A 51,591-nucleotide genomic window follows, 5' to 3' on the forward strand; every position below is an offset into this window, starting at 1 on the left:
ATTAAAGCAGATTGCGATTTGGTTACAGATACAAGCCGTGGTACCACTTTAGAAAAAGGTGAGGTTAAAATTTCAACCGTTGAACATATTTTAGCAGCGTTGGTTGGTATGGGTATTGATAATTGTTTAATTGAAGTAAGTGGCCCCGAAATACCAATTATTGATGGTAGCAGCATGCCGTTTACCAATTTAATTGAAGCTACAGGTGTGGTGGAACAAGATGCTGAAAAAGTTTGGTACGAATTAGATGAACCTATTTCATTTTACGACGAAGCTAAAAATGCAGAGTTTACAGCCGTTCCTGCTAACGATTATAGAATTACAACACTTATTGATTTTAATTCGCCTGTGTTAGGTACACAACATGCCGATTTAAAACGCCTTAAAGATTTTCAAAAAGAAATTGCCCCTTGTAGAACATTTTGTTTTTTACATGAATTAGAAGCATTACTAGATAACAATTTAATTAAAGGTGGCGACATCAATAATGCCATTGTAGTAGTTGATAAACCTATTACACCCGAAGAAATGCAACGCCTAGCCAAAGCCTTTGGAAAAGATAATATTGATGTTCAAAAAGAAGGCTACCTTAATAATTTAGAACTGCGTTTTAATAACGAACCGGCTCGTCATAAATTATTAGATGTAGTGGGTGATTTAGCCCTGAGTGGTTACCCCATGAAGGCGCATATTATGGCTAACAGACCCGGCCATAGCAGTAACGTAGGCTTAGCAAAAGTATTAAAGGCACATTTTAAAAAGCATAGCAAAAATGTAAATGTACCGGCTTACGATCCAAGTGCTCCTGCATTAATTCCTTTGGAAGAAATTGAAAAAATACTACCGCACCGTTATCCGTTTTTGTTAGTTGATAAGATTATACGTATCAACGAAAAAGAAGTGATTGGTATTAAAAATGTAACCTTCAACGAATATTTTTTTCAAGGGCATTTCCCCGGCAACCCTATTATGCCCGGTGTTTTACAGGTAGAAGCATTGGCGCAAACAGGTGGTATTTTATGCATAAAATCAATGCCCGAGGGGCAATATGATACCTACTTTTTAAAAGTTGACAACTGTAAGTTCAAAGTAAAAGTTGTGCCTGGCGATACCATGATTTTAAAGATGGAACTGATGGAACCTATTAGAAGAGGTATTTGTACTATGAAGGGCAGCGTTTATGTAGGCAATAAGCTATGTACAGAAGGTGAATTTACCGCTCAAATAGTAAGAAGGGTTTAATTTAGTATGAATAAATATTTTTATATTCATTTATAAATAATATCTTAACTAAAAGTAATTAAAGCAAATCAACAATAAAACTCAACCAACAAATAATGGTTGTTTAAAATTTAATATAACCAATGATTCATCCACATACATACATACACCCCAATGCTAAATTAGCTACCAACGTAAAAGTTGATCCATTCAGCGTTATACACCCTAACGTTGAAATTGGTGAAGGCACGTGGATAGGCAGTAACGTAACCATTATGGATGGTGCTCGTATTGGTAAAAATTGTAGAATTTTTCCGGGGGCTGTAATATCTGCCATACCGCAAGATTTAAAGTATAGTGGAGAAGATACCACTGTTGAAATAGGTGACAATACAACCATTAGAGAGTTTGTAACCATTAACCGTGGTAGTAAAGCCAACTGGACCACCAAAGTGGGCACCAACTGTTTAATTATGGCTTATTGCCATATTGCACATGATTGTATAATTGGCAACAACTGCATTATGAGCAATAACACCCAGTTAGCTGGTCATGTAGAGTTAGGCGATTTTGCTATTTTAGGTGGTATGTGTGCCGTACACCAATTTGTAAAAATTGGGCAACACTGTATTATAAGCGGTGGCTCATTAATACGTAAAGATGTACCTCCTTTCATTAAAGCAGGTAACGAACCTATAAGCTATGCAGGTGTTAACTCTGTTGGTTTAAAAAGAAGAGGGTTTTCATTAGAAAGCATCAACGAAATTTTAAACATCTACCGCATCATCTACAACAAAGGGTTAAACACTACACAGGCACTCAATTATATTGAAGAAGAAGTACCTGCAACCAATGAAAGAGATGAAATTGTAACCTTTATTAGAGAAAGTGGCAGGGGTATTATTAAGCGTCAAATAAAAGGCGCTGTTTCTGAAGATTAATTGCATTGAATATAACATTACAAAATACAGGCAAAAGGTATAATAGAGAATGGATTTTTAGAAAGTTCAATTATACCTTTTTGCAAGGTAACAGTTATGCTATTACAGGGGCCAATGGTTCAGGCAAATCAACATTACTACAAATAATTGCAGGTGCTACGTTACATAGCGAAGGTACCATTACAAGAAAACCTGCAGCAGCTGCCAATAATTACAACGAAGAAACATCTTACCAGCAAATAGCCATTGTAGCGCCTTATTTAGATGTGGTGGAAGAGATGACCGCCATTGAATTTTTACAATTCCATCAAAATTTTAAACCGTTGGTGGCTACTATAAGCGATATATTAAATACAGTAGGGCTCAGCAAAGCAGGCCATAAAGAAATAAGGTATTTTAGTAGCGGTATGAAACAACGTTTAAAGTTAGCACAAGCGTTTTTCAGTGATACAACCACGTTGTTGTTAGATGAACCTACTACCAATTTAGATGAAGCTGGCGTTGCTATATACAAACAGCTTTGGCAACAATATACACACAATCGTTTAGTAGTGGTAAGTAGCAACGACCCTCAAGAGTATGAAAACTGTACGGCTGTAATTTCAATAAGTGATTATAAATAAATGAAACTAAAATACAATGTAACCCCAGGTAATTTTGTCGCTGTAATGATGATTACTTTATCTGTTATTTTAAAAATAGATAGTAATAATCCTAATGATTTAATTGCTGCAGGTTATTTACTTTACACTGCAATTGTAATGCTATTGTTAGACTTTTTTTTACAATGGATCATCATTGACAATAAAAGAGTATGGCTCATTGAAGGGATTGCATTGCTAATACTATTTTCACTTTCTTTATTTCATTAAATAAGCTTACCTCCTACTTGCTATCAATAAATTTAAATCAGTATACTTTAAATTAAAACGTTCACTTAAATGAAAATTAGTGAGGGCGCCTTTAAACATATAAATACCGCTACGTATATTTATTTTATACCAAATAATATTATCTACGCCACCATCTTCAGCAGTTTCTAATAATAAAGGCATCAGTACGTTACTAATGGCTTGCGATGCAGTTCGTGCAAAACCACTTGGTATATTGGGTACACAATAATGTATTACATCATACTTAGTAAAAGTGGGCGCTGCATGGGTGGTAACTTGGCTGGTTTCAAAACAACCGCCATGGTCAATACTTACATCAACAATTACACTACCTGGTCGCATATTGCTCACCATTTGTTCTGTAACCACCATTGGTGTTCTACCACCATCGTTGCTTAAAGCGCCAACAGCTACATCACAAGTTTTTAATTGCTTGGCCAAAATTTTTGGTTCTAAAACGGAGGTCCACATACGACCGCCAATATTATTTTGCAGGCGTTTTAATCTGTAAATACTATTGTCAAATATTTTTACACTAGCTCCCATTGCTAATGCCGTTCGAGCTGCATATTCACCCACAATACCAGCGCCCATTATAATTACTTTTGTGGGTGGTATGCCACTAATACCACCAACCAATACACCTTTTCCGTTATTGGCATTGCTGAGGTATTGCCCAGCAATAAGCATAACAGCTGAACCAGCAATTTCACTCATGCTGCGTACAATAGGGTTATGACCACTATCGTCTTTTAAATTTTCAAAACTAAGTGCTGTAATTTTTTTGAGCATCATCTTCATTAAAATATCCCTTTTCATTTCGGCTAAATGAATGGGTGAAATGATGTATTGGTTCATTTTAAGTAATTCGCATTCCTCTTCACTTACAGGTGCACTTTTTACTAAAATATCAGCTTCAAAAACTTGTTTTTTATCGTATACAATTTTGGCGCCTGCCTCACTATAATCTTTATCAGTATAATTAGCACCAATACCTGCGTTGGTTTCCACCCACACATCATGCCCATTGGCCACAATTACACTCACTGCATCTGGCGTTAGTGCAATCCTATTTTCGTTAAAAGAATCTTCTTTGGGTATGCCTATAAAAAGTTGATCTTTCTTAGGTTTTACATCCAACGTTTCTTCTAAGGTTTCGTAGCTGAGCGATGGTGATACAAAAGGTTTGGTAGTGGCCATTGAATAAATTCTTTTTTACAAATTACAATTTTATTTGCAGCAGGCGTTCATTATTTCCTTTAGAGGTGATATACACATGCACCGCATCATCAGGCAATAATTGTGGTGTTATAGTTGGCCACTCCACCAAACATAAATCACCACTATACAAACAATCCTCAACTCCTGCACCAATGGCTTCTTGCACTGATTTTAATCTGTATAAATCAAGGTGATACAAAGTGGTTTGTTGTGCCGTTGTATAGGTATTGATGATGGAAAAAGTAGGGCTACTCACGGCTTCTTTCACCCTTAGCACTTCACCAATTGCATGTACCAAAGTAGTTTTACCGGCACCCATTTCGCCATGTAAAGCAATTACTTTGCGTTGGCCAATTTGCTGCAACAAGGTGGTTGCGGCTGTTTGAATTGTATCGAGTGTAAAAGTTACATCCATGTTGCAAATATAAATTGGTTAATTAGTATTTGGTTAACCATAAAGCAAGATAATTTTGCAACATGCAAACTACTGAATGGAAAGTTGAAGGCATGACGTGTAGCAACTGTGCACTCAGCATTACCAACTATTTAAAAAAAGAAGGATTGAATAATGTAGCCGTAAATGCAATTACTGGCGAAGTAAGTTTTGCTGATGCTTTGGATATTGAAAAAATTAAAAAAGGTATTCAACAATTGGGCTATAAGGTGGTTGATGAAAACGCCGTTACCATCACTCCCTCAAAAACAAATTTTCTACATAACAATAAACAACGTTTTTTATTTACACTACCCGTTACCGTGGTATTGATGTTGCACATGCTACCCCTACATATGCACTGGCTCATGAACCCTTGGGTGCAGGCCATTATTTGTTTACCAGTGTTTGTTGTAGGCATGTATTATTTTGGCAAAAGTGCTTACAAAAGTTTGTTACATGGTAGCCCAAATATGAATGTACTAATTACGGTGGGTGCCATAGCATCGTTTGGTTACAGTATGGTTGGTGCTATATTGAATTTAGGGGAACATTATTTATTTTTTGAAACAACGGCATCCATCATCACCTTAGTATTTTTTGGTAATTATTTAGAAGAAGCTGCTATCCAGTCAACCCAAAAAGCGGTAAAATCATTAACAGCTACACAAAAAGTAATGGCCAATATGATTGCTTTTGATGACCAACATCAAGAACAAATTTTTCCGATAGAAAATAAATATTTAAAAAATGGCGATTTAGTACTCATTAAAAATGGTGAACAAGTGCCAGCCGATTGTAAAATTTTATGGGGCGATTGTAGTGTAAACGAAGCCATTATTACTGGTGAATTTGAGCCTATAACCAAACAAAAAAAAGATACATTGATTGGCGGCAGCACCGTGGTAAATGGTTTGGTAAAAGCCATTGTAACTGCAGCTGGTAAAGATACTGTGCTTGCCAATATTATTCATTTGGTGCAACAAGCCCAAGCTGAAAAACCACCCTTACAAAAATTAGCTGATCGTATTAGTGCAGTGTTTGTGCCTGTGGTACTCGGGTTTGCTTTACTCACATTTATAATCAATTATTTTTTGTTTGATGTAAGTAGTGCACAAGCTATGTTAAGGGGTATTGCAGTTTTAGTAATATCATGCCCTTGTGCCATGGGTTTAGCCACACCTGCTGCTATTGCTGTTGGTTTAGGTAGGGCTGCAAAATTGGGTATATTATTTAAAAATGCATCCGCATTAGAAACCTTTAAAAAAATAAAGCAAGTAGTGTTTGATAAAACAGGCACACTTACCACTGGCAAGTTTACTGTAACCGAATACCAAAGTGATGTAGATGATATTACATTTAAAAAAATGGTGTACTCACTCGAAAAATTTTCAAACCACCCTATTGCGAAAGCCATAACCGAACAATGGAAAACGAACGACTTTATTACTTGGCAAAAAATAGAAGAAATAAAAGGTGTTGGTATGGTAGCCACTGACCACGAAGGCAATATATACAAAGTAGGTTCACATAAAATATTACCTAGCATACCAACAAGTGAACATAATTTATATGTAATAAAAAATGATATTTTAATTGGCTGGATTAACCTTGCAGATGAAATAAGACCAGAAGCTGCCTCCGTAATCAATTGGTTGCATCAACAGCAAATAAAAACTATTTTATTAAGTGGTGATAGTACCATTAAATGTGCACAAGTAGCACAAATATTAGGGATTGATGAAGTGTATGCATCAAAAACTCCATCAGAAAAATTAGCCATCATCACTTCATTAAATGCTGCTGCACCTACTGCAATGGTGGGTGATGGTATTAATGATGCACCTGCACTGGCCAAAGCATCATTGGGTATTTCATTAAGTGATGCTGCACAAATTGCAATACAAAGTGCTGATGTTATTTTAATGAACCAAGGCTTAAAAAATTTACCCATGGCTTTGGGCTTAGGCAAACACACTTACCGTACTATTAAACAAAATTTATTTTGGGCCTTCATCTACAACATTGTAGCATTACCTATTGCTGCGTTCGGCTTATTAACACCCACCTTAGCTGCATTAGCCATGGGTTTTAGTGATATTGTGCTGGCCATTAATTCAGTAAAACTTTATGTAAAAAAAGTTACTGATTAATAAAACTTGATATTTTTTTGTGAAGGAAACATCATCATTAAAGCACTAACTTTAAGCCTCACATGGATGCAACTGCTACACTAGAAAAATATTGGGGATACAAAACATTTCGTCCGTTACAGGCCGATATTATTGCTGCAGTGTTAGCACAACATGATACCTTGGCTTTATTACCTACAGGCGGCGGTAAATCAATTTGTTTTCAAGTGCCAGCAATGATGATAGAAGGGATTTGTTTAGTGGTGAGTCCACTCATTGCTTTAATAAAAGACCAAGTTGAAAACTTAAAAAAGAAAGGTATAGGTGCATTAGCAATTTATGCAGGCATGCATTATAACGAAGTAAAACAAACATTGCAAAATGCAGCACATGGCAATTACAAATTTTTATACGTATCACCAGAACGTTTAGAAACCAAATTGTTTTTGGAATATTTACCTGCAATTAAACCCAGTTTATTAGTGGTTGATGAAGCACATTGCATATCACAATGGGGTTTCGATTTTAGGCCATCATACATGCGTATTGCCAATTTACGTAATGAACTACCCAACGTTCCGGTTATTGCTTTAACAGCATCAGCCACAACAAAAGTGCAAGATGATATTTGTACAAATTTATTATTTCAACCTTCCTTCAAAAAATTTCAACAATCATTTGTAAGACCCAATTTATCGTACAGCGTTTTTAAACCTACGGCCAAAGAAGCCAAAGTGGTTGATATATTAAATAAAGTAAAAGGCGCTGCCATTGTGTATTGCAAAAGCCGTAAACAAACTACTGTAGTGGCTAATTTGCTCAAAGCCAATAATATTAATGCTGATTTTTACCATGCAGGTTTAAGCAACGAACAACGCAACCTCAAACAACAAAATTGGGTAAATAATATCACCACCGTCATTGTTTGCACCAATGCATTTGGTATGGGTATTGATAAGCCCGATGTAAGAGTGGTAGTACATTATGATGTACCTGATTGTTTAGAAAATTATTATCAAGAAGCTGGCAGAGCAGGTAGAGATGAAAAAAGAGCTTACGCTGTGTTATTATACAATGCAAAAGAAGCTACGGATTTAATATCAAATATTGAAAACCGATATCCATCTCCCGAAAAATTAAAAGCACTTTATATGGCCGTTATGAACCATCTACAAATTGCTGCAGGTGGTGGAGAAGGTGAAAGCCATGACTTTGATATTGCTGTGTTTGCAAAAAATTTCAAGTTCAATATTTTAGAAGCTACTTATGGTTTACAAGCATTGGCGCAAGATGGTTTTTTTACACTTGCTGAATCAATGTTTAAACAATCAACGGTTGTATTCACCGTTTCAAAAAATGATTTGCAAGCTTTTGAGCAACTCTACCCTTCATTAGAGCCTACTATAAAAGGGTTGCTCCGCTCTTACGAAGGTGTATTTGATTACCCAGCACAAATCAATGAAACATTGTTAGCTAAATTTTTAAAATTAGATGTTGCAACAGTAATTACGCATATACGACAGTTACACCAACACGGTATTTTACAATATAAACCAGCCGCTGAAAAGCCTCAAATTGTACTTTTAAAAAACAGGATGTATACAGATGCTTTTCAGATAGATGTAACAGCCCACCTGCTCCGTAAAAAAGAAGCACTCAAAAGAGCCGTTGCTATGGAACAATATGTAAGCAACCAAACCTTATGTAGAAGTAGCATCATTGCCCAATATTTTGGCGATACCCAAGCCACCAAATGTGGTATTTGTGATAATTGTATCAATAATACCGACGCTACTTTACCACCCGATCAATTCAACGAAGTTTGTAATAAAATAACAATAATGTTGCAACAACAACCTTTACCATTGCAACAGTTAATGAAACAACTAAAACCATTAAGGCAACGTTCTGTTTGGTTGGTTATACAATACTTAATTACAGAAGAAATAATTGAACAGAACAATAAAAATTTATTGCAAATTAAAAAGTAACAGGCAAAAAAAAGGGACCAAGATAGATATCTAGTCCCGCTTTAAAATCCAATATCCTATGAAAAACCGATGTGAAGATACATCGATATACTACTTCTACCAAGCATTTTTACAATTATTTGTAGTACAAATACTACAAAATAGTAAATTTACGTTTTAAAAGATATTTATTACATTGATAATCAATTGATTATAGCTACATATTAAATTTAATAATAATTTTTAAAACCAACTAGATTTTCGTTTGGTAGTTCTACCACCCAAGCCTAAAGCGCCCAAAAGTGACCTTACTAAACCATTACCTGCGGTACGCACCATACTTTTTACAATGCTGTTATTGGCAATTTTTTCGATAGTGGATGGTTCCTCTTTAGCAGATGATTTTTTAGTGGTTTGTTCTTCTGCTTCTGCTGCTTTTTCAGTGGCTTCTTCTAATTTGGCTGTTAAAATTTCGTAAGCACTTTCATTATCCACATCTACATTATACTTGGCTACTAGTTTGCTTTTTGCATTGATGTTTTGTACTTCATCGTCAGTCAATATATCCATTCTACTACGAGGGCTACATAACATGGTTTGGGCCAAAGGGGTAGGTATACCTTTTTCATTGAGCATGGTTACCAAGGCTTCACCTATACCGAGTTGTGTAATAAGATCTTCAGTTTTATAAAATTCAGTTTCAGGGTAATTATCAGCCGTTTGTTTAATCGTTTTTCTATCAGCCGCAGTGAACGCCCTTAAAGCATGTTGAATTTTCATACCCAATTGTCCTAATACTGATGCTGGTATATCCATTGGGTTTTGTGTACAAAAGAAAATACCAATACCCTTTGAACGAATGAGTTTAATAATGGTTTCAATTTGTTGAATCAATTCGCTACTAGCTTCTTGAAAAATTAAATGTGCTTCATCTATAAACAACACCAATTTAGGTTTATCGAGGTCGCCTTCTTCTGGGCTTGAGGCATAAAGTTCCGCCAACATTTGCAACATAAAAGTGGAAAATAATTTGGGCTTATCTTGAATATCCATCACCCTCAACACATTAATAACACCTTGGCCAGTATCACTAATACGCATCAAATCATCTACCTCAAAACTACGTTCACCAAAAAACACATCCGCACCTTGTTGTTGCAACTCTATTACTTTTCGCAAAATAGTTCCGGTTGACGTGGTTGATATTTTACCATACACTTTTTCTATTTCAGCCTTACCCTCGTTACCAATAAACTGCAATACTTTTATAAAATCTTTTAAATCGAGCAAGGGCAATTTATTATCATCACAGTATTTAAAAAGTAGCGCCACTACGCCACCTTGGGTATCATTTAAATCTAATATTTTACTCAACAAAACCGGACCAAACTCACTTACTGTAGCCCTCAATTTTACCCCATTTTTACCCGTTAACGATAATAACTCAGCTGGAAATTGTGCTGGTGTATATGGTAATTGAATTTGTTGGTACCTACTTGTAACCTTATCATTTACTGCTCCCAAAGCTGCAATACCACTTAAATCGCCTTTTATATCCATCAATAAAACCGGCACACTAGCATCACTCAAAAACTCACTTATCATTTGCAGGGTTTTGGTTTTACCTGTACCCGTTGCACCAGCTATGAGGCCATGCCTATTCATGGTTTTTAAGGGTAAAAATATTTTTGCATCGGGTATTACCGTACCATTGAGCATGGCTGCACCAATTTGTACAGACTCCCCTTTAAAAGTGTAACCATTTTTTATAGCATCAACAAAAGCTGCATTATCTTGCATATTATATTTTTTGTGAAAGTTACAATAAACCTTAAAATAAATTTGTTTCTAAAACGAACCTTTTTGTAGCATTAATGAAATCATTTTTTACCATATTGGTATTATGCACTGGCATAGCTAGTGTAGCTGGGTTTATACATGAAAATGAGCAACCAACTAATGTTACAACTAAAGTTGCTTTAGGAAAATTATTGTTCAACGAAAATATTTTATCGCTTGATAGCTCAGTGAGTTGTGCAAGTTGCCACAACCCAACATTAGCCTTTGCTGATACTGTTGCCTTTAGCAAAGGCATTAACGGCACCCTTACCAAACGCAATGTACCATCGGTATTAAATATGGCTAACCGACCATATTTTTTTTATGATGGTAGGGCTACAACCTTGCAACAGCAAGCCTTACAACCCATTGCTCATAAAGATGAAATGGGCTTACCCATTGCCGAAGCTGTAAACCGCCTTAACCAAAATAGTTTTTACAGCAAACAGTTTTACCACTTGTACAAACAAAAAGTAACCGAAAAAAATTTGGCCGATGTGTTGGCTGCCTTCGAAAAAAGTTTAGAAACCACCAATAGTAAGTTTGATGATTGGGCCAATAATAAAGTACGTTTTACAGCAGCAGAAGAACGTGGCCGACAGTTGTTTACTGGCAACAAAAGCAAATGTTTTGAGTGCCATTTTACTGAAGATTTTACTGATGATGGCTTTAAAAATATAGGCTTATTCAACGGGTTACAACTCAACGATAGTGGTCGGTACAACATCACTAAAAAAAAGGCAGATATTGGTAAATTTAAAACCCCAGGTTTGCGTAACGTAGCCATTACTGCACCGTATATGCACAATGGCCAATTTAAAACCTTAGAAGAAGTATTGGCCTATTACAACCAACCCAATGGCTTTTTTGCACATCAACAAAATATTGACCCTATTTTAAAAAAAGGGTTAGGGCTCACTGTACAAGAGCAAAAAGACATTATTGCCTTTTTAAAAACATTAACAGACAAAGCTTATATACGTAAGTAATGTGTGGGGCTGTGGGCTGTAATGCAGGTGGCACCAGTGGTTAGGGCTATACGCTGCAATATTTTTTTAACCTTCGGCAAAAAATATTTTCGCTGCTATCCCTGAGCCACCAAACGTAAGTACTACTATTTTACCATTTCTATAACAAGCAGTAGTTAAACCAATTATCACAATCAACATCTGTATAACATAATGTTGTAGCTTAACAAAAAATTAGGCATTATATTAGCAGTATTGATTATCAATTAATTTTATTTGTAAATAAATTTTTCATTATGGAAGCAACTAAACCTAAAATTTTACTTTGTGAAGATGATACCAACCTTGGTATGGTATTAAAAAACTATTTAGAACTCAACGATTACGATGTAACATTGGAAAGAGATGGTAGGCTAGGCTTAGCTGCTTTTCAACGTGAAAAGTTTGATATATGCCTACTCGATGTAATGATGCCAAATATGGATGGCTTCACCGTTGCAGAAGAAATTAGGGATATAAACCCAGATGTGCCTTTGTTTTTCTTAAGTGCAAAAACCATGAAAGATGATATTATACAAGGCTACAAATTAGGGGCAGATGATTATATTACCAAGCCTTTTGATAGCGAAGTATTGTTACACAAAATAAAAGCTATTTTAAAGCGTAATGAAGAAATGCACAAAGACGAGGTAAATGCTGAGTTCGATTTAGGAGCTTACCATTTTAACCCACGTTTACGTGAATTAACGGTAAATGGCAAAACGCAAACATTATCACCAAAAGAAAATGAATTGTTGAAAATGCTTGCAGAGTATAAAAATGATTTGCTCCCAAGAGAAGCCGCTTTGAAAAAGATATGGGGCAGCGATACTTATTTTAATGGTCGAAGTATGGATGTGTACATTGCCAAATTACGTAAGTATTTAAAAGAAGATGCTAAGCTTGAAATTGTAAATATTCATGGCAATGGCTTTAGGTTAGTAGAAACCTTGTAATGATACTATTAAACAAATAAAAAAAGGCTCCTCGTTTGAGAAGCCTTTTTTATTTTATACAAAGCCATTATTTTTTGTATTTTTTTTTGATGTAGCGCATAAAAAAGAAAATAATACCTACAAAAACAAATAGGTTTACGATTGACCAAATAGTGAGGTTGGTATTAATATTCAACATGTAATATGTAAATTATGTAAACAATAAATTATCGCCGCTGCCACGTAAAGGTGTTTTACCAAAGTGTTTGTACGCCTTTGCTGTTACCTCTCTACCCCTTGCAGTACGCATTATAAAACCTTCTTGTATTAAAAAAGGCTCATATACTTCTTCTAATGTACCGGCCTCTTCTCCCACTGCTGTTGCAATAGTGGTAATACCAACGGGGCCGCCTTTAAACTTATCAATAATAGTACTCAAAATACGATTATCCATTTCATCTAACCCATACTTATCAACGTTTAAAGCATTGAGGGCATGTTCGGTAATGTTCATATCAATAATACCGTTGCTTAACACCTGTGCAAAATCTCTTACCCTACGTAACAATCCATTGGCAATACGAGGCGTACCCCTGCTTCTTCCTGCAATTTCAGCTGCCGCATCGCTGGTAATTTTGGTTTGCAATATGCCTGCGCTTCTTATCAAAATATTTTTTAGGGTAGCTGCATCGTAATACTCCAACCTACTTTTTATACCAAACCTTGATAGCAAAGGTGCTGTGAGTAAACCACTTCGGGTAGTGGCGCCTATTAATGTAAACGGATTAATATCTATTTGTATGCTACGAGCCGCTGGTCCACTATCAATCATAATATCAATACGATAGTCTTCCATTGCTGCATATAAATACTCTTCTACCACATTACTTAATCGATGTATTTCATCAATAAACAACACATCATTCGGCTCTAAATTAGTGAGCAAGCCGGCTAAATCGCCTGGCTTTTCAATAACGGGTCCACTTGTTTCTTTAATATTTACATTGAGTTCGTTGGCAACAATTCTACTTAAAGTGGTTTTACCTAAGCCTGGCGGGCCATGAAATAAAATATGATCCAACGCTTCGCCTCTCAGCTTGGCCGCCTTAATAAATATGCGAAGGTTATCAATGGTTTGAGGTTGACCAGAAAAATCGGCAATTTCCCTTGGTCGTATATTATTTTCAAACTCCTTTTCTACCGAAGTTTGTTTGTTAGCATCATTATTTAAATTAGGATTTGCCATAGTTGCAAATTAACGAAATGATGTAAGGTACAGTAGTTTATCATGTTTTTATTACGGCTTTTTTATTTTTTAAATTAAATTACCGTCAGTATAAACATTATCAATAATAATTACTAACCTTTTAAACACAAATACTACCAGTAGTACAACTTTAAAATTTTAAAAAGCTACTGCCAGTTTACATTTGTAATAATGAAAAGAAGAACAAGATATTGGCTTTGTCAGCTTATTGGTTGGGGTAGCTGGGTGTTACTACAGGTATTTATTGCATACCAATTTGCACCAGAAGCCTATTTAACGCCAGCTTTAAAACGCAACTTATTTTTCTATTCAGTTTTCTGCGATTTTATCAGTTTTATTTTAATTACGCACCTCATTCGTTACATTTTAAAAAAAATGAAGTGGATGAGTTTTTCGGCAGATAAAATCTTTTTAATGTTTATTGCTGCGGTATTAATTGGCTCCACCGTTTCATTTTATTTTCAAGAATCTATCACTAAAATACCCGGCAATACTTTTGAGCGTTATGAAATAAATGAAAGAAAAGATAAAGCGGCTCAACTCGAAAAAGACTTAGGCGTTGCAAATACCACTTATTACCTATTTGAAAACAATGGCAAGCTTGATTCAACAAAATATGTAGCCTATACCCGAATTAAAAAAAGCACCGGTTGGTATAGAGATAAAAACAACCAATGGCAGTTTGAAGAACAACGAAAAGGTCGCAATTTTGGTGGTATATTTTTTAATACCATTCTAATATCGATATGGTTATTAATTTATTTGGTGTGGCATTATGTTGATAAAAACAGAAACGACCAACTAGATAAACTGCGGTTAGAAGGTGTGGTAAAATCACTTGAATTAAAAACTATAAAATCGCATATCAATCCTCATTTTATTTTTAATGCGTTGAATAGTATCAGGGCTTTGGTAGATGAAAATCCGGAAAGAGCAAGAACGGCAATAACTGAGTTAAGTAATATTTTACGCAGCAGTTTAAAAGCTGAAACACTTGAAACAGTGCCTTTACAACAAGAGTTAGATATTGTAAGGGATTACCTAGCCTTAGAACACATGCGTTTTGAAGAGCGTTTGCAAATTGAAATGGATATTCATCCTGATACACTCACACAACCTATTCCGCCAATGATGTTACAAACATTGGTTGAAAATGCTATTAAACATGGTATTAGCAAATCAGAAAATGGTGGTATCATCAAAATATCATCATACTTCAAAAACAACCACCATGAGTTAATTGTATTAAATACGGGTAATTTAACCTCGTTAAAAACCAAGGCTGATGAAGGTTTTGGCTTAAAAAGTACGCAAGACAGGCTTAATTTGTTGTACAATAAAAAAGCCCAATTTGAAATAAATGAAACAGAAAACAATATGGTACAATCAAAAGTAATTATGCCTATTGTTGCCATCTTATAACTAAAAAATTACCATCATGTACAAAGCATTGATTATTGATGATGAACGTTTGGCACGAAACGAATTAAAGAAATTATTAGCAGATTTTCCTGAGGTAGATATTATAGGCGAAGCGGCCAACGCAAAAGAAGGCATCGAAAAAATTGAAAGTTTAAACCCCGATTTAATTTTTTTAGATATTCAAATGCCGGGTAAAACTGGTTTTGATATGTTACAAGAGCTAGATAAAGCCCCTCATGTAATTTTTACTACCGCCTACGATGAATTTGCTTTAAAAGCTTTTGAAGTAAATGCGTTGGATTACTTAATGAAACCCGTAGAACCCAAGCGTATAGGCGATGCTTTGCACAAATTAAAATTAGCTGAAGAAAAAGAAATGGCTGCTTCTCTTACTGGTGTAAACCGTGGTATGCTCAGCGAAAACGACCAAGTGTTTGTGAAAGATGGTGAACGTTGTTGGTTTGTAAAATTAGCTGATGTTCGCTTGTTTGAAAGTGTGGGCAATTATGCCAAAGTGTTTTTCGGCACCAACAAACCACTTATATTAAAATCGCTCAACGCTTTGGAAGAACGCTTAGATGAAAGGGTATTTTTTAGAGCCAATCGTAAACATATTGTAAACCTACGTATGATTGAAAAAGTTGAAACCTTTTTTAACGGTGGTTTATTGCTCGATTTAAAAGGTGGTGAAAAAATAGAAGTAAGCCGCAGACAAGCCGTACGCTTTAAAGAAATGATGAGTTTATAAAAATAAAATCTATATACATGTTAAAAAAAATTGCTGTTGTTGCCATCATTTGCTGGTCGCATTTTAATGCAAGTTCACAAAACATCAACCAATTAATAACAGCTACAGAAGCGAAACGTATTGAAAGTTATTTAGCATCTGACGAGTTAAAAGGAAGAAAAACAGGTACAAAAGAAATTGATATGGCTGCAAATTTTATTGCAGCTGAGTTTAAAAAAAGTGGTTTAAAACCTTTGGGTAACTTGAGTGGTTACTTACAATCGTTCAATAATATTCGCACTAAATTCATCAATGCTAATGGCACTGCAGATGGTGCAACTATTGAAACAGCCAACATTGTTGCCATTACAACAGATTCAATCATTAACATCAATGAAAAAAGTGGCTACGTTGTAAAAACCATCAACGAAAATGATAATTTGTTAGCTGTAGCAACAGACATTTATCAAACAAAAAAGAACAGCATCGTATTTGTAAATACAGCTTTTGCAAAAGATTTTAACAGACTAAAACGCATTAAAAGAGATGGTTTTAGTATTGACTACAACACCGTATTTGTGTTATTAAATACGGTACCAACTTCTTTTCAATTTACAATTAACAACCAAGTAACGGCCAACGTTTTAACCAATGTTGTAGGCGTACTACCAGGCAAAAGCAAAAAAAATGAATACGTTGTTTTTTCTGCACATTACGATCATTTGGGTATTGGCAAAGCCAATGCTGCTGGCGATTCTATTTATAATGGTGCCAATGATGATGCAGCTGGTACTACAGCAGTAATAATGTTGGCCCAATATTTTAGCAAAATTAAAAATAATGAACGCACCATTATTTTCGTGGCATTTACTGCTGAAGAAATTGGAGGCTTTGGTTCACAATACTTTTCAAAACAAGTAAACCCTAACGAAGTGGTGGCAATGTTTAATTTAGAAATGATTGGTACAGAAAGCAAGTGGGGTAAAAACAGTGCTTATATTACTGGTTTTGAAAAATCTGACCTAGGCACCATACTGCAAAAAAACTTAGCAGGCACTGCTTTTAAATTTGAGCCTGACCCTTACCCTTCACAAAATTTATTTTACAGAAGCGATAACGCTACATTAGCAGCCTTGGGTGTTCCTGCACATACGATCTCAACATCTAAAATGGATATTGAACCCAATTACCATAAACAAAGTGATGATGTAGCATCATTAGACCTTGATAATATGACAGAGGTGATAAAAGCGATTGCATTAAGCAGCGTAAGTATTATAAATGGGAAAGATACGCCAAGCAGGGTAGCACTAAAAAATTAAACTGTAATAGCAACGCTGTGAATAGCGGCAGCCATTTCTTTAATTAACGAAGGATCTTTTTCAATAGCATTGCCTACTACAATTACATCAGCTCCGGCTTTGCAGTTGTGGTAGGCTTTTTCAGCACTTGTAATACCACCACCAATAATCAACGGCACATCAATACAACTGGCTACTTTACTAATCATTGATTCAGTAATAGGCACTTTTGCACCACTGCCGGCATCCATATAAATCAACTTCATACCCAACATTTCACCAGCCATTGCAGTACACATGGCAATTTCATTTTTATCTGATGGTAACGGTGCCGCATTGCTGATATATGATACGGTAGTAGGTGCACCTCCATCAACCACCATATAACCGGTTGACATCACCTCTAACCCACTCTTTTTAACCACAGGGGCAGATACTACGTGTTGACCAATTAATAATTCGGGGTTACGACCACTTATTAAACTCAGGTATAAAATAGCATCGGCGTATTTACTAACTTGTGATGGACTACCAGGAAATAATATTACAGGTACAGTACAATTATCTTTAATAAGCTGCACACATTCATCTAAATAACTAGATACTACCAAACTGCCACCCACCAAAAAATAATCCACCTGCGCATCTATTGATAATTGTATGAGTTGATGCATACTTTTATCGTTCACCTTATCTGGATCAATAAGTACCGCAAACGATTTTTTTCGTTGCTGTTTACGGTCAGTAAGTGATTGATAAATACGATTCAACATACAAAAGCTTAAGATTGATGCAAAAATGCTTGTTTTTTTGTTATTATCGAAATATTAACGCTACAAATAATCGTAACTTTTTGTTTGAAACGAATATATAGTAATTTTAAGGGTATGGTATCCGACATATTAAAAGAAATCATCTTTAAAACAGCCCGTAGCGGCGGTAAAGGTGGCCAAAATGTAAACAAGGTTGAAACCATGGTTGAGGGCTATTGGCATGTTCAGCAATCAAAGTATGTTAGTGAAGATGAAAAACAGTTGTTGAGTGTTAAACTTGCTAATAAAATAAATGCAGAGGGTTATTTATTGGTAAAAAACCAAACCGAACGTTCGCAGTTAGCTAATAAACAATTGGTAAAAAGTAAAATACTGCAACTTATTACAAAGGCATTAATAACACCCAAAAAACGAACTCCCACAAAAGTTACCAAAGCCGCTAAAGAAAAAAGATTGGCACAAAAAAAGAACGATAGCAATATTAAACAAGGCAGAAAAAAAGTTACAAACCATAATGAGTAAATTCAATCTTATTTATTGGTGCCTTTTACTGTTATGTGGTGCTGCTGCAAATGCTCAAGCCACTAACCTTGTTATTCACTTTATAAACAAAGCCAATAACAAAAAAATAGTATTGAATGAAGCAAGCTATACCAATAATTTTGGCGAAAGCTACCAACTCAGTAAATTAAAATATTATGTAAGCAATATTACTTTGCAGAACGGCAATACAGCCACTTACAATAAAAATGTATACTTAATAGAAAACGATACCAATAATATTATTCAAATAAACAATGTTACATTACCGTTACAAGCATTGCAATTTCAAATTGGGGTGGATAGTATTTTAAACTGTAGTGGTGCTCAAAGCGGTAGTTTAGATCCGCTCAACAATATGTTTTGGACCTGGAACAGCGGCTACATTATGTTTAAAGCAGAAGGTTACAGTAGCAATAGTACCGCTATCAATAACAAAATTGAATACCATATTGGTGGGTATTTGCCTAATCAACAAACCATGCGTACCATTTCAATACCTATCAATGCCAATCAAATAAAAAAATTCAACAACGCATTACACCTTTATGTAGCCATGAATATGGATGCATTTTGGAACCATCAATATGCTATTAAAATAGCTGAAACACCTGTTATTGCTACACCTGGCGTACTTGCAGTACATGCGGCTAATAATTTTGTAGGAATGTTTCAACAAACAGATGCTGAGTGAAATTAAAAATGATCATATCAATAATAAGTTTAACAACCTTGGCCCTTTTTTTAATAAGTGCTACCAAAAACGTATTTGTTACAACGCCGCTACAGTTAGATATTCCCAAATATTTTCCTACTCCTAGTAAAAACATCTTTGCAAAAAATAAAATAACTGAAGAAGGTTTTCAATTAGGTAAGAAGTTATTTTACGATACACAATTGAGTGTTGATGGTACAACAAGTTGTGGAAGTTGTCACCAACCTTTTGCTGCGTTCGCAACGTATGATCATGATTTTAGTCATGGTGTAAATAACAAATTCAGCACCCGTAATGCGCCAAGTTTGGTAAACCTAGCATGGATGAGCAACATGCATTGGGATGGTGCTATTAATAATTTAGAAGTACAACCTTTGGCACCTATAACAGACAGCAACGAAATGGGTGAAACCCTCCCCAACGTATTGCTGAAGTTAAAAAAAGATACGAGTTATCGTCATTACTTTAAAAACGCTTTTGGCGATGCTACTGTTACCACAGAACGTATGTTAAAGGCATTAGCACAATTTATGGGCACCTTAATAAGCGCCAATAGTAAATATGATCAAGTACGAAAAGGCACTGCACAGTTTATTGCTCCTGAAGCTGCTGGATACGAAATTTTTAAACAACATTGCAACACGTGCCATAAAGAGCCCCTTTTTACAGATAATAGTTTTAGAAACAATGGCATGCCAATAAATAAGTTGGGGGATGTGGGTCGACAAAAAATTACGCAACAACCAAGCGACGCATTAAAATTTAAAGTGCCTACTTTAAGAAATGTGGGTGTTACCATTCCGTATATGCATGATGGCCGTATGTTGACATTGGAGTTGGTGGTAAATCATTACACCAATATTGATACAACTTTACAAAACCTTGACCCCATTTTAAAAAAACGGATTCAACTCACAGAAAGAGAAAAAAAGCAATTGATTTTATTTTTGTATACCCTTACTGATACAAGCTTTACCAGAAACAAAAGATTTTTACCTGACATTGTTCAAAATTTTGAGAATCATAGGTAACCATGTGCCGTATCAAATCATTACTTTTGAAAAAAATTTATTGTAATTGAGCAGTATTAAAAAATTGGCTGGTGATACGTTGTGGTATGGCGGAAGTTCCATTGTAGCTCGTTTTTTAAACTATTTGCTTACACCTTATTTAACCCTCAAATTATCAGGAGTAGGTTATGGCGAAGTAAGCTTAATATATGCCGCTATCCCTTTTTTAAATGTGCTGTTTACTTATGGCTTAGAAACTGCCTATTTTAGGTTTTCACATAAAGAACATTCGCAAAAAGAAATATATAGCACCGCTAGTATATCCATATTTGTATCAACACTTATTTTATCACTTATATTTTTATTGAACAATAATAGCATTGCTCAATTTTTACAACTCAATAATCATCCAGAGTTTATTACATATAGTGTTTTAATAATTGCGCTAGATACCCTTACAACGTTACCGTTTGCTAAGCTGAGGCAAGATGGAAGACCAGTAAAATTTGCATTTACCCGTTTAGCAAATATTTTTGTCACGATTGGTTTAACGTATTTCTTTATAAGTGTTTGTCCTACTTTAGTTACACAAAACCCTAATGGCTGGATTGCCAAATGGTATATCAAAGACTATGGCGTAGGTTATGTTATTGTAGCCAATTTAATAGCATCTGCATTAACATTTTTGTTGTTATTAAAAGAAGTATTACACATCAACTTTTCGTTTAATGGCTCTTTATGGAAACAAATGATTATTTATGCACTACCCTTGCTCATTGCAGGTTTTGGTGGTATGATCAACGAAACATTTGACCGTATAATGCTGGGTTGGTGGGCACCAGTTACGAGTGTTGATGCAGCAAAATTTGAAGTAGGTATTTATAGCGCATGCTACAAATTATCGATATTAATTACATTGTTTATACAAGGGTTTCGTATGGGAGCCGAACCATTTTTCTTTAAACAAGCTGCAGGCGGCAACCCTCAAAAAACGTATGCTCGAGTAATGAAATTTTTTGTGATTACAATCACCATTATGTTTTTATTTGTGGCACTTTATTTAGATGTTTGGAAACATTTTATACGCAACCAACAACTTTGGGTGGGCTTAAAAGTGGTACCAATATTATTATTAGCCAATATGTTTTTAGGTATTTATTACAACTTATCTATTTGGTATAAACTCACTAATAAAACAAAATATGGCGCATACATTACTTTTATAGGTGCGGCTATAACACTGGCTATTAATGCTGCATTTATACCATACTTCAGTTATATGGCTTGTGCTTGGGCAACTTTTTTTAGCTATGGCAGCATGATGGTGATATCATTTATTTGGGGGCAAAAACATTACAAAGTACCCTACGCATGGAAAAAACTAGTAGCCTACATAGTAATTGTTGTACTCTTATTTTTTATACACAAGGGTTGTATTTATTTGTGGAGCAATACCTATTTTGATATTGCAGTAGCAAGTATTTTATTATACAGTTACCTCAAATTTTTAGGGTTGGTAGAACAAAAGGAGTTTGCAAAACTGCCGGTTATTGGTAAATATTTTATTAGTAATAAATCACCCATAAGTAATAGCTAAAATTATAGGTATTGTGACATTACTGCATACAATACTTTTTGTTCAGCTTCATTTAAATCATCAGTTACATTATTGGCTATAAAATGCAATTTAAAAGCTTTAATAGCAGCTTTTACATTTGTAACATCGTAACCAATAATACGTAAAGCATAGGTTGCATTAAAGCCCGCAGGTAATTGTACCGTACTGGTATCAGCATACCATTTACCAAAACCCTTTTTAGCTAGGGCTTCCCAAGGAAACTTAGTGCCTGGGTCAATTTTACGAGTAGGTGCAATATCACTATGGCCAATAAAATTTGTAGTAGGTATATTGTATTGCTTTTTTAATGATGCTAATAAAATAGTTAAGGTATTTAATTGGGCTTTGCTAAAACTATCTATACCATTGTTATCAATTTCAATACCTATGGAACTAGAGTTAACATCCGCATTATTACCCCATTTGCCTGCGCCTGCATGCCAAGCACGTAAGTAATCGCTAATTAGTTGATGAAGCGTACCATCTTTACAAATAACATAGTGTGCACTTACTTCAGTAGCAGGTTTGGTAAAGGTTTGCAACGTTTGCTCACAGCTATTTTGAGCCGTATAATGTAGTATCACCATATTGGGTTTACGTAACCCAAAATTGGTAGTGTAAATATTTTCAGTTGGTTGCTTAATATCATTAGGTTGTAGTGGTACCGCTTTTGTTTGTATACTTTTAGCTAACGCTTTTACTTTGGTTTTATAAATTTTGTTAGACGCTGCGTAAGGTTGCTTTGCACAAGCATTTAATAACAATATGACAGATACACTCAATAATAAACGAACCATAAATGGATTATTAAAATTTAATAAGATGTAAAACCAACATCTACCTAAATAAATATTAGGTGGTTAAAAATAAATGGCACTTTTACAAGTGCCATTTTATAAAAACTGCTTTTACATATTACGCCTGTATTGACCGCCAACACTGTATAATGCATTGGTAATTTCACCTAACGAACAGTACTTTACGGTTTCCATTAATTCTTCAAAAATATTTCCATTAGCGATGGCAATATTTTGTAAACGTAATAACATGGCTGCACTTTTATCAGCATGGCGCTGTTTAAAGGCATTCAACATATTAATTTGCAATTCTTTTTCGTCAGTAGTTGAACGTATTACTTCTGCAGGCAAAATTGTAGGTGAACCATTTTTATTTAAGAAGGTATTCACCCCTACAATTGGGTATTCTCCAGTATGCTTTAACGTTTCGTAATACAAACTTTCTTCTTGAATTTTATTGCGTTGGTACATGCGTTCCATTGCACCTAAAACGCCGCCACGTTCCGTAATTCTGTTAAACTCTGTAAGCACCGCTTGCTCTACCAAGTCTGTCATTTCTTCAATTAAGAAAGAGCCTTGGTTAGGATTTTCATTTTTAGCCGTACCTAACTCACGGTTAATAATTAATTGAATAGCCATTGCCCTTCGTACACTTTCTTCTGTTGGTGTGGTGATGGCTTCATCATAAGCATTGGTGTGGAGTGAGTTACAGTTATCGTAAATAGCGTATAATGCTTGCAACGTAGTTCTGATATCATTGAAATCAATTTCTTGCGCATGCAAGCTTCTACCACTTGTTTGAATATGGTATTTTAATTTTTGACTACGATCGTTACCCTTGTATTTGTACTTCATTGCTTTAGCCCATATTCTACGAGCTACCCTGCCAATAACACTATATTCAGGATCCATACCATTGCTAAAAAAGAACGACAAGTTAGGTGCAAAATCATCGATATGCATACCCCTACTGAGGTAGTACTCAACATAGGTAAAACCATTAGCTAAAGTAAATGCCAACTGTGTTATAGGGTTAGCGCCAGCTTCAGCAATATGGTAACCACTGATACTTACGCTGTAAAAGTTTTGCACTTTATGATCAATAAAATAGGCTTGTACATCACCCATTAACTTCAACGCAAATTCAGTTGAAAATATACAAGTATTTTGTGCTTGGTCTTCTTTTAAAATATCTGCTTGCACCGTTCCTCTAACTGATGATAATGCTTGTGCTTTAATACTTGCATATACATCTGCCGGCAATACATCTTCACCACTTAACCCTAACAAACGCAAACCCAAGCCGTTGTTCCCTTCTGGCAAAGCTCCATCAAAATTACCCAATGCAGGTACAACAGGTTTACCATCAACACCATTGTACTTCGGCAATAGGTTAATGTCGAATTTTGATTCGATGGTTTTATTAACTGTTTCTCTTAAATTATTTTCGATGATGTATTTTTCACACAATTGATCAATAGCCGCATTCATAAAAAATGCTAAAATGATGGGTGCCGGACCGTTGATGGTCATACTCACTGATGTTTTAGGATCACACAAATCGAACCCACTGTACAACTTTTTAGCATCATCAACCGTTGCAATACTTACACCGCTGTTACCTACTTTACCATAAATATCCGGACGATAAGCAGGGTCTTCACCATACAAGGTTACGCTATCAAACGCAGTACTGAGGCGCTTTGCAGGCTGCCCTACACTTACATAATGAAAGCGTTTATTGGTACGTTCGGGGCCGCCTTCACCAGCAAACATACGGGTAGGGTCTTCACCTTCTCTTTTTAAAGGAAACACACCTGCGGTGTAAGGAAACTCCCCTGGCACATTTTCTTGCAACTGCCATTTTAAAATATCGCCCCAGTCGCTGTAGGTAGGTAATATTACTTTATACAAAGTAGTGCCCGATAAACTAGTGTATGTAAGCGGTTGTTTAATGATTTTATCTCTTACTTTAAACTCATAGTGTGGTTTACGATATGCCTCTTTTAAAGTAGGCCATTGCGTAATACGTTTTGCATTTTCTCTATCGAGTTTTTCTTCTATTTCAGCTATAGCTTTTTGTAAAGCAGTGGCTGCATCATCCTTAACAAGTGTAACAGCGCCTTTGAGTTGATACAATTGTGTAGCTAAAGTACTTTGTGCTTGTACCCATTGATCGTACTCGGCAATGGTTTCAGTAATTTCAGATAAGTAACGTACTCTCTTAGGCGGAATGATTGAACCATCCATACCACCACTTTTTGCGAAGGCTGCATGTGCGCCAAAATTTGAAGCAGTTTTTTTAGCAATTACTTCCATCAATTTATCGAACAGTACATTCACACCAGCATCATTAAATTGTGCAGCGATGGTGCCCACTACAGGTAGGTCTTCATCTTTTGCATCCCACAACTCATAGTTACGTTTGTATTGTTTACGTACATCATGCAGGGCATCTAATGCGCCGGCTTTATCAAACTTGTTTAGGCAAATAACATCTGCATAATCAAGCATATTAATTTTTTCGAGCTGCGATGGTGCCCCGTACTCAGGTGTCATCACATACATACTTACGTCGCAATGTTCTAAAATAGAAGCATCGCTTTGTCCGACACCAGCACTTTCTAAAATAATTAAATCAAATGCAGCAGCCTTACAAATATTGATGGCTTCTGTAACATATTGGCTCAAAGCTTTATCACTCTCTCTAGTAGCTAAACTACGCATATACGCCCTTGGCGATGAAATAGCATTCATGCGAATTCTATCGCCCAACAAGGCGCCACCCGTTTTTCGTTTGCTCGGATCAACAGAAATAACAGCGATGGTTTTATCAGTATAGTTATTTAAAAACCTACGAACAATTTCATCAGTTACTGATGATTTACCGGCACCACCTGTACCTGTAATACCCAATACAGCAGGCTTTACAGCTGTTTTATTTGCAGCTTCAATTTGAGCTAATAATGATGAAAAATCTTCTCCATTTTCAGCCAATGTAATTGCCCTTGCGATGCTGATGATATCTTTAGCTTCGCCTAAAGCATGTGGCGCATCGGTTGCTATTGGTTCAGGTACAGCAGTTTTAGCTTTGTCAATTACATCTTGTATCATACCATCTAAACCCATACTACGCCCATCATCCGGACTATAAATTCTGGTAATACCATATGCATGTAACTCCTCAATTTCGGCAGGAAGAATAGTGCCACCACCTCCACCAAAAATTTTGATGTGTCCGCAACCGTTTTCTACCAATAAATCTTTCATGTATTTAAAAAACTCAACGTGACCACCTTGGTAGCTCGTAATGGCAATACCATGTACATCTTCTTCAATGGCACACTCTACAATTTCGGCAACGCTACGGTTATGGCCTAAGTGAATAATTTCGGCACCTTTACTCTGCAAAATTCTACGCATAATATTAATGGCAGCATCATGCCCATCAAACAAAGCGGCGGCAGTTACCAATCTTACTTTTGTTGCTGTTGTTTCACTCATATAAAAACTAATTTATGCCAGTGGCAAATTAACTCATTTTAAATGTTAAGGCTGCAAACTCATGAATACTTAAAGTTTCTGCACGCCTGTTAAAAATTTCATCTTGCAATATAGTAGCATCAAACAAAGATTTTACAGCGTTACGCATGGTTTTTCTTCGTTGATTAAATGCTGTTTTTACCAAAACCATATACGCCCTATCGCTTTTTACTAATAAGGTATCCCCTTTACGCACCAACCTAATTACACCACTCATTACTTTTGGTGGCGGATTAAAACTCTCAGGAGGCACATCAAACAAATATTCAATTTCGTAAAAAGGTTGTAGTAATGCACTCAAAACGCCATAGGTTTTGGAGCCTGGCTTTGCAGCGGCACGTTCTGCTACTTCTTTTTGAAACATGCCTATCACCACGGGCACATCATCTTTCCAATCTAATATTTTAAATAAAATTTGTGTAGAGATGTTGTATGGGAAATTACCAATTACAGTAAAGGTTTCGTTGAATGGTTTGGTGATGGTTAAAAAATCTTCGTGAATAATTTTATCAACCAATACCGGATATTTATTTTTTAAATAAGGTACTTTTTCATCATCAATTTCAACAGCTTTAAATTGTATGTTGTTGATTTGAATTAACGCTTTTGTAAGAGCGCCTGCACCCGGCCCCACTTCTAACAAATTTTGAAATGGGTGTTGCAATAAAGCAGCAACAATTTTTTGAATGATTGCTTCATCTTTTAAAAAATGCTGCCCTAAACTCTTTTTCAACGTATACATGGCGCAAAAGTACAATAAAAAAGCCCCTTCTTTTTCAGAAAGGGGCTTTAAAAAATTACCACTTATTATTTCACTAAAAACTTCAAATTTTCTGCAGCCAACCCATTGGTACTTATTTTTACAAAGTACATACCCGGACTCAAATTTGGCAGGTTGATATCAGTTATATTACCAGCATTTTCAACAGCTTTCAATAATATTTGTTTACCTGTTGCATCATAAACAGCAAATTGAATTGCTTTGCCTAACGCACTTATGGTTTTAATTTGCAACAATGCTTTTACTGGGTTATTTAGTACAGCAAAACCGCCATTATTAAAACCTCCAATTTTTACAATTTTAGAGTATATGGTTACACCACTTGCATTGTTATAGGTAGCCCTATAATAATTATTTGTAAGCAATGGCATTAAATCATTGAAGGCGTATCGTTTTATAGAACCGTTACTATTTTGCAACAGCATTTGGCCAAGTTGTTCAAAATTTACACCATCAGTTGAACGCTGTAAATATACGGGTGCATTAATGGTGTTATCATCTAAAGTGAGTATGGCATCATTAAAAGTATTGTGTTGCCTTACTGCAAAATCAAGTATTTGTAAATCTAACGTTGTAACAATAGACATGCTACCTGTTGACATTGTTCTAGCACTATCATCAAAAGCAAAAGTGGTAGGTGTAAATGAAAGTGTATAAAATAGCTTGTTACCTGCTATAGGAGCCTCAATACCTGCACTAGTACCAGCTTTTGATAAATTACCACCACCCCAATCGTAAAAAACAATGGTAGTATCTTGCGAAGCCAAGGATCCTTTTAAATGTACTACAATTGGATTATTAAAATACGTAACAGGTGATGTTACTGGGTTTTTAGTTTGCGATAAAACAGTTAACCCAATATTTTTATTACCTGTACCAAATAATTGATACCCTATATTATAAACAGCATTACCGGTTCCATAAATGTTATCATTAAAAAATTCAGTTAAATCAACCCCCAAAACATTATTAAAGTGTTGTTTTAAATTATCAGTTGATGCTGATTTAAATTCAAGTGCAGGGTCTGTTTGGTAATTGGTTAATGCTTGAAAAAATTTAGCATCGCCACTCATAGTTCGAAGCATGGATACTACCATAGCACCTCTGTTGTAAATGGTACTTGCATATGTTGAACCTGTACCCCAAATTAAATCAGAGTTTGTAGCGCTTGCTGGTGGTATGTAAGTACTGGTAGTTCTGTTAGCGTTATTAATTGCAACGCCTTTTACACCGTTTCTATCAGCATAAGGCGTATAACCCATACCTGTTACAAGCTCAGCTGCTAACGATTCGCTGTATTTTGCAAAGCCTTCTGCCAGCCATAAATCGCTCCATGTTGAAAAAGATACTTTATCGCCAAACCATTGGTGGGCTAATTCATGAGCCAGTAACCCTAAGCTGTTGAGTGAGTTGGTTGAAATACCAGAAAAGGTTTGGTGTTCCATGCCACCAAATGTGCCCAAGCCTTCATAAAACCCATGTTTCCCTCCTTTTGCAGGGTCAACAAAACCATAATTGCCAAACTTATTACCAAAGGCTTGAACCAGTTCCGTCACCTTATCCATAGAGGCTAAAATAGTATTGTAAATAGCAGTTGTTTTACCAGCAAATAAATAATACACTACAGGCATATTAAAACCATTTACGTTAATAGTGCCTCTATAAAACCTACGATATTTTGCTACACAAACACTCACTAAATAAGTAGCCATTGGGTACCTATTTAAAAACTTAAAGGTTCTATTACGATTTGCTTGTGTGCCTGAAATATCAAACGATGAATCTACCAAAGTACCATTGGTAGCTACCCAAAACGTATCAGTTGCATTGGCTGCTAACGCATTATTGGTGCGGTAAGGAACATTCACAGAAATATCGATGGTATCTGCTTTATCTTGCATATCTGCTTTACAAGGCCACCAATCTCTATCTTCAAACGACTCTGCCAATGTATAAATATAATTACCTGCATTAGGGTCAGTTGTTTTTTGATAACCAATACCACCACCGCCAGCAGTACCATTTTGTGGAACACCACTGTATGATATGGTAACAGAATCTCTTGTACCAATTGTGGCTATTGTAGTGCCTAAGTTTATATTTAAAATATCACCCGTTCTGGTAATATTACCCCCTGGCAAGGCAGCACCTCTAAAAAGCACTTGCGATACGGTTAACAAACTACTCAAATCAAAACTAATAGCGGTAACATTAACTTGTGTTGTTTTAAATTTTATGGTAACCACACCCTTAATACCCTTAGCAGTACTATCAGGATTAATACGCCACCAAATTTGATAATTATCAACATCTATATTAGCACCAGTACCACTTGAGCCCGTAGTACGTGCATACTTATCAATGGTTGTTGATGTAATATGATTGGTACTTTGTTGTGCAAATGCTACTACATAAAAGCATAAAAAAATGATAGTAATGTAAAACTTACGCATAAAAATTTTTCAGGTTAGTTGAAACACTTTGTATTATAAAAATGACAGATATTACAATATTATAATACGACATAGTTTATTTAATATTGTGTAGAACATATAGTAAATTTGTAAAAAAAATAAAATCAGTAAAACTCTAATATTTATAGCAATTACACTAAGTAATACATAAGTATTTTTACTAATTTATACAAAACGATGTACAACGAACAAAAGCCAATAATTGGCATTAGCTGTGGCGATATCAATGGTATAGGACCAGAAATTATTGTAAAAACTTTGGGTGATGCCCGAATACTTGATTTTTGTACGCCTGTTATTTTTGCAAATAATAAAGTGTTGAATTTTTACAGAAAAACATTGGTAGAAAATAATATTACATTCAACATAAGCAAGGAGCTCCATAAGTTGAATATCAAATTGGTAAATATTTACAGCAGTTGGGATGAAGAGGTAGCCATTACGCCAGGCCAACTAAATGAAATAGGTGGTAAATATGCATACATAAGTTTAACCCAAGCAGCTACCGCTTTAAAGGAACATAAAATTGATGGATTGGTGACTGCACCTTTACACAAAAAAAATATTCAAAACGCTGATTTTAATTACACTGGCCATACACCTTATTTAAAACATTTATTTGGCGCAAAAGATGTTGCCATGATGTTAGTGGCAGCAAATATGAGGGTTGCACTATTAACGGAACATGTTGCATTGAAAGATGTTTCGCAATACATTACCAAAGAAAATATTTTAAACAAACTACATATTGTTCACCAATCATTAAAAAAAGATTTTGGTATCAACAAACCAAAAATTGCGGTATTAGGCTTAAACCCTCATGCTGGCGATGAAGGTTTGGTGGGCAAAGAAGAAGTTGAAGTGATACGCCCAGCCATTGCCGAAGCTAATAAAAAAGGCATGCTAAGTTTTGGCCCATATAGTGCCGATGCTTTTTTTGCAAGGGGTAGCCATGAAAAATTTGATGCGGTATTAGCCTTGTACCACGACCAAGGTTTGATACCATTTAAATCGCTAGCCTTTGGTGAAGGTGTTAATTATACAGCTGGTATTGAAGGTGTACGTACCTCACCTGACCACGGCACTGCATTTGATATTGCTGGCAAAGGTATTGCAGATGAAGCTTCTTTTAGAGAGGCATTATTTAGCTGTATTGATATTGTAAATATGCGTAAAGAAATTACACAGCAACATCAAAACCCATTAAAAAGAAGAAGTGCTTTTGTACTACGCAATGCTGTAGATGAAAAAATTACAGAAGATTAATACTACTACTTAAAGTTAGCATCATCAACACCTTTGTTGATGATGTAATTTTTAAAAGTAATTTCTGCACGCCCTTTTTTACCTTTCATTTTTTCTTCTGCAGTTTTAGGAGCAGGTGCTGTGCCATCATCAAAATCAAAAGTGATGCCTTTAGGTAATTTGTAATCTTTTGCATTAAAAGAAAAAATGATTTTATCGGGCAAACCATAAGCAGCATAAGCACCATAAGTCATTTCTAACTCATAAGTACCGTTATCTTTTGTAGTGGTTTTAGCTTTTTTAATGAGGTTATTAACTTCATCTATATAAACCGTACTCAACACCACATCACTATTATCATCTTGTGGTAATAATTTTGCAACCCTTACAACTGTACCATTAATTTTATCAGTACCAGCATCAATAACTATAAATTGGTTAGTGCCGGTTAAGTTGTTGAGGTTAATGCTTACTGCACCTTTGGGTATAAATGAAATACCTTTTTCGCTTTTTACCTTCAGCTTATTGGGCTTTTTAAAATATACACTTACATTTGCAATAGGCACTTTTAAAAATGCCACATTGGTTTTCATTTTACCAGTAGCCACATAATCATTTACTGTTTCAATTTTGGCTTTTGCCTTTTGCAATAACGCATTAATATCTTGTGCTTGCAATTGCAATACCACCAACATCATTCCACACAATATGCCTACTTTTTTCATGTATTAAATTTTAATATTTTCTGTTAAAGGGTTTAGGTTAAAATATCTTTTCTTTTAAAAGCATACCAAGCTGCTCCGAAGAAAATGCCTATATGTGCCAACAAAATATATAAGCTACTGCGAATAGCTGGCCAGTTTTCCATAGTGCCTTTTATAGGTACATTATCATCATCTGTAGCGATGTAAAAAAAACCTTTCCAACCAACAAGGTACGAGGTAAATAACCAAGGCTTAATGGTTTTATCGATAATAGGAACGTTGATGTTAGATACGATGGTGCATACAATTACAATACATACGGTAGCTATTATAGGACCAATAGAGTTTTCAGCAAATACCGATAGCAACAATGCTAAGGCGGCAATTACTGTTAATGCTACTGCAGCATAGCCAAATGCAGCAAAATAGCGCCACATCACATCATCTTTAGTAATTTGTAAAATTTGTGATTCATCGCCCTTTACTCTAAAAATGAGCATATCATCTACCCCAAAAATGAGCATACTTATAAATAACGCCATTACTGCCATAAAAACCAATAAACCAATGGTATAAATTACAGATGCAATAAATTTTACTCCAATAATTTGGCTACGACTGATTGGTTTGGTAAGTATTAACCTGAGTGTACCCATATTTGCTTCGCCACTAATGGCATCGCCGGCTACCAATGCCACTAAAATAGGCACCTGTATAAGCAATGTGTTTAAAATTATGTAACACATAAAATAGCCATTAATAGCTTTTGAACGATCAAGCTCAAATGTATCGCCAGCACTTTGTAGCATTAAGTTCATATAACTTTTACCATCTGCCTTAAAGGCAAACTGAAAAATTAATACAATTGCAGCAATGGCAATAAAGGCAATGTAAGTACGGGGCCTTTTAGATATTTTGTATAACTCAATTTGTAAAAGGCTCCACATGGGTATCGTTGTTGGTTAGTGATAAAAAATAATCTTCTAAAGAGTGACGTGGCTGTACTGATAAAATTTGGCTTTGCAAGTGCGTTAACTGTTGTACCAACTGTGGCACATCGCTACGGTTCATACGAAGCCTTAGCATTTTATTAGTGTGTGTTTCAACTTGAGCAGCCCAGTTGGTTTGTTGCAAGGCAGCTAAAGTAGCAGCACTATCAACACTCGTAATTTCTACTAGGGTGTTAGCAGGGTCGAGCAGTTCGGTAACTTTGCCTTCCACAATTTTTTGTCCTTTATGGATGATGATCATTCGGTTGGCAATAATTTCAATCTCACTTAATAAGTGCGATGAAACAATAACAGTTTTGCCCATTTCTCTACTTAAGCGTAAAATAAGGTTACGCATATCTGCAATACCTTGTGGATCGAGCCCGTTGGTAGGTTCATCTAATATAATGAGTTTAGGTTGGTGTACCAATGCAATGGCAATACCCAAACGCTGCTTCATACCTTGGCTAAAGGTCTTTACAATATCCTTATGGCGTTCATCGAGCCCAACCATAGCCAACTGATCCATTAAAAGCTTTTTGCTCACTTTTATACCGCTCATTTTGGCGAATATGTACAAATTATCATAAGCAGATAAATATTTATACATATCAGGACGTTCAATAATAGCACCTGTTTGACGGAGCATATTGTTGTTATCGTTGGCAATATTTTTTCCAGAAAATACAATTTCACCTGAAGTTGGCTCAATTAATTTGAGCATCATACGTAAAGTAGTAGATTTACCTGCCCCATTTTGGCCTAAAAAGCCATATACATCGCCTTCATTTACGGTAAAAGACAGGTCATTTACGGCAGTAAAACCCTTGAATTGCTTGGTTAATCCCCTCACTTCTATCATTGAACCCATGCTGCAAAATTATCTTAGATAACGATGCAAAAAATATTTTTTTAGAAATTCGTAGAAATACTTGCCGATTTCGAAAATACCTGTATATTTGCATCAGAAGATTAGAAAAAATACTACAAAATTTTACTAACACTTCGGAAAATACGCATTACTCCATCTTTTCTGTGATTAACTATTTACCAATTTTTAAATAGTTCACAATGAAATCAATTATCAGTTTTTTATTTATCATCATCGTATCATTAAATGTGCATGCACATAATATTGATGAAATGAAGATTGGCTCAAACAGTAAAACTGCTTCATTAGAAATAAAAATAAAATCTACTTTATCTAACCACGATGTAGTTATTACTGTTAAAGATGAGCAAGGTAATATTATTACTACCCAAGCTGCAAAAGTTATTACAGGTGAAACAATAATTTCAATTGTTAAACCTAATACCATGAAAGAAGGTATGTACACCGTTGAAATGAAAAGTGGCGATGAAATTAAAACCGCCAAATTCATGATTTGGAATTAAAATATGTTTTACCAATTCATAGCAAGCACTTGTTTCTATGAATTTGCCTCCAGTGCCACCTCCCTAATAGGTGGCACTCTTATTTTACACCACTACGTTTTAGGCAAATAGCTACGTAAAGCAGTTACATACTGCTCAAATGCCGCTACACCCACAGGTGTAATAGCACATAATGTTTGCGGATAATTATTTTTAAACTGTTTATTAATATCTATATAACCAGCCGCTTTTAGTTTATTTAATTGCGTACTCACATTGCCTGCTGTAGCATTGGTTTGCTCTTTAATAAAAGTAAACTCCGCCTCTTTAACACTCATTAAAAGGCTCACAATGGCTAACCGTAGCTGCGAATGTAATATGGGATCAAGGTCTTTAAACATTCGACCTCCTGCTCTTTTGATAACGGTTCCACAAAATAATTCCAGGTATAAACCATGCAAACAAACCACAAGTTGCCATTAAAAAGAAATCAACATAAAAATGGGTAAACATAGATGCTATGCTGGCTACCCAACAATAAATACCTCCATACACCATGGGTTTAAACTTGGTTACTTGTCCTGTTATAAAAGTAGGTATGGCATACAACATCATAAAAATAGCCGCAGCATCGCCAGATACTTTGTGTGAGCCAAAATAAAAAGATGCTATGAAGATGGAAATACCAAAGGCCGTCCATACTGCATTTAAAGTATCCCCTTCATATGAAGTAAAACCTCTTTTTTTACTTTCTCTAATTCCAAAATATATTTGTGGTATTACAGCTACTACGGTAAGTAAGCAAACATCACCCACATTAAAGCCGTAATATAATTCAGCCCAAGACATGAGGCTACAAAAAATAATGATAGCCCCCCACATAATGGAGGCTATCCCTTTGGTAACATAACTTTTTTTAGCCTTGCCAATCATTTCATTAATGAGGCGCAGGCTTTCTACTTCGTTAAACGGTTGTTCGTTGTTCATATTGGTTATTTACATTCAGCTATTAATTTGTTTGTGTAATCGCCACCCCAATTTGGGTGAATGTTTGAAGCCACTTTAAATGCAGCAAATTTTTCAGCAGCTTTTTCTAACTCCGTCATTGCCTTTTTACAACCACCACCATATTGCTCTGGTGTATATTTAAGTGTTTGTCCTTTTAATAAATACGGACGAGGATTTGTAGGATCTTGCTCTTTGGCATTTTTTAATTCCTTTTCACTTAATGCACCATACTCCATAAAACGTTGTTGCGGATTTACCAACATTCGTATGCTGGCAATCATACTTTTTACACAACTAATTTCAGAGTTGTTAGGTTGTAGTGAATCTGCCAATGCTACCCAACGTTGTGCTTTATCTGCCAAAGCATCGTTACCTGTGGCATCTTTTTGCATGTAAGCATAATTTACTTGGCAATAAGCTGCATAATAGTAAGGCAACCACTGATTTTTTTCAGCATTCCCTATACGTTCAAAGTTATTTGCAAGGTTAATTAATGCATCAGGTGTTGCAAAGGCAGCATCAATTTGAGCAATGTTTTTTTGCATAGCCGCTACAAATTTTTCACTTTGTGCATGTACTAGCAAAGTTGCCATTACAATACAAACGGTAGTAATTAGTTTTTTCATTTTCTTTGATTTAGATGTTATTACTGTTATTTTTTAATTTTTCATATTCTTTTTCAATGGCGTTTGATTTTGGAAACATATAAGCTTCGCTAAACTGAAAAGCCAATCCAATTCCCCAACCTATACTAACCCATAAAGGCCAAGGCCAATTGAAACTACCTCTCATAGGCGTATCGGATTCGTTGCCGTAAAACCATAGTGCCCATAAAAATGCGTTAACAATTATATAGCTTAATACGCTACGTTTAAACTTAATGCGTTTTTTAGCTAAACGCCACAGCGCTTCATCTTTTTCATTAATTGGTTGTTGTAAATTGTTCATGTGATATCATTTAAAATTTAAAGATTATTGTTGATGGCATCTTGTGTTCTATCTATTCCAAAACTTAAAAAACAACCTATGTATACAAATCGTTTTGAAGGAGGTAATGATGGCACTTTATTGTTATTAATGGCTGAGAAATTATACCCAAATATTTGGTTTTGACCTAACACATTGCTCACTGAAAGTACCCATACAGAAAATGCCTTCGCATTTGTTTTTCCTAAATTGGGTAAGTAATTTAAACTAAAACTTAAGCTATTATAGTTGATGGTTTTTCCTTGCTCTTTAATAATGTATTTACCTTGGGTATTATCAAAACCAAGGTTATAATAAGGCCTACCCGTTGCAAAATTATAGCTAAGGTTAAAGCCTGTTTTCCATGGTGTAACAAACTTTTTAGTGACCAACGAAGCGGTATGTGTGGCTGCAAAAGAAGGTGTTATACTACCAGGAAAGTTTAAGTAATTTCTTTTTGTATCGAGGTATGAATAAGAAATCCAATAATCAAAATCTTTGATCGTTTTTTTATCTCTCCAAAAAAACTCAATGCCTTTTGCATAGCCGTTTCCGTTATTATTGCTCACTACTTCTCTACCATTATTGTTAAAGGATGTTTTAAACAAATCATCATATTTTTTATAGAACAACTCGGATCTAAAAGTGTAGTTTTTATTACTTAATTGGTATTGTAAAATGTAATGTGATGCTTGTGCAAATTGCAAATTGTTGTTAGTTGCTGGCAAGTACCTACGCTCAGGGTTTTGATAAAATATGCCATAAGCAAATGAAACCTGACTAGCATTTTTTAGCTTATACGCCAATGATGCTCTTGGCGCTAAGTTCCAATGATTCATTAGTGTTGAATGCTCTAACCTAGTGCCAGCTTTTAATGCAAGCTTGTTTGATAAGTACAAATCAGTTTCAGCAAAAGCAGCATTTAAATGATCAGTTACTGTTTCGGTAAAAGTGCTGTTGTTATATAAGGTATAGGCCGATTTTTCTTTACTATAAAAATAATCAGTTCCAAAGCGAATTACATTAATGCCTTTTAAACGTTTATCAAACACAACCCTTGCCTGAGCATAAGTTGCATTGTTAAGTAGATTAAAATTTTTAAACACATAACCACTAGGTGTAGTAAAAATTTGTTTGTTGTTTTGAGCATCTTGCAACTCATTTTCAATAGCATCTCTATTGGTACTAAAGCTTATGGCGGTATTAATTTTCCAACCATTGCCTAAATTTTCTTTCCAACTTATGTTTTGAAATGTATTTAGATTCTCTACTTTAAATGCATTTTTTAAACCAACAGAGTCAATATCAGGGTTACGCAAACCAGTTCTGTTCCAACTACCATAGCCGTAGTACTTTATAAAACCGCCTTTTTTTGTTTTAATTCTAAAATTGCCATCAAATTGATGGTAAAGGGGCTTCTCAAAAAAATCAACTCGTTGTTTTATTACGGCAAACGCCAAGGCTAAATTGGTGTAATTATAAGAAATACCCCAAGCAGCTTTTTTATTTTTAGCCAGTTTTTGAATACCACCGCCAACGCCAATAGCCGAAATACTAAGATCAGCCTCAGTGCGTTCTGGCAAATCCACACTTTCGAGTATTAATGCGGCAGATAATGCTTGCCCGTACAGTGCCGAATAGCCTCCTGTTGAAAAAACGGTGCCTTTAAATAAAAAAGGGTTAAATCGTCCTCTTGTGGCAATTCCGGGCAAACTGCTGTAAAAAAAGTTATTGACTAAACTACCATCAATAAAAATTTTGCTTTCCGTAGCACTCCCACCCCTCACAAACAAACCTTCGGCTTCACCTACTTGCTGGGTACCTGGGAGGGTTTTAAGGGCACCTGTAACATCGCCATTGCTTCCAGCAGTAGTTACAACATCAAGTGAGGTTAATACAGTACCCTTTTTTTTGTCGCTGGCTTCAAATGCACCTGCTGTAATGGTTACTGCGTTAAGTTCTGTTATCAACTCTTTTATAGCAATTTTTTGTATAATAGGTTGTTTTTCAATATTTATGTTGCTAGTGTATGCCGCATAACCTGACAAACTGACACTTAAAATATGTACTCCAGTTTCGGTCGTAGTAAAGCTAAAATTACCCAATGAATCGGTTGTAGTACCATCATATGAATCTACAATAGTAACACTTGCCCCTTTTAATGGTTTGTTTTTTACGTCAGTTAATTTACCTGAAATAACCACCTGAGCTTCTGACAAATGGCTTGCAATTACCAACATAAATACGATCAAAAATTTCATACTTCGTAATTTTCAACAAACGTAAAGTAGTTTACATTATAAACCAAATATTTTATCATGTTTATAATTTAATAACAGTAAAAAAATAATTTAATTGAGATAAATTTAAATATATAACATTGATTTTCAATTATTTAATTAAAAGTAGTCTTTGTAAAAAATATTTAAATTTCACTTTGCGTAAAAAATTAAATTTTTTGTTTTGATGTCATTTTGTAATTTAGCAATAGAATTTAATGGGTTAGTAAGTACAAAGGGCTGTCAGAAATGACGGCCCTTTTACTTTGTAGCAACCAAAATAAACACTCCTTTTTTTGGTGATGATTGCTTCAAAAATTTGTTGCATTTTTTTATGAAATAGTTCAAATAAAACATTGCAAAATTTTTATGATGACCAATTATTTTTCGATGATGAAAATTTTTTTTGATGCTGATTTTTTTGTTCAACATAAATAAATTCATACCCAAAATGACAGTCTTTTTTACACAATATTTTATCTAATTATTTTCCACTATTGTTTTAATAATATTTACAGCATTTCATTTTTTATTTCATCAGTATCATATTTGAGTAAAGCTGCTTGTTGGTAATAAAAAATTATAGAACCCATTAAAATGATTGTATTGATATAACTATTGTAGTAAAAAATATAAATGAAAATCTTCTCCGTAATTTTAACGCATGAGCAAAACTAAATTAGCATTTTTTTGTCAAAACTGTGGTTACGAAAGTGCAAAGTGGACAGGCAAATGTCCCGGCTGTAATGAGTGGAATACATTTGTTGAAGAAGTAATTGTAAAAGGAACTGACAAAGCTGAAAGGCAAGACTGGAAAGAACTTGGTGGCAATAGTAGCGTTAAAACTGTTTTAATAAATGATGTAACAAGTGCTGAAGAAAAACGCATCATCTCTAAAGATATTGAGCTCAACAGAGTGTTAGGTGGTGGTATTGTTGCAGGTAGTATTGTACTTGTTGCAGGCGAACCAGGCATTGGTAAGTCAACATTGTTTTTACAAATAGGTTTACAACTCAACCATGTAAAAACTTTATACATCAGTGGTGAAGAAAGTGAACAACAAATTAAAATGAGGGCCGATAGGTTAGGTGTAAAAAGTGAACAGTTTTTTTTACTTACCGAAACAAATACACAAACCATTTTTAAAGAAATAAAAAAACTACAACCTGAGTTAGTTATTGTTGATTCTATACAAACATTACAATCGCCTTATGTTGAATCATCACCAGGTAGCATCAGCCAAATTAGAGAATGTGCTGCCGAATTACAACGCTACGCAAAAGAAACCAACACACCTGTTTTTTTAATTGGGCACATTACAAAAGATGGCAACATTGCCGGACCAAAAATACTCGAACACATGGTTGATACTGTGCTGCAATTTGAAGGTGATCGCCACTATGCATACCGTATTTTACGTACCCTAAAAAACCGTTTTGGTAGTACTGCTGAATTAGGTATTTATGAAATGACCGGAGCTGGCATGCGACCCGTTACCAACCCTTCAGAAATATTAATTACGCAAAAAGAAGATGAACTAAGTGGCATTGCCATTGCTGCCACTATTGAAGGCATGCGCCCCTTATTACTTGAAACACAAGCACTTGTAACACAAAGCGTATACGGCACGCCACAACGTACCGTAAGTGGTTTTGATTTGCGTAGGCTGCAACTATTGCTAGCCGTTCTCGAAAAAAGAGGTGGCTTTCATTTTGGTGTAAAAGATGTTTTCGTAAATATTGCCGGTGGCATTAAGGTAGAAGACCCAAGTATTGACCTTGCCATAGTGTGTGCTTTGCTTAGTAGTTATGAAGATGTACCGATGCCTACTAAAATTTGTTTTGCAGGCGAAGTAGGTCTTTCTGGCGAAATACGTGCCGTTAACAGAATTGAACAGCGTATTGCCGAGGCTGAAAAACTAGGGTTCGATAAAATCATCGTTTCAAAATACAACGCCAAAGCCTTGGGTAAATTAAAATTTGGGATAGATGTAGTGGCGCTTGGTAAAGTTGAAGAGTTATACCAATACTTATTTTAAGTAACTTAGGGCATCACCCTAAACTAAATAGCATGTTTAAAAACTTGCTTACATCTGTAACCCATTTGTTTTATCCGCATATTTGTAATGGTTGTGGTACAGATGCTTTGAGTAACCAACAACTATTATGCATACAATGCATTAATGATTTGCCCTACACTTATTTTGAACCTGTACCGCAAAACCCTATTGAACATATTTTTACAGGCAGGTTGGCCATTAATGCCGCCACTGCAGGTTTTTATTTTGCAAAAGGCGCTATTATGCAACAACTCATGCACGAGCTAAAATATAAAAGCAATAAAGAAATTGGTATTTACTTAGGTAGCTTGTTGGGTGAACAATTGTTACAAAGCAATCGGTTTAATAACATCGATTATTTAATTCCGCTACCCATGTTTAAAGACAAAGAATACAAAAGAGGTTACAACCAAGCCACTGTTATTTGTGAGGGGTTACAATCAAAAATGAATATCCCCATTTTGCACAACACCGTCATCCGAAGCCATTATACTGAAACGCAAACAAAAAAAAGCCGAACAGCTCGTTGGGATAACGTAAGTGAAAGTTTTAAGGTACAACATCCTGCAACATTAAAAGGCAAACATATTTTGTTGGTAGATGATGTTATTACTACCGGAGCTACTTTAGAAGCCTGCGCCCAAAAAATTTACACAGTTGAAAATGTGCAAATAAGCATTGCCACATTAACTACTGCAAGCAAATAATTTCATTGTAATTTTGTTACAGCAGCTTTATAGCATTTAAAACCATTTCAAATTATGAAGGCATTGTTGAAAAAATTTTCTACTTCACCCATTGCATGGTTGATAATTTTGGTAGTGGCCACCAGCATAACATCTTGCAAAAAAGAAAGTTTTATTACTGATGCTGCTGCACAATTAGGTATATCAAAAGATACCATTCGTTTCGATACTGTTTTTACCAGTGTTGGCTCAATTACACAATCTTTCAAAATTTTTAATAACAATAATCAAAAATTAAAACTCAGTAGCATTCAACTCATGGGTGGTAATAGCAGTGCCTATAAATTAAACGTAAACGGCGTTGCAAGCAATATGGTCAATAATATTGATATAGCTGCAAATGATAGTATTTATGTTTTTGTAACAGTTAACATAAACCCAACCCCAACCAACGTACCATTTATTGTTGCTGATAGCATCGCCATTAATTACAATGGCAATAAACGATTTGTACAACTAGAAGCTTTTGGAAAAAACGCCATCTTCATTCGCAATGGCATCATCAATAGTAACACTACATTTAATAACAATTTGCCTTATGTAATTTTAGGCGGCTTACAAATAAACAATGGCGCTACACTTAGCATTAATGCAGGTACAAAAATTTATTGTCATGCTAACGCTCCTATTATTGTAAACGGCACTTTACTTTGTAACGGAAACTTTTTCAACCCAATAATATTCAGTGGCGACAGGTTAGATGCGCCTTACAATACTTTCCCTGCTGCATGGCCAGGTATCATTTTCAATAGTACGAGTAGTAACAACCAATTTACTTTTACAAATATTAACCAAGCTTATCAGGCGATAGTTACAAACGGACCATCACCTAACAGCAACCCAAAATTAACCCTTCAACAATGTATAATTGACAATGCTTTTGATGCAGGCATACACAGCAACAACAGTAGCATTAATGCCAACAACTGCCTCATTAGCAACTGTGGTAGCAACATAAAAATTGAATTAGGCGGCACGTATAATTTTACACATTGTACCGTTGCATCATATTCAAATAATGTACTGCAACATAAAAAGCCAACCATTTTTCTTTCAAACAGTAACGTTACAGCACAAACCAACAACTTAAATGCAACGCTTCGCAATTGTATTTTTTATGGTGATGCTGGTTTTGTAAACAATGAAATTGAAACTGAAAAAATAGGCAACGCACCGTACAGCATCACTATTGATCATTGTTTGTACCGTGGTGTTGACCCTAGCAACGCTACCATAATTACTTCCATTAAAAACATCGACCCATTATTTGATAGCATTAACAACAACACTCGTTTTTATGATTTCAACATCACAAAAGATGCCAACGCACCGGGCATAAACAAAGGCACCAATACTAGTTTGTTAAAAGATTTAAACGATAAAAACCGCAATGTTGGCTTACCCGATATTGGAGCGTACGAAAAACAATAAACCAACAATCAACAAAAAATATGTACAAAATTTTTATTGCAGTGTTAGCACTTATTAGTTGCCAAGCTGCTCAAAACCAACCCAACCAAACAAACAATATTATGTCAAACACCACCGCAACAATCCACCAATTTTCAGTACCTGCATTAAATGGTAGCACCATCAATTTTGCTGATTTTAAAGGTAAAAAAATATTGATTGTAAACACCGCATCGGAGTGTGGGTATACACCACAATATAAAGAGCTACAACAACTTTATACCCAATACCAACAAAAGCTTGTAATAGTGGGCTTTCCGGCTAATAATTTTGGTGCACAAGAGCCAGGTAGCAACGCAACCATCCAAACCTTCTGCGAAAAAAATTATGGTGTTACATTCCCAATGGCAGCAAAAATTTCTGTAAAAGGCGATGATATGGCACCTATTTACAAATGGCTTACTAGCAAAGCACACAACCAAGTAATGGATGCAAGCATTACCTGGAACTTCAATAAATTTTTATTAGACGAAAACGGTGTATTGCTTCAAAAATTTGATAGTGATGTTACGCCACTCAGCAGTACCATCACCAGTTTGTTATAAAATTAGCAACCCAATTTTTTGCCGATAGTTGCCAACAGTTACGCTACTATCGGCTTCTTTTTTGCAGACCATTTAGCTATGTTGTACATTTGCAACCATGCATTTTAACGACGTAATTGGTCAACAAGCACTCAAGCAGCAACTCACCCACATGATTCAACAAAACAGGTTGAGCCATGCCCTTCTTTTTTTAGGTAAAGAAGGTGTAGGTGCATTGCCTTTGGCCATTGCGTTTGCTCAATATATTTGTTGCGAAAACAATCCACTACAAACCAACAAAAAAAAGGAAGCACCAGCAGCAGCTTCATTATTTGGTGAAGAGCCAGCCATAGCTACCAACACTGATCCAGCATCATTTACGGAGGCATGTGGCATTTGCAGTAGTTGCACCAAAGCAGCACAATTGGTACATCCTGATATTCATTTTTCATACCCAACCGTTACCTTAAAATCTGGCGACAAACCCATATCCACTAACTTCATTACACAGTGGCGCAAGTTTATTGCTGCACAACCTTACGGTAATGTGTACGATTGGCTGCAAGAAATTAATACCGAAAACAAACAAGGTAATATAACGGCTGAAGAATGTAACGACATCATCCGTAAAATGAGCCTCAAAAGCTTTGAAAGCGCTTACAAAATCCTCATTATGTGGATGCCCGAAATGCTCGGCAAAAACGGCAATAAATTATTAAAGCTAATAGAAGAACCTCCACCTGATACTTTATTTATTTTAGTAGCCGAAAACGATGCACTCATACTGCCTACCATTTTAAGTAGAACACAGTTAGTAAAAGTACCGTTGTTACAACCGGCCGATATTCAACAGGCACTTGTAACCCAACAACACTTGCCACTGCATACAGCAAAGCAAATTGCCAGCATTTGCGAAGGCAACTACCATGAGGCATTGCAACAATTGCAACATGCGGATGATAATTGGGAAACCATGCTTAAAGAGTGGCTCAATGCAACGGTGAGGTTTAATGCCGCAGCTCAAGTAAAGTGGATTGATGAAACCGCAAAAATTGGTCGTGAAAAACAAAAACAATTCTTAAAATATTTCACCCACATTTTAGAGCAATCCATTCGTTATAGCGCCAACCCAACATTGTTAAGTGAACATACCAGCGATAGCATCATCAGTTTTGCCCAAAAATTCAACAAAATGTGCGATGCTACACAGCTTGAAGCCATCGCCCAAATGCTAAGCGAAGCGGCCTACTATATTGAGCGTAATGCCAACGCTAAAATGCTCTTTCATGCCCTTACCATAAGGTTATACCATATTATTACCAACAAATCATTAATTTTGATTCAATAGGTAACATCAAGTACAAATTTGTGTTATGTTTTTTGGTAACCAGCAAAGCAGCAGCTATATGCAGCTTCGGTGGCGTCGCACATTTCATCTGTTGTACTACTATTAAGCTTTTTTAAGATAATCATGGTTTAACCCATGTTCATCTTATCAAAAATGTTACCTCAACCTATTACCTAACGATTGATAAATATTTTATACAATGGCTTGTGGAAGTTGCGGTACAGGTGCACCAGGCGGTTGCCAAAGCAAAGGCAGTTGCAGTTCGGGCGCTTGTAACAGAATGAACGTACACGATTGGTTAGCAAACCTCCCCTTTGCTGACCCTGAAAGTAGTTGCCGTATAGTTGAAGTAAGTTTTAACAATGGCAGCCGTAAAGATTATTTTAAAAATACCACCTTACATTATTTTGAAAAAGGCGAAATGATAGCCCTCGAAGGCGTAAACGGCTTTGATGTTGGTATGGTTAACCTTACTGGTGAGTTGGTACGTTTACAACTCAAAAAAAATAACATCGACGAAAAAAGTGCCGATATTAAAAAGATTTTACGCCGTGCTACAGAAGCTGATCTAGCTAAAATGGCCGAAAACAAAGCTCGAGAAGCTGAAGTACTTATTCGTAGCAGGGCTATGGCCCGTCAACTAAAGCTCGAACTTAAAATGGCCGAAGTTGAAATTCAAGCCGATGGTCGTAAAGCAACCTTCTTTTATATTGCTGATGATAGGGTTGATTTTAGAGAGCTCATAAAATTATATGCTAGCGAATTCAAAGTAAAAGTGGAAATGCGCCAAATTGGTGCCCGACAAGAAGCTGGTAAAGTAGGCGGCATTGGCAGTTGTGGCCGTGAGTTGTGTTGTGCTACTTGGCTTACTGATTTTAAAAGTGTAAATACCAATGCAGCCCGTTATCAAAACTTAAGTATCAATCAAACCAAATTAAGCGGACAATGTGGTCGCTTAAAATGTTGCCTCAATTATGAGTTAGATACTTATATGGATGCGTTACAGTTTTTCCCTACTGATGCAGATGTACTTGAAACGGCCAAGGGAAGAGCCTTTTTAGTTAAGAAAGATATTTTCAAAAACCTTATGTGGTATAGCATGGCTGATAGCAGCAAGCATTACCCACTATCTATTGATACAGTAAAAAAAATAAAGGCACAAAACAAAGATGGAATTCGTCCGGAGGAGTTAGAAGTTGCAGAAGTAGTTACCAGTAAACCAAAAGAAGTAGAGCCTGAGTATGCTGATATAGTAGGACAAATTAGTTTACGTAGCCTCGAAAAAACTACCCGTAAACGTAGAGATAAAGAACGTAGCCAACAACAAGGCCCTAGAAATAACAATCAAGGTATGCCACAGCGTAGCAAAAATGCGCAAGGCAATACAAATGCTGAAGCTAGGCTACAACCAAACAATCGTGGCGGTAACAATGCTAACAATGCTAACAATGCTGCACCACGTAACCAACAACAAAATAGAAACCAGCAGCAAAAGCCACCGCTACAACAAGGCAACAAACCGCAACAAGCTGGTGGTCAGCCTCCACGTAACACACAACAAGGGGCACCAAATAAACCAGCTATAAACAGTAATAACAAACAAAACAATGGCCCTAGGCAACGGCCACCACAACAAGGCAATAGGCAAAACATGCCACCGAGAGGTCCACGTAATAACCCACAAGGCCCTGCCGCCCCACCAAGTAATACAACTACATAAATAAAAAATTTACAAATAAAAAAGCTGTCAAAATTTTGACGGCTTTTTTATTTCTCTTCAATGAAAAAATTGCGTGGGTAACCGTACACTTCATCAAACCCTAAAAGAATAAAAAAACTAAAAAATTTATCAAAAAATATAACTTTTATAAAATTAATATGTAATTTCAAAGTACGGATTTACCACCGTATAAAACATAGTTTAATCTGTCATTGCCGCCAATGAAAACTTACCACCCATGTGAGTGAGGGCGACGAAGTCGTACTAAAATTTATAAACGCATGAGTACCTTATCTTCCAATACTGATACCTACATTGCCACAGTTCAACTAAAATCGTTATTTCACAAAAATGAAAATAAAATTGGTATTTTCTTTTCATTCAGTGATACTGTAATTTATAAAGCAGTAAAACAACTCAATTTTTGCAAGTACAGCAAAACATATAAAGCTTGGTTGGCGCCAAAAACAGCAACCAATTATCAACAAATTTGTAATGCATTAAAAACTATTGCTAGTATTCAAATTGATAATATTGAAAAAACAATACCAACAAAAATACCATTAGCTAGTACACAATACACAAATAGTAGGGTTAATACAACCCAAACATTAGCAACAAAATATTCGTTTAAAAATGCTGTAACAGCCATACCTATTTATCGGTTACATGCAGTGCATCAAAAAACTATGAAACAAATGCAACAAACATTGCATTTAAAAAGTTACAGTTTAAGTACACAACGTACATATTTAAACGAATTAGCACAATTTTTACAAACACTTAAAAATGCTGACCCAGCATCACTTTCAACCAATAGGGTTAAAGATTATTTACAATATTGCTATCAAACTTTAAAACTCAGCGAAAATACCATACATAGTAGAATGAACGCTTTAAAATTTTATTATGAACAAGTATTGGGGAGAGAAAAGTTTTTTTATGAAATACCCCGACCAAAAAAGAAAATGCAATTACCCAAGGTAATGGGTGAGTTAGAGCTGGGCCGATTATTTAATGCATTAACCAATAAAAAACACAAAGCTATTTTATTTACAGCTTACAGTGCAGGGTTGAGGGTAAGTGAAGTAGCCGCTTTAAAAATAAAAAATATTGATAGTGATCGTATGCAAATTTTTGTAGAAAATGCAAAAGGTAAAAAAGATAGGTATGTAACGCTTAGTCCAATTTTATTAGATATTTTGAGAGAATACATAAAATCATACAAACCAAAACCGAAGGTATATTTATTTGAATCAGAGTTATCGAAAGAAGCTTACCCTACCAGAACCCTACAACGGATATTTCAGCTTGCCAAAGAAAAAGCAGGAATAAAAAAAGAAATTGGTATACACAGTTTACGACACAGTTTTGCAACACATTTATTAGAAAAAGGAACAGACATCCGTTACATAAAAGATATTCTCGGGCATTTCAACATTAAAACCACTGAAAGATATTTGCATGTAAGTAAAAAAGACTTGGTGAATGTGGTAAGTCCACTCGATGATTTATTTAGAAGAGGCGGAATAGAATGGTAAACAATCATTAATTAAATAAAAAACAAAAACACACAAAATGTATTGCCGCAACTACAATGTAAAATTGCGAATACCAAATCGTTGGTTTTCAATGCAATTATTTTACAAACAAGTTGAGAGAGTAGCGTATATTTAAGTGTTGGCGGCAAGGCTAACGGACAGCCGTACAAACTTCAACAGTCCTGACAAAACAAACTTGCTGCCGTAAACGGAAAACGACAAATGACAGAAATAGTAATAATAGGCATAGTTCTTTTCGTAATATTTTTAATTCGACAGAATTACCTTGAAAACAAGCGACAAGAAGAACTAAAACAAAAGCGACTTCTTCATGAACAAAAAAGACAGCAAGAAGCAGAACGCAAACGTAAACTTGACCTTGCCGCTGCCGAAAAGAAACGCAAAGACGAAGCAGAAAAAAAGAGACTTGACGAGCTCAACAACGAAACAATCACTATTGTTTATGAGAGCGTAAATGAAACAGGAAAGCCAATTGCTATTGCGAAACGAGCTAACAATACTTTTGTTTCTATTGAACGAGAAAATCAACGCTTTGAAATATCGGAGCAAATACGACTTGCAAAGACCACCCTTAACCAATGGAATTGGTATGACGAAGCAACCTACCAAAATGTTTTAGCTGCAAAGCGTAGACAAGACGCTGCTCGTCAACAGCAACAAGAAAGATTAAGACAGCAATCTCAATATTTAGACAGTTTCAGAATTGAATACTTGTTTCATATGACACACAAAAGCAACCTACAAAATATCTTACAAAATGGTTTGCTTTCACATAATCAGGCAAGAAATGGTAGACTAACCCAAGTTGACATAGCCGACAATCAAGTAAATGACAGACGTTCAAGAAATGAACCCATTTACCAAAGAAGTATTCACGATTATGTTCCGCTTTATTTCAATCCCAAAAATCCTATGCTTTACAGACGTGGAAACATTCAAAACGACATCATTATTCTTGCAATAGACAGAATCCTTTTGTACCAACCGAACACGGTTTTTACAAATGGAAATGCAGCAGCAGGTGCAACTTCATTTTATAGCAACCCAGATGATTTAACAAATTTAAATTGGGCTTGTATCAATGCGGATTATTGGAATGACATCGTTGATGGCAAACGCATAAAATGTTCGGAAGTTTTAGTTTATCTGAATGTTCCGACTACTGCTATTAAGAAAATATTTTGCAATAATCAACACACTAAACAATTTGTTGAAAGCAGTTTCACAAATCATCCTGCAATTGACGTAGAGATAAAATCAAATTTGTACTTTAGCGGTTTTGTTCAACAGAATAACAACTATCAAAATACGCAACCACCAACGAACTTTACAAACTATGACCCAATTGACGATTTACCCTTTTAAAGTATGATAACAATTATTAAAGGAAACATTTTTACAACTAAATGTCAAACAATTGTCAATACTGTCAATTGTGTTGGCGTTATGGGTGCAGGTATTGCGTATGAGTGCAGACTTCGTTACCCTGCAATGTACGAACGTTATGTTGAACTTTGCAGAGACAAAAAATTAAACATCGGTATGCTTTGGATTTACAAATCCGAAGATAAATGGATTATGAACTTTCCAACAAAATACCATTGGCGATATGAAAGCAAAATCGAGTATTTAGAAAAAGGATTACAGAAATTTTTAGAAACGTACAAAGACAAAGGAATTACGTCAGCAGCTTTTCCTTTGTTGGGAGCAAGTAATGGCGGTATTCCCGAAGATATTTCAATGGGAATAATGACAAAATATCTTGAGAAATGCGACATAGATATTCAGATTTATCACTTTGACCCTTATGCTTATGATGATTTATACCTTAAATTTAAAAAACTTTGGACTGAAATTCCAGAAAATGAATTGAAAAAGGAATTGAAAGAACTTAAAGAAAAAGAGACTAAACAATTAAAGGCAAAATTGGAAGAACTTACAACGAGCAGAAATGAAAAGTATAAATGGGAAAAAGAAAACATTCAGGAAAAACTAAAAGAAAAAGTTGTTTCAGTTTCAATTCTTAAAAAAGCACTTGACAATGACAGCATCAGAAGTTTGAGTGGACTTTTAAGAGCTAAAGGAGTTGGTGACAAAACTTTAGAAAAAGCATTTCACTTTATCAATAATTACAAAAAGGCAGAGCAAAATTCACTAAACTATGACCAAAAATAAGCCCAGCCGCCAACATCGTATTGGCAATAGTGGGGCTGACAGTTGTAAACTCAACTTTAGTGCTTCTATTGGGCATTTGTGCAAATGTTGGGCTGACGTTTTTGAAATGCCCCACCATCGCCAATACGTAAACCGTTGTGCGATATTTTTAACAACCTTTAATCATTAAAAAAACAATTATGAAAACAAGATTAACAACAGTAGGATTTATTTTATTATCTCTTATCATTTTAAGTTTTCAACTACCATCAAAATTCATTAGTGGGAACGATGAAAAGATTGAAGTCTATTTTGACAATTCCCTAAATTTTAATGATTTAGTAAAAACAAAACTTGAATTATCTCAAAAAGACATCATTTTAAATTATGAATCACTTGAGTTTAATAAAGAAGGGAAATTAACTTTAATTGGATTTAGTGTTAAGAGTGAAGGAAAATATTGTGGAAGTGGAAAAACAGGCGATCTTACAACTAAATATGGATTTATAATTGATAAAAATCCAAAAGCAGATATCTATTTCCAAGTTGGAGTAAGATAATTATAATCAATCTCTATTCTTCAATAATTTGATCATTTAAAATATTTAAACTTTAATCCTGTCAAATTTATAAGTTTTGATAAATTAGAAATATAAATTTAGAAATAACACCGCACAACATAGCTATTGCTGGCATTGGGGCAAGACGGAATAACAATCATCGGCTGTGCAATTCCATGCAGCAGCTCGGGCGGACGGATTTCTCTTGAGCTGTAGTTTTAATCATCAACTTTATTTTATAAATTTAACTTTAGTACCGAGCTGGACGTCGGCAAACCCAACGACCAGCAATACCCACCGTTAGCAGCTATATTTCCGTGATAGTTTATAATTTTTAAATTTGTTGGAAATAATATGCTACTTGTGTTTGGACAACCCTTTAATAAAAACAAATACAGTATTTTGAAATATCGTCAAATCGTTTCTTTTGCTTCTTTAATTGTTTTTTTAGTTTTTGGTTTTTGGACAATTTTCTATCCTTCAATCTTTTCAAAAGGAAAGTCACTTAATGGAGAAGTTGTTATTGTTTGGAAAACTGCCCCTCCTCGGTCGAAATGGATAGTTGAAGTTAGGGAACTTGGAAAGATAAGAACAATCAATTATCCTTTTTTAAATGATGTAGTTACTATTCATAAAGGAGATTCCCTTCGGAAAGAACAAGGTTCTGATGAATTTTTATTAAAACGAGTAGATACGGACAATTGGATTTCCATAGGACAAAAAGGAACTCTCGAAAACTAATATTTTAAATTTGGAGATGTTTGCTTCTATTTATAGTTTTCTGAACAAAAATTTATTTTAAAATTGACAATTTAAATCAACCAATCTATCACAAAAGACAAGGTCTACTTATAAAACTTTTTTTGCACAGACACGAATTTATAAATTCAAAATTCTTATCAAACTTGATTAATAAATTTTATGCAAGTGATAACTTATTTTTCCTGCTGTAGACCTTTTTGCTTTTGACAAGAAACCAAAAAATAGATTTGCGTGAAAGATAATACAGCTGCTAACAAAGCTATTGCTGTCATTGGGGCTGGACGGAACAACAATCATCAACTCTACAAATCCCAGCAGCGGTTCGGGCGGAAGGATTTCTGTTGAGCATCAGTTCTAATCATCAACTTAATTTTATAAATTAAACTTCAGCACCGGGCAGGACGTCGGCAAACCCAACGACCAGCAATACCCGGCCGTTAGCTGCTAGCTTATTGGACACACTTCACACTTTGACAAAATGATAGTAGAAAATGTTTTAGACTATGGGACTTTAATTACAACTTATAACGAATTAATTAAGATTGGACATTTAGAATTGGC

The 51,591-nt window shown here is 35.3% G+C and carries 45 protein-coding genes (1 of these 45 only partly in view); 28 read left to right on the forward strand and 17 right to left on the reverse strand.

The genetic code is table 11. From position 1 onward, the window contains the following. The 4 genes from ACFOWM_RS06880 to ACFOWM_RS06895 all read left to right on the forward strand — a co-directional run. Positions 1-1,242, forward strand: partial view of a bifunctional UDP-3-O-[3-hydroxymyristoyl] N-acetylglucosamine deacetylase/3-hydroxyacyl-ACP dehydratase gene (locus tag ACFOWM_RS06880; RefSeq protein ID WP_379708161.1) — the 3' portion only. 165 nt of this gene lie to the left of the window's left edge; only the last 1,242 of its 1,407 coding nucleotides appear in the window; its start codon lies beyond the left edge, outside the window; it ends in the stop codon at positions 1,240-1,242. A gap of 122 nt (positions 1,243-1,364) precedes the next feature. Next, entirely contained in the window at positions 1,365-2,162 is a 798-nt protein-coding gene (gene lpxA, locus ACFOWM_RS06885) for an acyl-ACP--UDP-N-acetylglucosamine O-acyltransferase (RefSeq protein WP_379708163.1), read from the forward strand. 5 nt (positions 2,163-2,167) lie between these two features. Then, positions 2,168-2,785: an ABC transporter ATP-binding protein gene (locus tag ACFOWM_RS06890; RefSeq protein ID WP_379708165.1), complete on the forward strand. Its 618-nt coding sequence runs from the start codon at positions 2,168-2,170 to the stop codon at positions 2,783-2,785. Then, positions 2,786-3,034: a hypothetical protein gene (locus tag ACFOWM_RS06895; protein WP_379708167.1), complete on the forward strand. Its 249-nt coding sequence runs from the start codon at positions 2,786-2,788 to the stop codon at positions 3,032-3,034. Between the two features lie 6 nt (positions 3,035-3,040). Here ACFOWM_RS06895 and ACFOWM_RS06900 read toward each other — a convergent pair whose 3' ends face one another. Then, positions 3,041-4,255, reverse strand: coding sequence for an alanine dehydrogenase (locus ACFOWM_RS06900; RefSeq protein WP_379708169.1), 1,215 nt, complete (start codon positions 4,253-4,255; stop codon positions 3,041-3,043). Positions 4,256-4,277: 22 nt separating this feature from the next. Beyond that, the gene (tsaE, locus tag ACFOWM_RS06905; RefSeq protein ID WP_379708171.1) at positions 4,278-4,691 is read right to left on the reverse strand and encodes a tRNA (adenosine(37)-N6)-threonylcarbamoyltransferase complex ATPase subunit type 1 TsaE; all 414 of its coding nucleotides are present in this window, start codon (positions 4,689-4,691) and stop codon (positions 4,278-4,280) included. Positions 4,692-4,753: 62 nt separating this feature from the next. Here tsaE and ACFOWM_RS06910 point away from each other — a divergent pair, with 62 nt between their 5' ends. Both ACFOWM_RS06910 and ACFOWM_RS06915 read left to right on the forward strand, forming a co-directional pair. Beyond that, the gene (locus tag ACFOWM_RS06910) at positions 4,754-6,862 is read left to right on the forward strand and encodes a heavy metal translocating P-type ATPase (protein ID WP_379708173.1); all 2,109 of its coding nucleotides are present in this window, start codon (positions 4,754-4,756) and stop codon (positions 6,860-6,862) included. Between the two features lie 62 nt (positions 6,863-6,924). Then, positions 6,925-8,832: a RecQ family ATP-dependent DNA helicase gene (locus tag ACFOWM_RS06915; protein ID WP_379708175.1), complete on the forward strand. Its 1,908-nt coding sequence runs from the start codon at positions 6,925-6,927 to the stop codon at positions 8,830-8,832. 222 nt (positions 8,833-9,054) lie between these two features. Here the strand turns inward: ACFOWM_RS06915 and ACFOWM_RS06920 are convergent, their stop codons facing one another. Beyond that, positions 9,055-10,611: a helicase HerA-like domain-containing protein gene (locus ACFOWM_RS06920; protein WP_379708177.1), complete on the reverse strand. Its 1,557-nt coding sequence runs from the start codon at positions 10,609-10,611 to the stop codon at positions 9,055-9,057. Positions 10,612-10,685: 74 nt separating this feature from the next. On the opposite strand from ACFOWM_RS06920, the gene ACFOWM_RS06925 reads away from it, so the two are divergent. Next, a complete protein-coding gene (locus ACFOWM_RS06925; RefSeq protein ID WP_379708179.1) occupies positions 10,686-11,639 on the forward strand; it encodes a cytochrome-c peroxidase in 954 nt (317 codons plus the stop codon). A 275-nt stretch (positions 11,640-11,914) separates the two neighbouring features. Beyond that, the gene (locus ACFOWM_RS06930; protein ID WP_379708181.1) at positions 11,915-12,613 is read left to right on the forward strand and encodes a response regulator transcription factor; all 699 of its coding nucleotides are present in this window, start codon (positions 11,915-11,917) and stop codon (positions 12,611-12,613) included. Between the two features lie 190 nt (positions 12,614-12,803). Here the strand turns inward: ACFOWM_RS06930 and ruvB are convergent, their stop codons facing one another. After that, positions 12,804-13,838: a Holliday junction branch migration DNA helicase RuvB gene (ruvB, locus tag ACFOWM_RS06935; protein ID WP_379708183.1), complete on the reverse strand. Its 1,035-nt coding sequence runs from the start codon at positions 13,836-13,838 to the stop codon at positions 12,804-12,806. A gap of 192 nt (positions 13,839-14,030) precedes the next feature. Between ruvB and ACFOWM_RS06940 the strand changes: the two genes are divergently transcribed. Genes ACFOWM_RS06940 through ACFOWM_RS06950 form a run of 3 tightly spaced genes read left to right on the forward strand, consistent with a single transcriptional unit; the run spans position 14,031 to position 17,330 of the window. Next, positions 14,031-15,281, forward strand: a complete 1,251-nt coding sequence (locus ACFOWM_RS06940; RefSeq protein ID WP_379708185.1) for a histidine kinase — start codon at positions 14,031-14,033, stop codon at positions 15,279-15,281. 16 nt (positions 15,282-15,297) lie between these two features. After that, positions 15,298-16,029, forward strand: coding sequence for a LytR/AlgR family response regulator transcription factor (locus ACFOWM_RS06945; protein WP_379708187.1), 732 nt, complete (start codon positions 15,298-15,300; stop codon positions 16,027-16,029). A 17-nt stretch (positions 16,030-16,046) separates the two neighbouring features. Next, entirely contained in the window at positions 16,047-17,330 is a 1,284-nt protein-coding gene (locus ACFOWM_RS06950; RefSeq protein ID WP_379708189.1) for a M28 family metallopeptidase, read from the forward strand. Here the strand turns inward: ACFOWM_RS06950 and ACFOWM_RS06955 are convergent. After that, positions 17,327-18,082 carry a geranylgeranylglyceryl/heptaprenylglyceryl phosphate synthase gene (locus ACFOWM_RS06955; RefSeq protein WP_379708191.1) on the reverse strand — a complete coding sequence of 252 codons (756 nt, stop codon included), beginning with the start codon at positions 18,080-18,082 and terminating at the stop codon, positions 17,327-17,329. The two genes, ACFOWM_RS06950 and ACFOWM_RS06955, sit on opposite strands and share 4 nt — an antisense overlap. A gap of 114 nt (positions 18,083-18,196) precedes the next feature. Here ACFOWM_RS06955 and arfB point away from each other — a divergent pair, with 114 nt between their 5' ends. From arfB to ACFOWM_RS06975, 4 genes are read left to right on the forward strand one after another with little or no spacing between them, the layout of a single operon-like run. Continuing rightward, positions 18,197-18,604 (forward strand): alternative ribosome rescue aminoacyl-tRNA hydrolase ArfB, encoded by a 408-nt coding sequence (gene arfB, locus ACFOWM_RS06960; RefSeq protein WP_379708193.1) that lies wholly within the window; start codon positions 18,197-18,199, stop codon positions 18,602-18,604. Beyond that, the gene (locus ACFOWM_RS06965) at positions 18,597-19,316 is read left to right on the forward strand and encodes an MbnP family protein (RefSeq protein ID WP_379708195.1); all 720 of its coding nucleotides are present in this window, start codon (positions 18,597-18,599) and stop codon (positions 19,314-19,316) included. The genes arfB and ACFOWM_RS06965 overlap by 8 nt, the downstream gene beginning before the upstream one ends. Positions 19,317-19,324: 8 nt before the next feature. After that, positions 19,325-20,368 carry a cytochrome-c peroxidase gene (locus tag ACFOWM_RS06970; protein WP_379708197.1) on the forward strand — a complete coding sequence of 348 codons (1,044 nt, stop codon included), beginning with the start codon at positions 19,325-19,327 and terminating at the stop codon, positions 20,366-20,368. A 46-nt stretch (positions 20,369-20,414) separates the two neighbouring features. Beyond that, on the forward strand, positions 20,415-21,944 hold the full coding sequence (locus ACFOWM_RS06975; RefSeq protein WP_379708199.1) for a lipopolysaccharide biosynthesis protein: 1,530 nt from the start codon (positions 20,415-20,417) through the stop codon (positions 21,942-21,944). A 2-nt stretch (positions 21,945-21,946) separates the two neighbouring features. Here the strand turns inward: ACFOWM_RS06975 and ACFOWM_RS06980 are convergent, their stop codons facing one another. From ACFOWM_RS06980 to ACFOWM_RS06995, 4 genes are all read right to left on the reverse strand, one after another. Beyond that, positions 21,947-22,762, reverse strand: a complete 816-nt coding sequence (locus ACFOWM_RS06980; RefSeq protein WP_379708201.1) for an N-acetylmuramoyl-L-alanine amidase — start codon at positions 22,760-22,762, stop codon at positions 21,947-21,949. Positions 22,763-22,873: 111 nt separating this feature from the next. Beyond that, a complete protein-coding gene (locus tag ACFOWM_RS06985) occupies positions 22,874-26,266 on the reverse strand; it encodes a methylmalonyl-CoA mutase family protein (protein WP_379708203.1) in 3,393 nt (1,130 codons plus the stop codon). A 28-nt stretch (positions 26,267-26,294) separates the two neighbouring features. Further along, positions 26,295-27,047, reverse strand: a complete 753-nt coding sequence (rsmA, locus tag ACFOWM_RS06990) for a 16S rRNA (adenine(1518)-N(6)/adenine(1519)-N(6))-dimethyltransferase RsmA (protein ID WP_379708205.1) — start codon at positions 27,045-27,047, stop codon at positions 26,295-26,297. Between the two features lie 65 nt (positions 27,048-27,112). Further along, positions 27,113-29,539 carry a M1 family aminopeptidase gene (locus ACFOWM_RS06995; RefSeq protein ID WP_379708207.1) on the reverse strand — a complete coding sequence of 809 codons (2,427 nt, stop codon included), beginning with the start codon at positions 29,537-29,539 and terminating at the stop codon, positions 27,113-27,115. Positions 29,540-29,737: 198 nt separating this feature from the next. Here ACFOWM_RS06995 and pdxA point away from each other — a divergent pair, with 198 nt between their 5' ends. Beyond that, positions 29,738-30,826 (forward strand): 4-hydroxythreonine-4-phosphate dehydrogenase PdxA, encoded by a 1,089-nt coding sequence (gene pdxA, locus ACFOWM_RS07000; protein WP_379708209.1) that lies wholly within the window; start codon positions 29,738-29,740, stop codon positions 30,824-30,826. 5 nt (positions 30,827-30,831) lie between these two features. Here the strand turns inward: pdxA and ACFOWM_RS07005 are convergent, their stop codons facing one another. From ACFOWM_RS07005 to ACFOWM_RS07015, 3 genes are read right to left on the reverse strand one after another with little or no spacing between them, the layout of a single operon-like run. Further along, complete coding sequence (locus ACFOWM_RS07005) at positions 30,832-31,530, reverse strand: LolA family protein (RefSeq protein ID WP_379708211.1); 699 nt, start codon at positions 31,528-31,530, stop codon at positions 30,832-30,834. A gap of 32 nt (positions 31,531-31,562) precedes the next feature. Further along, on the reverse strand, positions 31,563-32,456 hold the full coding sequence (locus ACFOWM_RS07010) for an ABC transporter permease subunit (protein WP_379708213.1): 894 nt from the start codon (positions 32,454-32,456) through the stop codon (positions 31,563-31,565). Further along, positions 32,434-33,369 carry an ABC transporter ATP-binding protein gene (locus tag ACFOWM_RS07015; RefSeq protein WP_379708215.1) on the reverse strand — a complete coding sequence of 312 codons (936 nt, stop codon included), beginning with the start codon at positions 33,367-33,369 and terminating at the stop codon, positions 32,434-32,436. The genes ACFOWM_RS07010 and ACFOWM_RS07015 overlap by 23 nt, the downstream gene beginning before the upstream one ends. A 200-nt stretch (positions 33,370-33,569) precedes the next feature. Between ACFOWM_RS07015 and ACFOWM_RS07020 the strand changes: the two genes are divergently transcribed. Further along, entirely contained in the window at positions 33,570-33,893 is a 324-nt protein-coding gene (locus ACFOWM_RS07020; protein WP_379708217.1) for a hypothetical protein, read from the forward strand. A 92-nt stretch (positions 33,894-33,985) separates the two neighbouring features. Here ACFOWM_RS07020 and ACFOWM_RS07025 read toward each other — a convergent pair whose 3' ends face one another. From ACFOWM_RS07025 to ACFOWM_RS07045, 5 genes are read right to left on the reverse strand one after another with little or no spacing between them, the layout of a single operon-like run. Further along, entirely contained in the window at positions 33,986-34,273 is a 288-nt protein-coding gene (locus ACFOWM_RS07025) for a winged helix-turn-helix domain-containing protein (protein WP_379708219.1), read from the reverse strand. Further along, positions 34,266-34,859 (reverse strand): hypothetical protein, encoded by a 594-nt coding sequence (locus ACFOWM_RS07030; protein ID WP_379708221.1) that lies wholly within the window; start codon positions 34,857-34,859, stop codon positions 34,266-34,268. Before ACFOWM_RS07030 ends, ACFOWM_RS07025 begins: the two co-directional genes overlap by 8 nt. 5 nt (positions 34,860-34,864) lie before the next feature. Beyond that, positions 34,865-35,506: a hypothetical protein gene (locus tag ACFOWM_RS07035; protein ID WP_379708223.1), complete on the reverse strand. Its 642-nt coding sequence runs from the start codon at positions 35,504-35,506 to the stop codon at positions 34,865-34,867. 10 nt (positions 35,507-35,516) lie between these two features. Beyond that, positions 35,517-35,828, reverse strand: a complete 312-nt coding sequence (locus ACFOWM_RS07040; RefSeq protein WP_379708225.1) for a 2TM domain-containing protein — start codon at positions 35,826-35,828, stop codon at positions 35,517-35,519. A 17-nt stretch (positions 35,829-35,845) separates the two neighbouring features. Continuing rightward, the gene (locus tag ACFOWM_RS07045; RefSeq protein WP_379708227.1) at positions 35,846-38,107 is read right to left on the reverse strand and encodes a TonB-dependent receptor; all 2,262 of its coding nucleotides are present in this window, start codon (positions 38,105-38,107) and stop codon (positions 35,846-35,848) included. A 682-nt stretch (positions 38,108-38,789) separates the two neighbouring features. Here ACFOWM_RS07045 and radA point away from each other — a divergent pair. The 11 genes from radA (at position 38,790) to ACFOWM_RS07100 (ending at position 51,009) form a co-directional block, all read left to right on the forward strand. Continuing rightward, complete coding sequence (gene radA / locus ACFOWM_RS07050; protein ID WP_379708229.1) at positions 38,790-40,163, forward strand: DNA repair protein RadA; 1,374 nt, start codon at positions 38,790-38,792, stop codon at positions 40,161-40,163. A gap of 32 nt (positions 40,164-40,195) precedes the next feature. Continuing rightward, positions 40,196-40,891 carry a ComF family protein gene (locus ACFOWM_RS07055; RefSeq protein WP_379708231.1) on the forward strand — a complete coding sequence of 232 codons (696 nt, stop codon included), beginning with the start codon at positions 40,196-40,198 and terminating at the stop codon, positions 40,889-40,891. Positions 40,892-40,945: 54 nt separating this feature from the next. After that, positions 40,946-42,361 carry a hypothetical protein gene (locus tag ACFOWM_RS07060; protein ID WP_379708233.1) on the forward strand — a complete coding sequence of 472 codons (1,416 nt, stop codon included), beginning with the start codon at positions 40,946-40,948 and terminating at the stop codon, positions 42,359-42,361. Positions 42,362-42,381: 20 nt separating this feature from the next. Then, positions 42,382-42,945 carry a glutathione peroxidase gene (locus ACFOWM_RS07065; RefSeq protein ID WP_379708235.1) on the forward strand — a complete coding sequence of 188 codons (564 nt, stop codon included), beginning with the start codon at positions 42,382-42,384 and terminating at the stop codon, positions 42,943-42,945. Between the two features lie 97 nt (positions 42,946-43,042). Then, positions 43,043-44,272: a DNA polymerase III subunit gene (locus tag ACFOWM_RS07070; protein ID WP_379708237.1), complete on the forward strand. Its 1,230-nt coding sequence runs from the start codon at positions 43,043-43,045 to the stop codon at positions 44,270-44,272. Between the two features lie 199 nt (positions 44,273-44,471). Next, a complete protein-coding gene (gene ricT / locus ACFOWM_RS07075; RefSeq protein ID WP_379708239.1) occupies positions 44,472-45,992 on the forward strand; it encodes a regulatory iron-sulfur-containing complex subunit RicT in 1,521 nt (506 codons plus the stop codon). Between the two features lie 281 nt (positions 45,993-46,273). Next, positions 46,274-47,533: a tyrosine-type recombinase/integrase gene (locus tag ACFOWM_RS07080; RefSeq protein WP_379708241.1), complete on the forward strand. Its 1,260-nt coding sequence runs from the start codon at positions 46,274-46,276 to the stop codon at positions 47,531-47,533. 222 nt (positions 47,534-47,755) lie between these two features. Continuing rightward, a complete protein-coding gene (gene darT / locus ACFOWM_RS07085) occupies positions 47,756-48,919 on the forward strand; it encodes a type II toxin-antitoxin system toxin DNA ADP-ribosyl transferase DarT (RefSeq protein WP_379708243.1) in 1,164 nt (387 codons plus the stop codon). A gap of 3 nt (positions 48,920-48,922) precedes the next feature. Further along, positions 48,923-49,729 carry a macro domain-containing protein gene (locus ACFOWM_RS07090; RefSeq protein WP_379708245.1) on the forward strand — a complete coding sequence of 269 codons (807 nt, stop codon included), beginning with the start codon at positions 48,923-48,925 and terminating at the stop codon, positions 49,727-49,729. Positions 49,730-49,908: 179 nt separating this feature from the next. Continuing rightward, complete coding sequence (locus ACFOWM_RS07095; RefSeq protein WP_379708247.1) at positions 49,909-50,268, forward strand: hypothetical protein; 360 nt, start codon at positions 49,909-49,911, stop codon at positions 50,266-50,268. A gap of 402 nt (positions 50,269-50,670) precedes the next feature. Beyond that, positions 50,671-51,009, forward strand: coding sequence for a hypothetical protein (locus ACFOWM_RS07100; protein ID WP_379708249.1), 339 nt, complete (start codon positions 50,671-50,673; stop codon positions 51,007-51,009). The last annotated feature ends 582 nt before the right edge of the window (positions 51,010-51,591 follow it).

It is taken from the genome of Ferruginibacter yonginensis, from assembly GCF_042651465.1.
In the GTDB taxonomy this organism is placed as follows: Bacteria; Bacteroidota; Bacteroidia; order Chitinophagales; family Chitinophagaceae; genus Ferruginibacter; species Ferruginibacter yonginensis.

Bases quoted from the DNA above. Each gene is read 5' to 3' on its own strand.
- lpxA (WP_379708163.1), top strand. From the start codon at position 1,365: ATGATTCATCCACATACATACATACACCCCAATGCTAAATTAGCTACC.
- ACFOWM_RS06895 (WP_379708167.1), top strand. From the start codon at position 2,786: ATGAAACTAAAATACAATGTAACCCCAGGTAATTTTGTCGCTGTAATG.
- ACFOWM_RS06900 (WP_379708169.1), bottom strand. From the start codon at position 4,255: ATGGCCACTACCAAACCTTTTGTATCACCATCGCTCAGCTACGAAACC.
- tsaE (WP_379708171.1), bottom strand. From the start codon at position 4,691: ATGGATGTAACTTTTACACTCGATACAATTCAAACAGCCGCAACCACC.
- ACFOWM_RS06910 (WP_379708173.1), top strand. From the start codon at position 4,754: ATGCAAACTACTGAATGGAAAGTTGAAGGCATGACGTGTAGCAACTGT.
- ACFOWM_RS06915 (WP_379708175.1), top strand. From the start codon at position 6,925: ATGGATGCAACTGCTACACTAGAAAAATATTGGGGATACAAAACATTT.
- ACFOWM_RS06920 (WP_379708177.1), bottom strand. From the start codon at position 10,611: ATGCAAGATAATGCAGCTTTTGTTGATGCTATAAAAAATGGTTACACT.
- ACFOWM_RS06925 (WP_379708179.1), top strand. From the start codon at position 10,686: ATGAAATCATTTTTTACCATATTGGTATTATGCACTGGCATAGCTAGT.
- ACFOWM_RS06930 (WP_379708181.1), top strand. From the start codon at position 11,915: ATGGAAGCAACTAAACCTAAAATTTTACTTTGTGAAGATGATACCAAC.
- ruvB (WP_379708183.1), bottom strand. From the start codon at position 13,838: ATGGCAAATCCTAATTTAAATAATGATGCTAACAAACAAACTTCGGTA.
- ACFOWM_RS06940 (WP_379708185.1), top strand. From the start codon at position 14,031: ATGAAAAGAAGAACAAGATATTGGCTTTGTCAGCTTATTGGTTGGGGT.
- ACFOWM_RS06945 (WP_379708187.1), top strand. From the start codon at position 15,298: ATGTACAAAGCATTGATTATTGATGATGAACGTTTGGCACGAAACGAA.
- ACFOWM_RS06950 (WP_379708189.1), top strand. From the start codon at position 16,047: ATGTTAAAAAAAATTGCTGTTGTTGCCATCATTTGCTGGTCGCATTTT.
- ACFOWM_RS06955 (WP_379708191.1), bottom strand. From the start codon at position 18,082: ATGTTGAATCGTATTTATCAATCACTTACTGACCGTAAACAGCAACGA.
- arfB (WP_379708193.1), top strand. From the start codon at position 18,197: ATGGTATCCGACATATTAAAAGAAATCATCTTTAAAACAGCCCGTAGC.
- ACFOWM_RS06965 (WP_379708195.1), top strand. From the start codon at position 18,597: ATGAGTAAATTCAATCTTATTTATTGGTGCCTTTTACTGTTATGTGGT.
- ACFOWM_RS06970 (WP_379708197.1), top strand. From the start codon at position 19,325: ATGATCATATCAATAATAAGTTTAACAACCTTGGCCCTTTTTTTAATA.
- ACFOWM_RS06980 (WP_379708201.1), bottom strand. From the start codon at position 22,762: ATGGTTCGTTTATTATTGAGTGTATCTGTCATATTGTTATTAAATGCT.
- ACFOWM_RS06985 (WP_379708203.1), bottom strand. From the start codon at position 26,266: ATGAGTGAAACAACAGCAACAAAAGTAAGATTGGTAACTGCCGCCGCT.
- rsmA (WP_379708205.1), bottom strand. From the start codon at position 27,047: ATGTATACGTTGAAAAAGAGTTTAGGGCAGCATTTTTTAAAAGATGAA.
- ACFOWM_RS06995 (WP_379708207.1), bottom strand. From the start codon at position 29,539: ATGCGTAAGTTTTACATTACTATCATTTTTTTATGCTTTTATGTAGTA.
- pdxA (WP_379708209.1), top strand. From the start codon at position 29,738: ATGTACAACGAACAAAAGCCAATAATTGGCATTAGCTGTGGCGATATC.
- ACFOWM_RS07005 (WP_379708211.1), bottom strand. From the start codon at position 31,530: ATGAAAAAAGTAGGCATATTGTGTGGAATGATGTTGGTGGTATTGCAA.
- ACFOWM_RS07010 (WP_379708213.1), bottom strand. From the start codon at position 32,456: ATGTGGAGCCTTTTACAAATTGAGTTATACAAAATATCTAAAAGGCCC.
- ACFOWM_RS07015 (WP_379708215.1), bottom strand. From the start codon at position 33,369: ATGGGTTCAATGATAGAAGTGAGGGGATTAACCAAGCAATTCAAGGGT.
- ACFOWM_RS07020 (WP_379708217.1), top strand. From the start codon at position 33,570: ATGAAATCAATTATCAGTTTTTTATTTATCATCATCGTATCATTAAAT.
- ACFOWM_RS07025 (WP_379708219.1), bottom strand. From the start codon at position 34,273: ATGTTTAAAGACCTTGATCCCATATTACATTCGCAGCTACGGTTAGCC.
- ACFOWM_RS07030 (WP_379708221.1), bottom strand. From the start codon at position 34,859: ATGAACAACGAACAACCGTTTAACGAAGTAGAAAGCCTGCGCCTCATT.
- ACFOWM_RS07035 (WP_379708223.1), bottom strand. From the start codon at position 35,506: ATGAAAAAACTAATTACTACCGTTTGTATTGTAATGGCAACTTTGCTA.
- ACFOWM_RS07040 (WP_379708225.1), bottom strand. From the start codon at position 35,828: ATGAACAATTTACAACAACCAATTAATGAAAAAGATGAAGCGCTGTGG.
- ACFOWM_RS07045 (WP_379708227.1), bottom strand. From the start codon at position 38,107: ATGAAATTTTTGATCGTATTTATGTTGGTAATTGCAAGCCATTTGTCA.
- radA (WP_379708229.1), top strand. From the start codon at position 38,790: ATGAGCAAAACTAAATTAGCATTTTTTTGTCAAAACTGTGGTTACGAA.
- ACFOWM_RS07055 (WP_379708231.1), top strand. From the start codon at position 40,196: ATGTTTAAAAACTTGCTTACATCTGTAACCCATTTGTTTTATCCGCAT.
- ACFOWM_RS07060 (WP_379708233.1), top strand. From the start codon at position 40,946: ATGAAGGCATTGTTGAAAAAATTTTCTACTTCACCCATTGCATGGTTG.
- ACFOWM_RS07065 (WP_379708235.1), top strand. From the start codon at position 42,382: ATGTACAAAATTTTTATTGCAGTGTTAGCACTTATTAGTTGCCAAGCT.
- ACFOWM_RS07070 (WP_379708237.1), top strand. From the start codon at position 43,043: ATGCATTTTAACGACGTAATTGGTCAACAAGCACTCAAGCAGCAACTC.
- ricT (WP_379708239.1), top strand. From the start codon at position 44,472: ATGGCTTGTGGAAGTTGCGGTACAGGTGCACCAGGCGGTTGCCAAAGC.
- ACFOWM_RS07080 (WP_379708241.1), top strand. From the start codon at position 46,274: ATGAGTACCTTATCTTCCAATACTGATACCTACATTGCCACAGTTCAA.
- darT (WP_379708243.1), top strand. From the start codon at position 47,756: ATGACAGAAATAGTAATAATAGGCATAGTTCTTTTCGTAATATTTTTA.
- ACFOWM_RS07090 (WP_379708245.1), top strand. From the start codon at position 48,923: ATGATAACAATTATTAAAGGAAACATTTTTACAACTAAATGTCAAACA.
- ACFOWM_RS07095 (WP_379708247.1), top strand. From the start codon at position 49,909: ATGAAAACAAGATTAACAACAGTAGGATTTATTTTATTATCTCTTATC.